Genomic DNA, 57,671 nt, shown 5'->3' with positions numbered 1-57,671 from the left:
ACAGGCGGGCGCTGGAGAACATTCCTGCGCCGAACAGCGCGTGGGGGAGCCCGAAGAGGGCCATGCCGGGCAGGTAGGGGTTGAAGTCACGTACCGCGACCGGATGCGAGAGGTAGGGGGTGCCGGTCTCCAGGAAGTGCTGGGCGGACCGCTCGACGACGCCGACCTCCATCTGCTGCAGGCCCACGGCGGTCAGCCATACCAGCGGAACGGCCAGCGCGCCGACGACGCCGATCAGGGCCACCACGCGAGACCACTGGACACGGGAACCCAGTGACACCAGTGCGGCACAGGCATAGGCGCCAGCAGCGGCAAGTCCCCACCGGTGCTGCGATGTGTTCGATGCGGAGGCAAGTCCCACACCCAGGGCCGTCAAGGAGCTCGCTGCCAATGCCCACACGTCCCACCGGCGGACAGCCGTGCTGGAGCGGCGACCCGGACGTTCACCGGAAGCATCTGAGAATCGTGATATGTGCATGTAAAGGGGCCTTGGCTAGGAAGTCGTCTGCACAAGCGAACAGACGCGCGGCGACCGGGTGGATGCGCCGGCGAACCGGGCGCCCGCTGTCGGGTGGCCGGGCTGGCGCCCTGTGCAACGTGACGCGCGTTTCAGCGCATGCTGATCCGCGCCCTGGCGTCTTTCCCCTGTACGAGAAGCGCACAGGACCGCGCCCGACACACCTCATCCAATCCAGTGCAGGTCGGGGGGACCAGGAAGTTCGACCGGTGGTTGGAGCGGCCCGCATACTTCTGCCGGTGAGTACTACCAGTAGGTACGCCGTTCCGGCCGGGCCTCGCGGACCAGGAGGACCACAGCTGTGAGCGACAACAAGTTCGGCGAGCTGCTGCACGCACTGCGCACGGGAGCGGGCACCAGCCAGGAGCGGCTGGCGCAGCGGGCGGGCGTCAGTGTGCGGGCGCTGTCGGACATGGAGCGCGGGCGGACGCGAGGGCCGCGGCAGCGCACGGTGGAGGCTTTGGTGGCGGCCTTGGGAGTGGATGGCGTTGTGGGCCATGAGCTCGAGGAAGCCGCCCGTTCGGGTCGTCCGCGGACCGTGGGCGGGGCGGGGCCCAGGTCGGCCGCCGGGAGAGGGCCAGGGGCGGGGTCGGCGGCTGTGCACGGGCTGGCGTTGCCGCGTGATCTTTGTGACTTCACCGCCCGCGGCCCTGCCCTGGCCGGGCTGCGGGGCCTGGCCGAGGACCTCGCTCCCGCCCGACCGCCGGTCGCCGTGATCTGCGGCCAACCCGGGCTGGGCAAGACCGCCTTCGCCGTGCACGCCGCCCATACTCTGGCGCCGAGTTTCCCGGACGGGCAGTACGCCGTCGATCTGCGCGGCATGGACCCGGAGCCCACACCGCCGCGCGAGGTGCTCGCCCGGCTTCTTTACGCGCTCGGTGTGGCCGAGACCGCTGTCCCGGCCGCCACCGACGAGCGCAGCGGTCTGCTGCGCTCGGTGCTGCGCGAGCGCCGGGTGCTGCTCCTTCTGGACAACGCCGCCGACGAGGACCAGGTCCGCCCCCTGCTGCCCGGCCACGGCGCCTGTCTGACCCTGGTCACCAGCCGCCGCTCGCTGGCCGGCCTGGAAGCCGTCCACCGCACGGAGCTGTCGCTGCTGCGCCGGGAGGAAGCGGTCGAACTCCTTACCCGCGTCATCGGGCCGGAGCGGGTCGAGCGGGAGGCACAGGCCGCCCGCGACCTCGCGGAACTCTGCGGGTACCTGCCCTTGGCCATGCGCATCGCCGCCCAGCGCCTGGCCTCCCGGCCCGGCGAGACCCTGGCCAAACTCGTTACCCAGCTCACCGCTCACGGGGACCGCCTGGACACCCTGCGGGCAGGCTCCCTGCAGATACGGTCCGCCTTCACCTTGTCCTACGCTCAGCTCAGCCCGGCCGCCCGCACCGTCTTCCGCCGCGCCTCACTCGCCTGCGGCCCCGACTTCAGCCCCACCACCGCAGCCCTCCTGGCAGGCATACCCCCACGCCAGGCCGCGCGCTGCATCGAACGGCTGACCGACGCCGGACTGCTCCAGCCCCACTCCACCGCCGACCGCTACAGCTTCCACGACCTCCTGCGCCTGTTCGCCGCCGAGCAACTGGTCGAGGATGACGATCCCACCGAGACCGCCGCTGCCCAGGACCGGGCCGCCCGCTGGATCCTGCGCCGGGCCACCGCCGCCGCACTGCGCTTCGATGCCGACCGCCACCAGGACGCGCCCGAAGGCGACCCCGACCTGGCCACCGCGCCCAGCGGCCACGAGCAAGCCCGGATCTGGCTGGAAGCCGAGCGGCCCCAGTGGCTCGCGGCCCTGGGCCAGGCCCAGGCGGCAGGCCGGCACCAGCAGGTCATCGACGCCGCCGAAGCGATGCACTGGTTTTCCGACATCACCGCGCACTGGGAGCTGTGGGCGGAGGTGTTCCAGCGCGCCGTTGACTCAGCCCGCGCGCTCGGCAGCAGGCGCGACGAGGCCGTCCACCTCAACTACCTCGCCTGGACCTACAACTTCTGCCTCAACGACTACCCCGCCGCCCTGGCCGCCGCACAAGCCGCCCTGGCCGCGGCATACGAGGCCGCAGACCAGCTCCAAACGGGATGGGCCCTGGGCTACGCGGCAGGAGCACTCCGTCGGCTCGGACGGATCGACGAATCCATTGTCCGGCTGCACGAAGCAGCCGCCCACCTCAGGAACCACACAGATCCGCAAGTCCGCCTCGCCGAACTCACCATTCTCAATACCCTGGGCCAGCACCTGCGCTACGCCAACCGTACGGACGAGGCCCTGGTCATCCACCGGCGCAGCGAAGCCCTCTGCCTCGCCGGCGTGCCGGGGAAGCCGCACGACCTCATCGCCACATATCTGGCGCAGACCCGCCATAACCTCGGCAGTGACCTCATGGCCCTGGGGCGATGGGTCCAGGCCGAATCCCCTTTGCGTGCCGCCTTGGCCCACTTCGAGGCAGGCCGGATGCCTGCCTGGAGCGAACCCGTCCGCCTCGACCTCGGCATTACCCTGCGCCACCTCAACCGCCACCACGAGGCCCGCGCGACGTTGACCACGGCCCACCGCACCCTCGTCGGGCTGAACAACCCCCGCCGGCGCGAAGCCGCCGACGAACTGTGCCAAGTCACCGCAGGGTTCGCCATCGCCGGCCAGACGACGGGCTGAGACGCCTCGTTCCTCCAGCGGCTTCCGCCCGGCCTTGCACTGCACGCCCGGCGGGGGACCCCTTTCGGTGCCCCTCCCGACCAAGCGAAGCCGTGGCCGTAAACGTCACTGCGAGGACCGGCTTCCGCCGGACGGACACTCGTTGTCACCTGGTGGGGAGGTGGCCGAGGTGGGCGGTGATCAGCTCCCGCAGCCGGTCCGAGTCCTGCGGTGAGGCCAGACCGCGTTTGGGCAGGATCATCACGCCGGACCGCGACGCGTCAGGAGTGAGGAGAACGAATACTCGCCGGCCTTCGACGCAGCGTCCGTAGAACTGCCAGCCGGTCTCTTGCGTATGCCGCTCGGTCTCGATCCTGATGCCGGATGCGTCGACGGTCACGCGGTGTTCGCCCAGGTGCCGGGCGTAGCCCAGCAGGCCCAGAGCGGTCAGTCGGCGGACGGCCACCAACAGGATGCAGGTGATCAGGAGACATGCCCACGTGCTCGCGTTCACAGCAGCGATGCCCCGGGCCTGCACGGTGGCCGCGACGGCGAAGGCGAAGAACGCACCCAGCGGCACTGTGACGTTGGAAACCGACCAGGGGAGGCTTGCCCCAACGGGCGCGATCACCGCCGCGGGCCGTACTGTCCCGTCCGAAGCGTTCGGCTCCAGCGGGTGGACCACAGCGGACCTGACGGCGACGTGCGAGGTGCTCCGGCCGGCCGAGCTGCCGAAGCTGTCGGCTTGCCGGGGAGCGCCGTCTTCCCCTTCCCGTCGTTCGCGTCGTCGTGTTCTGGACAGGCTGCCGGCGACAAGGAAGCCCAGACCGTGAGGCTGCGGGCACATGCGCTGAGTCGCAGCTCGCGTCGCTGTCCGTAGCCCGCTCTCGAATCGGCCATCGTGTGCCCTGGGAAAGCTTGTTGGTCGGATGGCACTTGCCCTGCTCTGTGTCGCAGCGTCAGCCCGCTATGAGGCGAGATGCGGCACAGAGCTGCAAGAACCCAGGTACCACACCACAGAGCGGCATAGTGCGCGCTCCGCCACTGAGCCTCCACCCTGCGGGCACACCTTCCTCACTGACATGAACATGCGTTTCTCGCCAACGGGGCAACTGCGTGGCGGACTTGACAGAGTCTCATGATCGTCCGGTGATAAGCTCGCGTGCACATGCCACGTGAGCATTCACCTTGGCATGGCTACAGCCAGGGGGCTCTCCGGGCGGTGACGTCTGCCCACAGCCGAGGGTCCGCTTGGACAGATTTCGAGAGCTGGAATCCAGCCGCTCAATAGAGAGTCACATGACGAATTTTTGGCAGGATCCGACAGTCTGGGCGCTTGCCGTCGGCGTCGCTGTCGCCGCCACGGTAATCACTCGCCAGCGAAAAAAGATCAAGGCGCTACGTCGTCAGAAGCAGGGCCTTCAGGGTGAGCTGACCGCATCGCAGGGCAGGGCCGTCGACCTCGGGTCCACCGTCACCGAGCTGCGCAGCGGCTACGACGAGGTGGTCCGCCAGGCGAAGGAAGAGGCGGAGGAGGCCACAAACACCGTACTGAAGTCGGCTATGCGGACCCTTCAAGGCCTCGCCGCGGAGCAGCAGCGGGCCATCTCCGGGCTGCAGAAGAAGTACGGCGACTCGGCCGTGTTGCGGGACATGCTGGACATCGACCACATGAACTCGCAATTCAACCGGCGTGCGCAGTCCATTGCTGTGCTGTGCGGCGGGTGGCTCGGCCGGCAGCGGGAGGCCGCATCGGTCTATGACGTGATCCGCGGAGCGCAGGGCCGTATCCGGCACTACCAGCGTATCGAGATCGCCTCACGGGTCGATTTCGCGGTGACCAGCCGTGCCGTCGAACCGATCGCGCTGACGGTGGCCGAGCTGCTCGACAACGCGGCCAGCTATTCCGAGCCGTCCACCATGGTCGAGGTCGAGGTGCGGACGGTGCCCCGGGGCATCTGCATCGTGATCGACGACGCCGGTGTCGGCATGAGCGAGGAAGAACGGACGAACGCCACCGCTCTGCTGTCCAGCGGGTCCGCGGTGAGCGTTGCGGAGCTCGGTAACCCTCCCGCGTTCGGTTTCGCGGTGATCGGTGCCCTGTGCGCGCGGTTCGGGTTCACGGTCGCCATCGACAGCACCTCTCCCTACGGCGGCGTCCGCGCGGTGGTGATGGTGCCGAAGGAGTTGTTGACCGAGATGCCCGAGCCCAAGACGCCCACGACCACGCAAGAAGTCAATGCCGCTGCCGAGAGCCGCGATTCGGCTCCTGCGGCGGCAGAGGGCGGGCTGCCCAGGCGACGGAACAAGCGCGGCATGGCGCTCGTGCCGGACAGCGGCCGCAGATCTGATGAAGCGCCGCCGGCCAGGTCAGCAGAGGCAAGGGTGGCGGCCATGGGCGCGTTTCAGCGCGGCACTCTCAGCGGCCGAGGTGCGGGGGTACCGGCCGCCGAAGGTGATACCACTGCCGATTCACACGAAGGATTCGATGCCCCGTGAGCGACGACCTGTCCTGGATGCTTGAGGACGCGCTGCAGATTCCGCATGCTCTCCACGCGGTCCTGATTTCCGCCGACGGCCTCCAGATGTCCCGTACCGCGGAGTTCGACAGGGGCGATGCCGACAAGGTGGCCGCAGCCGTCTCCGGCCTGCAGTCGCTCAGCCGGGCCGTCAGCTTCTTCTGCGGTGAGCACGGAGCGAACTGGCGCCAGACCCTCATCGAGTTCGACGGGGGCTGGGTGTTCCTGAACGCTGCGGGCGGCGGCAGCTACCTCGCCGTGGCGGCGTCGGCCGAGGTCGACATGCAGGACATCACGTACCGGATGCAGCAGCTGGTCAGCCGACTGGGCAAGGCGATGTCGACCGGCCTTCGCGGCGACACGGTCACCTCATGACGGAACCCGCCCGTCCCGAGCCCGAGCCCGAGTTCGTGTCCGAGGCCGGAGAATTAGTCCGTCCCTACGTCATCACCCGTGGCCGTGACCTGCCCGATGAGAGCGAGTTCGCCCTCATCTCTCTCGTTACGACGGCCATCGACGAGCAGCAGCGCCCCCAACGGCTCTCGCCCGAGGAGGAACAGATCCTGGAGATGTGCTCCAGGGGCTACCTCTCGGTCGCTGAGATCGCCGCGCACTCCCAGCTGCCGCTCGGGGTGGTCAAGGCGCTGCTCAGTTCCCTCGCCGAGGGGGGCTATCTCGTGACCCGGGCGCCGGTGCCCTCGGCCCGTCCCACCAACAAGGCCCTGCTCAAGGAGGTGCTCGATGGCCTCAAGGCTCTCTCTGTCTGAGGATGCCTACGTGCCCAGCGGCGCACAGCAGACTGCAGTGAAAATCCTGGTCGTCGGGCATTTCGCCGTCGGCAAGACCACCCTGATCAGCTCACTTTCCGAGATCGCGCCGCTGTCCACCGAGGAGCGGATGACAACGCTCTCGGAGCGCGTCGACGACCTCAAAGGGGTTCAGGGAAAGACCACCACCACCGTTGCCCTGGACTTTGGCCGGCTGACGCTGAGCGAGCGCATCGTTCTGTACCTGTTCGGCTCCCCCGGACAGCAGCGCTTCGTGAGTCTCTGGGACGACACGGCCCGCGGGGCTCTGGGCGCCCTGGTCCTGGTGGACCCCGAGCGCCTGGCCGACTCCTTCGACATCATGGATCTGGTCGAGAGTTACGGCCTCGATTTCGCCGTGGCCATCAATCACTTCGACGGCAGTACGGTCCACACCCCGGAGGAAGTCCGGGAGGCACTCGACCTGCTGCCCGACACCCCCGTCGTCACCATCGACGCACGCGACGAGAAGTCGTCCGTCGACGCCCTGATCACCTTGGTCCGCTATCTGCACGAGCGCGCCGACCTGGAGCACGCATGACAACCCCCTCTGTACCTCCGCCCGGCTGCCCCGCACACGGCAGCGGGCAGCGCATACCCCTGGACAGCGCTGAGTTCGCTGCCAATCCGCACGCGTACTACCGCTACATGCGCGAGCTCGGCCCCACCGCTCCGGTCACCATCGCCCCCGGCGTGGAGGCGACGCTGGTGACCGATTACAACGCGGCTCTGGAACTGCTGCAGGATTCGACGACCTTTCGCAAGGACTCACGCCGCTGGCGTGCCCTGGCTGAGGGCTGCATCCGCCCCGACAGCCCGGTCCTGCCGCTGCTGGCCTACCGGCCGAACGCGATGTTCACCGACGGCGCCGAGCATGTGCGGCTGCGCCAGGCCATCACCGGCTCCTTCGCCCGCGTCAGCAACAAGCGGCTGAGCCGGATCGTCGGCCAGGCGGCCCAGTTCCTCATCAACCAGTTCAGCGCCCGCGGCAGCGCCGACCTGCTCCGCGACTACGCCCAGCAGCTCCCGCTGTACGTGTTCAACGAGCTGTTCGGCTGCCCGGCAGAGATCGGTGACCGGGTGCTGTTCGGCATCTCCGGCATGTTCGACGGAGTCAACGCCGAAGCGGCCAGCCAGGTTCTGCTCGGAGCGGTCAGCGAGCTGGTGGCGCTCAAGCGCGCCCAGCCCGGGGAGGACATCACGTCCTACCTGATGCAGCATCCGGCGCAGCTGAACGACGAGGAACTGGCGCACACGCTGGTGTTGCTCCTCGGTGCGGGCGGCGAGCCGGAGGGCAACCTGATCGGCAACGCCTTCTACACGATGCTGACCAACGAGGAGTTCGCGCGCCTGGGGCAGTTCGACAAGGCGGTGGACGACACTCTGTGGCGCAATGCGCCGATGTCCAACTATGCGCCCCATTACCCGGTGGTCGACACGGACGTGGCCGGCGACAAGGTGCGCGCCGGTGACCTGGTGCTGGTGTCCTTCGGCGCCGCCAACACGGCGCTCGCGGACCGCGGTGCCGACACCCGCGGTCACCTCGCCTGGAGCGCCGGCCCGCACGCCTGCCCGTCGAAGGAACCGGCCAGGCTGATCGCCCTGACGGGCCTGGAGACGCTGTTCAACGCCCTGCCCGACGTGGAACTCGCCGTCCCCGCGGACAGCCTCGCCTGGCGGCCCGGTCCCTTCAACCGGGCCCTGGCCTCCCTGCCCGTCCGGTTCAGCGCAGTCACCCCGCGCGCCGCGGCCGCACCGGAGCCGACGGCCGTGCCCCGCTACCAGGCACCCCCCGTCGCGGCCGCACCCGCGCCGGCTGCGCCGAAGCCCACCGGCAAAGCGGGGCGCTGGAGCAGCTTCACGAAGTGGCTGACGGGCCAGTAGCCCACACCCCCTGTGATGCATGTGACACAGGCAGTTGACGTAGCCTGCATGAAAGATCAACTTCCTGGGTAGGACGGCGCGGAGTGTCTGGAGTGACACAAGATGAAGGAGAGGCAGTGGACCTCGCAAGCATCTCCGCGCCCCCATCCGCGAGCGCCCGACCGGGCCAACGGCGCACCACCCCCAGCAGACGGAACCCGTGCGGGGGCGACGACCCCGACCAGCCGCAGGACCGAATACCCGCTGCTTCCGGCAGCGGATCGGCCCTCGTCTCCTCCCTTGTCGACGGAGCGCATCCCCGTACTCCCGCACCGTCCAGACGCGTTACGCGCCACGACGTGCGAGGGGCACGATGACCTCCCGCCCGGGGCCCGGCATACCGGCAGCCAGCCCCGGTGAGACGAAGCTCGGCGACCACGTACTCGGTCAACTGCGGCGCCTGGGCGCCACGGTGGGCCTGAGCGAGGCGGACACCGAGCTGTACGGACAGGTCCTGATCGCCTCCCTCGCAGGCGCCGCCCACCGGCCGCTGTCCCTGCCGCCGGCCTCGCCCACCTTCCTCTCCGATGACCACACCCCCGTCGAGTTCTCCCTCGCCAGCACTCCGGACGCCGCCCCGGCCCTGCGCGTGCTCGTGGAGCCCGGGTGGGTCCACAGCGACATGGCCGACAGCGGCCGCGCCGGGCTTGCGGCCATCCGCGCAATGGGCGCCCGCTGGGGCTTCGCCACCGACCAGCTCGACGCCCTCGCCGACCTGTTCTTCCCCGCTGCAGCCCAGGGCCCCCTGGCCCTGTGGTACGCGCTCGATCTGCGCGCCGGAGGGGTCCCAGGGGTCAAGGTCTACCTGAACCCCTCCGCCTCCGGCCCGGAAAGCGCGGCCCGCACCGTGCACGAGGCGCTGCGGCGGCTCGGCTACGGCCAGGCCTTCGAGCAACTGCCCCCGGCGGCCGGCTATCCGTTCCTCGCTCTGGACCTGGGCGCCTGGCCGTCCCCCCGCGTCAAGGTCTACGTGAGCCACCCGCGCATGTCAGCCGATGACGCCTGCGCGCTCAGCCGTACCTCCGGAGCCACAGCGGCCGACATCCGCTACTTCTTCCACGCGGCCGCGGGATCCCTCACGCCGTCCGAGCGCGGCGGAAACGGCCCCCTGCGCCTGGTGCGGCGGCCGGCGCTCACCTGCCACTCCTTCACCGGAGGCGACAGCGACCCGAGCGGCTTCACGCTCCACATTCCCGTTCGCGACTACGTGCGCGATGACGAAGAGGCCCTCGCCCGCGCCACAGCCCTGCTGACCAGGGCCGGCATGGACCCCACCGTCCTGAACCGAAGTCTGGGAGCGCTGACACAGCGAACCCTCGCCGACGGCGTGGGGCTGATCGCCTACCTGGCCCTGGTGTACGAGCGCAACCGGCCGCCCCGGCTCACCGCCTACCTGAGTTCCGAGGCCCACCGCGTCCGGCCGCCGCAGGAGCAGTACCCGCGGGGCACCTGGATGCCTGCGCAACTCACCCAGAGCGTCCTGGACCTCGGGCACCAGGCCGTCGGCCACATCAGCCCGCCCACCGCACAGAAGGAAGTCACGTGGAGCCCTACCGCATCAAGGTCGTAGAACCTCTTGCCTTCACCACCCGGGAGGAGCGCGAGGCCGCGCTGAAGCGGGTTTCCTACAACCCCTTCGATCTGCGGGCCGACGAAGTCACCATCGACCTGCTGAGCGACTCCGGGACCGGTGCCATCTCCGCAGACCAGCTCGCCGCAGGAATGCAGGGCGACGAGTCCTACGCCGGCAGCCGCTCGTTCTACCGATGGCACGAGGTCGTCTCCGAACTCACCGGCTACCCCCACATCCTGCCGGCCCACCAAGGCCGCGCGGCCGAGCGCATCCTCTTCTCCTCGCTGCTGCGGCCTGGCACGAGTGTGCTGTCCAACACGCACTTCGACACCACCCGCGCCAACGTCGAACTGACTGGCTGCACGGCGTACGACCTGCCCTGCGCCGAGGCGAAGGACCTCGACAGCGACTTTCCGTTCAAGGGCAACATCGACCTGATCGCCCTCGAACAGGCCCTGGAGAACGCGGACCAGACGCCCGTTGGGGCCGTGCTGATGACCATCACCAACAACGGTGGCGGGGGCCAGCCGGTCAGCATGGACAACCTGCACCGCACCGCCGAACTGTGCCGCCGGCACAACGTGCCGATGATCCTCGACGCGGCCCGGTTCGCGGAGAACGCGTGGCTGGTGACCCAGCGCGAACCCGGCTACGCCGACCGCACCCCGCGCCAGGTCGCCGAGGAAGCCTTCCGCCTCGCCGACGGCTGCGTCATGAGCGCGAAGAAGGACGGGATCGTCCACATTGGCGGCTTCATCGGCCTGAAGGACGCCGAACTCGCCGAGCGGTGCGGGGGTCTGCTCATCGCCACCGAAGGATTCACCACCTACGGCGGTCTGTCCGGACGCGACCTCGACATGATGGCCCGCGGCCTCCTCGAAGTGACCGAGCCGGCCTACCTCGCCGAGCGTGCCGACATAGCCGCCCATCTCGCCGCACGCATCCGCGAGGCCGGCGTCGACATCGTGGAACCCGCCGGTCTGCACGCCCTCTACGTCAACGCCGGGCGCCTCCTGCCCCACATCCCCCCGCACCAGTACCCCGGCACCGCACTCGTCTGCGAGCTCTACCTGCGCGGAGGCATCCGCTCGGCGGAGCTGGGGTCGCTGTACCTCGGTGAAGAGGACGAGCACGGCAACCCTGTCAAGACGGCGCCCTACGAACTTGTACGGCTGGCTCTTCCCCGACGGGTCTACACCCGCAGCCACTACGACCACGTTGCCGCCACCCTGGCGGATATCGCGAAGAATCCTGAATCGGTCCGTGGCTACCGGGTTACGGGCCAGTCCCCGATCCTCCGACACTTCAGCATCAAACTGGAGCCCGTGAGTCCGTCCGGCGACTGATCAGCACTCTCCGTTCGTTACGACGCGAGCCGAGCCATCAGAATCCTGAAACAGTGCAGATCTTTCGGCTGTACCGGTCCAGCGACAGTGCGGCGGCCACGGGAAGGCCCCACCCTGGTGGGCGAATTCGAGGGGTCGTTGCAACACTGCTGGTCAACTGGCCAGGTCCAGTGGCTTAGCGAGGCGCTCGGCTGGGGTTTCCCAGTCGAGCGTTTTGCGTGGGCGGCTGTTGATGTGAGCGCCTTCAGAGCACCTGAACCGCACTCCCACCACGACCGAGCGCCTCGCCCAGCCACAGTTCGCCCCCCCCGGCGTCCAGCAGGCCGTCCACCGGCTTCGAGGGCTGTGAGCCGTGAGCGAAGGGGGTGAAGTGTGCGGGTGCGTGGTCGATGGTCAGGTCGGCACGCCAGGCGGTGAGGATCTGGGCGCTGCATACGAACAGACCGTCAGGAAGTTGATCGAGTGGGTGCCACCCCCATTCGCCGACGCGCTCGTTCGGCTGAGTGGCCGGCTGCCCTCGCCAGACGTGTACGACCGCTCCGACAGTGACCGCAGAACTCCTTCGACGTGGTCGACGAGCGTGCTCAGGAGCTGCACGTCTTCGGGACGCGCGGTCAGACCGTTTTCCTCACCGAGTTCGCGGACCACCGCGGTTTCGAAGGACTCCCCGGGCTCGACGGTGCCGCCGGGAGAAGCAGGCGGGTTCGTTGATTTCTGGCTGGTGAGTCGCAGGAACCGACGTGTGAGTGGTTCACCGACAGCTATGAGTATGGCGGGTTCGCGGCCGAACGAGCTCGGGGCGAACGGCCCGTCATCGCTGCGGTGCGTCTGGCCGGTCGGCGATCTGAGTGCCGTGGTCGGAACGAGCTTGACCTTGACGCTGGGTCAACCCTCCATCCTTCCGGGAGGAGCTTCCGGGCAGTAGCCGGGAACAGCTCCGCGAAGGAGGCAGATGACCATGACAGCCCAATCGATCGCCGGTCCGGCGATTCGCGTGCAAGGTCTCAAGAAGTCGTACGGGAAGCTCGAAGTGCTGCGCGGTGTTGACTTCGAGGTGGTGCCGGGCAGCATCTTTGCCCTGCTCGGTTCCAACGGGGCGGGCAAGACCACGACCGTGAGGATCCTCGCCACGCTCCTGAAGGCCGACGCGGGGGCGGTGAGCGTCAATGGCTTCGACGTTGCCACGCAACCGGCGAACGTGCGGGAGTCCATCAGTCTCACCGGGCAGTTCGCGGCCGTCGACGAGATCCTCAGCGGGCGGGAGAACCTCGCTCTCGTCGCCAGGCTGCGCCACCTCAAGGACCCGGGCGCGATCGCGGATGACCTGCTGAGGCGCTTTTCGCTGAGCGAGGCGGGCGCGCGGAGAGTGTCCACGTATTCGGGTGGGATGCGCCGCCGGCTGGACATCGCGATGAGCCTCATCGGGAATTCGCCGGTGATTTTCCTGGACGAGCCGACGGCCGGTCTTGATCCCGAGGCGCGCATTGAGGTGTGGGAGGCGGTCAAGGAGCTCGCCGGCCATGGAACGACGGTGCTGCTGACCACGCAGTATCTGGACGAGGCCGAGCAGCTGGCCGACCGGATCGCGATCCTCCACCAGGGTCGGATCATCGTGAACGGCACCCTCGCCGAGCTCAAGCAGCTCTTCCCGCCCGCCAAGGTCGAGTACGTCGAGAAGCAGCCGTCTCTCGAAGAGATCTTCCTCGCGGTCATCGGCGGCGGCGACAAGAGCGACGTCACTGGCACGACAACTGGGGGACGAGGATGACCGCGTACTTCTTCAACGACACTGCCGCACTCACGGGGCGGACCCTGCGCCATGTGACACGCAGCATGGACACCATCATCACGACCGCCATCACACCGGTCGCCATGATGTTGATGTTCGTCTACGTGTTCGGCGGCGCCATCGATACCGGGACGGTTCCATACGTGAACTACATGCTGCCCGGCATCCTGCTCATGACCATCGCCTCAGGCATCTCCTACACCGCGTACCGGCTGTTCACCGACGTGAAGAGCGGGATCTTCGAACGGTTCCAGTCCATGCCGATCGCGCGGTCAGGTGTGCTGTGGGCCCACGTCGTCACCTCTCTGGTCGCCAACCTGATCGCGCTCGTGCTCGTCGTGGGCGTCGCTGTCCTCATGGGCTTCCGCTCGGGGGCAGGAGTGTCGGCATGGCTCGCGGTCGCCGGCATCCTGCTCCTGTTCACCCTGGCGCTGACCTGGCTCGCCGTGATCCCCGGGCTCTCTGCGTCGTCGGTCGAGGGAGCGGGCGCGTTCGCCTACCCCCTCATCTTCCTGCCGTTTGTCAGTTCGGCGTTCGTGCCCACAAAGACGATGCCCGGACCGGTGCGCTGGTTCGCCGAACATCAGCCGGTGACGTCGATCGTCAACACGATCCGAAACCTGTTCGCCCAGCAGCCGGTCGGCGACGACATCTGGACCGCCCTCGCCTGGTGCATCGGCATCCTCGTCGTGGCGTACATCTTCGCGATGGCCGCCTATCGCCGGAAGATCGCCTGAGGCAGGCTGAGACCCATGCTCACCATCAGCCAGCTTGCGGCGTACGCCGGGGTGACGGTGCGGGCCGTACGCCACTACCACCGGATCGGGTTGCTGCCGGAACCCGATCGCGACCGGTCCGGATACCGGACCTACGACGCTGCCGCGGTCGTGCGACTGATCCGGATCCGCACCCTCGCAGACGCCGGCGTGCCGCTGGCCCGGGTACAGGAACTCCTCGCCGCCGGCCCGGAGGACTTCGCCGGCGGCGTCCAGGAGATCGACAAGACCCTGCGCGTCGAGATCCGGCGTCTGCAGAACACCCGCAGCCGACTCGCCAGGCTCGCCGCCGGAGAGCACCTGGCGCTCCCGCAGAGCGTCGTGGACTACCTCGACCGGCTGCGCGGTCTCGGCGTTGAGGAGCGGTACATCGAGATGGAGCGGGACGCCTGGATCATGATCGCCGCCCAGGTGCCAGACTCGATCGACTCCGTGATCACCAGGAAGCACGAGGAGCTGGACGACCCCGACACGGTCAAGCTCTACAGCCTTCTCAGCGGGGCACTCGACTGGCCGGCCAACGATCCGCGGATCGTCGAGGTCGCCGACATCATGGAGCGCTTGATGGTTCGCGCTGTGGAGGCCGGCCATGTGGGTGCCGACGACGGCATCGACGACCAGTTCGTCGACCTGCTGGACTCAACCGCGGCCAACTCCTCACCGGTCGCCGAGCGGCTGTTGGAGATCCTGGAGGAGCGGGGCTGGAGGGGCTGGACCCGCATCGAGCGAGTGCCTGCCGACAGACTCAACACGGAGCTGCCGTCATTGTGAAAGCAGGTCAGGGTCCTGGAGTGACGCTATTCGGGGGTGCACCTGTTTCCCGGGGGCGGTCGTCTGCCTCAGTGAGGAACAGGGCCGGCGCGGTGAGGGTGGGCAGCGTGGATGTACTTCATGGCGGTGGTGATGGAGATCCCGAAGACACGGGCGGGGACGGATGCCGGCAAGGCCGCGCATCACTGCACGGTGATCAACACGGACGGGACGAAGGTGCTCTCGCGCCGGGTGCCCAACAACGAACCTGAGCTCTTGGAGCTGTTGGGCGACGTCCTCGCCCTGGCGGAGGACGGCCCGGTGACCTGGGCTGTCGACCTGAACGCCGGCGGGGGCGCTCTGCTGATCGCTCTCCTGACCAGCCATGGCCGGCGGCTCCTCTACATTCCTGGCCGAACCGTCCATCACGCCTCCCGCGGCTATCGCGGGGACGGAAAGACGGATGCGAAGGACGCCTATGTCATCGCCGACCAGGCACGGATGCGCCGGGACCTGCAGCCGCTGCAGGAGTGGGACGAGATCGCGGTGGACCTGAAGATCCTCACCGCCCACCGCTACGACCTCGCCGCAGACCGCACCCGCGCCGTCAACCGGATGCGAGCCCAGCTCCTGGAGTACTTCCCTGCCCTTGAACGGGCCTTCGACTACGCCGCCTCGAAAGCCGCACTCGTCCTCCTGACCGGCTACCAAACTCCAGCCGGCCTGCGGCGGGTCGGCACGAGCCGACTCGTGACCTGGCTGAAGAACCGCAAAGTGCGTGGCGCCCAAGCCATGGCGGATGCGGCCGTCGCCGCGGCCCAGGCCCAGCACACCGCCGTGACCGGGGAGAGCACTGCCGCGGCGGTGGTCACCGCCCTGGCCAGGGCGGTGCTGGCTCTGGACGACGAGATCGCTGACGTCGACGCGCAGATCGCGGTCCGTTTCCGTGAGCACCGCCACGCGGAAGTCGTCCTCAGCATGCCCGGCATGGGCCCGTTGCTGGGGGCGGAGTTCATCGCCTGCACCGGCGGAGACATGGACGCCTTCGGCAGCGCGGGCCGGCTCGCCGGCGTCGCCGGTCTCGCACCGGTCCCTCGGGACTCCGGTCGCATCAGCGGCAACATGCGCCGGCCACACCGCTACCACCGCCGACTCCTGCGCATCTTCTACCTCTCCGCCCAGATCGCCGTCCGCTTCTGCCCCACGTCCAAGAGCTTCTACGATCGCAAGCGAGCCGAGGGCAAGAGCCACAAGCAGGCGATCCTCGCCCTCGCCCGCCGCCGTCTCGGCGTCCTGTGGGCCCTCATCCGCGACCAGCGAACCTTCGACGTCCTACCACCTCAGCACGGTCTCGCCGTGGGCTGATCCCTGTTGGCTGGAACGGCGCGTGCTTGCTGCCGCGATGTCTCTCAATTCCTGATGAGACGCTCGTAGGGGTGGCCCTCCGGGGTGAAGACGAGGACGAAGTTCTCACCCATCCGAACAGCCACCTCCCGCAAGCGGGCCAAGACTTCTGCCTGGGCCGGCAGGTCGAGGCCCAGGGCTGCCGCGGCACGGTCTCTCCTGGCCGCGAGATCCGGCATGTCCTCCAGGTACTCGGCCGCGAGCTCGCGACTCTCCTCGTCCGTGAACGCTTGGCAGTCGCGCCACCAAGGCGCGACGAGCAGCAGCCGCAGGAGCTCGGGACTGCCGATCGCAACCAGAGCCGCACCTCCTTCGGAGTCGGCATAGAGGATGGGACGTTCCTCGCCACCTTCACCGCAGAAGAAGTACGTGCCCCCGGCGCCGTCGCCGGCGAAACCTTCGAGTGCGGCCCCCGAAGCGAGGTGGACTTCTTCGACATGGTCGCCTCGGTCCAGGTCAAAGTCACCCGGCCAAGCGAGAAAACGGGCAGCTTCGTCCTGCTCACGGACGGCAGCGATCAGCGATTCCATGGGCCGCACCTTACGGCTCACTGGGTTGACAAGAATCATGGGGAATCAGTCACAGATCCTGTGAATGAGCCCGGTAGTTGGCCTTGACGGACAACTGCGATACACAAACGCGGGCAGGTGCCCGCGAGGCATGGTCGAGGGCTGCCGGCCGCTCGTCGTTCAGGGAGGTGGAGCCCATGGGTCGTCATGCGGTTCGGGCTCCCCGGGGCGGAGCATTCGGCGGACGCAGCGCAGAAGTCCCGGTTCGCCGCATCCGGCGACGGTCATCCAGGGCAGGGCGTCCATGGCACGGGCGCATTCGTCGGTGGCGAGGATGCCGACGATGGCGTGCGGGTCGTCCGGGGCGGGTTCATCGGTGAGACAGAGCCAACCGATCGCGGCGGCCAAGCGGACTTCGGGGGCCTGCATCCCGTCCTGCCACCGCTCGCGGATCCACACAGTGATCGGTGCGTGCGGGTGAGCATGGGTCGTCTCCGCGGTAGCGAGGATCAGGGCGGCGCGGACCATGGGATCGTGCTCCGTGGTGAGCCGGGTGGCGAAGGCGGTTCGGACCGTGTGGTCGGGGTCGGCGGCGGTGGCGTACGCGGCGGCAATGCGGATGGCGGGGTCGGAGTCGTCAAGGAGGGGCAGAGGCGCAGGGCCTTCGGTCGTGATCGCGGCTCGGGCAGCGGCCACCGACCAGCCTGCCGGGCAGCCGGTCACCTCGACGCCGCGGGGGCGTCCGAGGGCGTGGTCGTCAGACTCTGACGGTCGTCGTTGCTGGTGATCAGCGTTTGACGCGGTTGCGGACGGCGAGGACCGCCAGGCCGAGGAGGATGGGCTCAGTGACGCGTGAGGCCATCTCGATGTAGGTGCCGGCGGTGGTGAGGTCCTGGCCGGAGGAGCGGAACACCACTGAGTTGAGGGTGATGTTCAGGGCCTTCTCGAATCGCTCGCCGGTGAACCTGTCCTTGGTGGGGTTTTGAGGGTGGTCCTTGTCGATCTCGAAGGTGACCGTGCCTCCGCCCGGCGGGAGCTTGCCGGTCGCTGCCTGCTTCGGCTCGTTCTGGGGAAGCCCGAAGCCCATGAGCAGCACGATGGTGGTGAGCATGGCCGCGGCGAGCCAGCCCAGGGCGCGGGAGGCGCGCAGGCCGTAGCCGGACAGGAGCCAGTAGCCGTGCAGGAGACCCCGTTCGGTGCGGGCGCTGCTGGTCTGGTCGTGGCGGCGCATCTCCATTTCGCCGTAGTAGAAGTCGGCTGCTCCGGGCTCGTTTTTGCTGTCCTCGTACGATTTGCGCAGCGCCCGGTAGACGGGTGCGAGCTGGGCCGGTCCTGCGTGGCTGGCGTTGAAGACTGCCCTGTTCCACCCGGGGACTGCTGCTGGCTGTCTGGCGCGCCAGTGGTGTTCTTCTGCGAGGGTGTGGCGCTGGGTGAACCGCACCGGGTGCCAGTGCCGCCAGCTTGTGTGGGCGGGGACCTTGTCGAAGGTGCAGGTGCCCTCCAGCCGTAGTTGGTCCAGGTGCACGGTCCCTGTGAAGAGGCATTGCGACAGGTCGACGTCGGCGAGGACCAGGTGGGCCGCGTCTACCCCGCGCATCGAGGCCATCCGCACCGTGGCATCGGGCGAGCCTGCAAGAGCCTGCTCTGCCATCGGCTGTCCGTTGTTGAGAGCGAGAGGGCTTGCTTCCGCGGTGATCGTGAGGGGGTACTCGAAAACCGCCTGGGCGAAGTCCACGGTGGCGTAGCGCAGCCGCAGCTCGGCCGTCGCGGACCAGCGGGTCCGTCGGCACTCCAATCGGCGCGCGGAGATCAGAAGGGTCACCGGACCGCCGAAGACAGCCCCGGACAGTTGTAGTCGTCCGGCGCACTCCAACGGCCCGAAGCTGGCCGTCTGCTTGAATGCCGTCGAGTGGAACCTGGCGTTGCCCGCAATGGTCGCCATCCCGAACTCGGTGTCGCGTTCGAAGGTCGCTTTCCCGAACCAGGCGTCGCCCGTGAAGGTCGCTTCCCTGAACTCGGCGCTGCCCGTGAATCTCGTCTCCGCGAACCAGGCATTGCCTGTGAAGGTCGCCTTCCCGAACCAGGCTCTGCCTGTGAAGGTGGTTTCGCTGAACCCGGCGTAGCCAGCGAAGGTCGCCTCCCTGAACCTCGCGACGCCCGTGACGGTCGCCTTGTCGAACCAGGCTTCGCCTGTGAAGGTCGTCCAATCGAAGCTGGTGTCGCCCGTGAAGGTCGCTTCCTGGAACTAGGTGTCGCCCGTGAAGGTCGCTTCTCTGAACCCGGCGTAGCCCGCGAAGATCGCCGACTCGAAGTTGGTGTCGCCCGTGAAAGTAGCCGACTCGAACCTGGCGTTGCCGAAGGTGGGGCGTCCGGATTCGGAGTCGCGGACAGTTGCGAGGAGATCACAGGAGGGGCTCGGTGAAGGTGGTGCCGCGGTGATCGATGTCGCTGCCGGGGACCAGGCCGGAGAGATAGGTGTCGCGGTCGGGGTCGGCCAGGTGGGCGAGACAGGCGGTGTGGCCGGGGACGTGGATGCCGCGGCAGCCGACAGAGTCGTCGGGGGTGGGGTTGTGGGCGCAGTGCGTCCAGGCAGGCGGAGTTGGGGAAGTGACGGGGCTCGGGTGCGGCATACCCGGAGGACGGTGGGCACGGCTGGATGGTTGCGTGGCCGGGTACGGTGACGGCGAAGGGCCCGTACCAGTGACTCCGGGCCCTTCGTGTGCGGCGGGGCGGTCGGGCGACCGAGGAGACGTTGTCGGCGTACTTGCGAATGTGCTCAACGAAGTACAGATAAACGTGCTCAGTTGGAGCTCGCCCATGTCGGCGTTCAGTACACGTACGTCGGCTGCCAACCATCCTGGGGCTCGACTGACCTTGTCTCTGACTTCCTGGAGGAAGCTGCCGCCTGAGCTGGCCTTCAGGCCAGCAGGCCCGGTCGAAATTCCGGGCGCGGGCGTTGACCGCGCCCATAGAGTCCTGCCTTGATGAAGAGACGAGTGCAGTTCACCGAGCAGGTTGCGCGGTTCCGTGACTACATGCCGACAGAAGATCGAGAAACGTTCCTGCGTCTGGTCGGCAGGATCGCAGCCGAGCCAGAGGGCGCTGGCAGCCATCTCGCCTATACGACCGATACAGTCACCCGCTCGGTCTGGGAGGACCACGTCATGGTCCATTACGTCGTAACGAGCTTCTACGTGGTCTTCATCGAACTCGACATCTACGACGCGTCGCGTGGCTTCAACGAGGTGTAGTCGGCCACGAGACTGCACCGATCGGCGCAGTCTCGTGGGTCGGGTGCCGCCGGGCGAGGCACTGGCCTCAGCACATCACCAGCTGAGCACGTTCACCCGTACACAGTTGGGTACGTTCACGTGTACGCGGACAAGACATAGGTGCAGGCATCCCCGTCGGCGCCCAAGCCGCCGCGAAATCCCGGTTCAGGGGTGTGCAGAAGCGGGATGATCTGCTCTTGGATCTCCGCTCGATCGAAGGCCGGCCGGCCAAGGAGTGACTGCCGGTACCGCTGGCCGGTCCGCTCGTCACCAGGCCCGCGGACTACTCGGGCACCGTGACGCTGAGCCTGGCCAAGGTGTCCATGGATCGGAGCGTCCGCCCAGGCCCGCTACTTCGAAACGAAGGGCGGCAAGCGCACCAAGACCGGTCAGATCCTGGAGCGGGTGGCAACCGACGCGGGAGGGGGACTGGCAGGAGTGGTCCGGGTGCGGTTGCACTTGGAACACTCCTCTCAGTCCTCCCGGGATGCTCCGCCGGAGTCGAGGACGGTGGCGGTGAAGGCCGCCAGCTGCGCGCGCATCGTTTCGCGCGGCACCCGCTCCTGTCCGGCCAGGTGCTCGACGAGGTCGGCTCGGGTGGCGGCGAGCAGGGCGTGGGCAGTGAAGCTGCTGTCGGCCGGGGCGGGGGCCTGCTCGAGTATGGACCGGAGCAGGCCGTGCCACCACCCGTAGTGCTCGGCCAGGTACGGGCTGCCGGTCCCGCTCTCCTCCAGGGCCAGCGCGAGGCGGCGGTTGTCGAGTTTGAAGCACAGGATGGCGTCGAGCAGGGCGGGTAGGCGCTGCTGCGGTGGGGCGGTGGAGCCCAGAGGTGGCGGGCCGGCCTCGACGGCCTGTCTGACCGGTTCGAGCCGGGCCTCGTACAGCGCGCGCAGCAGACCGGGTCGGTCGCCGAAGGCCCGGAAGAGCGTGCCTTTGCCGACGCCGGCCGCTGTGGCGATGTCGGCCATCGTGATGTCCTCGGGACTCTCGCCGCGGGCGAAGAGGGCGTCGGCGGCGGCGAGGACGGCCTCCCTGTTGCGCGCGGCGTCCTTGCGGGGCTTGCGCTCGGTCATGGTGCTCCTCCAGTTGCAAAACGGACCGGTGGTCCGTATTGTCTAAAGCGGACCCAGGGTCCGCATTCTATGAGATGGAGCAACCCCATGACCGCACCGACGGCTCCGACCTCACCGGCGGAGGTCTACCACCACAGCCTGCGGCTGCTGCTGGACAAGAACATTCCCGGATGGATCTCCCTGTGGGCCGAGGACGGCTCCATGGAGTTCCCCTTCGCCCCTGAGGGCTGGCCCAGGCGCCTGGAGAACAGGGAAGCCATCGCCGCGTACATGCGGCACTACCCCGACCACATCGATCTGCACGACTTCCCCGAGCTGCGGATCCACCAGACCACCGATCCGGAGGTCATCGTGGTGGAGATGCGAGGCGTCGGCCGCCTGGTGGAGACCGACAGCCCCTTCGACATGACCTACATCGCCGTCGTGACGGTCCGGGACGGCTACATCACCTCCTACCGCGACTACTGGAACCCCCTCGCCGTCACCGCACCCGGCACCGACTTCAACCGGAGCAGCCGATGATCACCGCCACGGAAACCACGCTGGTCACCGGCGCGACCGGCAACACCGGCAGCCGTATCGCCGCGCAGCTCACCGCGGCCGGCTACAGCGTCAGAGCCGCGAGCCGGCACTCCGCCCCGGTCCCCGGCGCGGAGTCGGTCCCCTTTGACTGGTACGCCCCCCAGACCCACGCCGCCGCCCTCGACGGAGCCGACCGCGTCTACCTTCTGCCGCCCGTGGGCGACCCCGACCCGGCTGCGGTCATGCTGCCCTTCCTCCGGCAGGCCCGCACCTCCGGCGTGCGACGCGCGGTGCTCCTCAGCGCCTCGGCCGTCCCCCAGGGCGGCCCGGCAGTGGGGAAGGTGCACCAGGAACTGCCCGGTCTGTTCGACCACTGGGCGGTGCTGCGACCCTCCTGGTTCATGCAGAACTTCACCGGCGCACACCCGCACGCCGTGAGCATCCGGAAAGAGGGCGCGATCTGGACCGCGGCAGGGAGCGGCCGGGTGGGCTTCGTCGACGCCGAGGACATCGCGGCCGTCGCCGTCCACGCCCTGACCGGCCCGCAGGCCCCCAACGCCGATCTCGTCCTCACCGGACCGGAAGCGCTCAGCTACGACGACGTCTCCGCCATCCTCGCTCAGTTCACCGGCCGCCCCGTGGAACACCGCAGGCTGTCCTACGAGCAGATGCGCGACCGCCTCTCCGCGCAGATGCCCTTGGAGTTCGCCTCGATGCTGGCCGGCATGGACCGTGCCATCGCCGACGGAGCCGAGGACCGGGTCACCGACACCGTCCAGCGCCTCACCGGCCGGCCCGCACGCACCTTCCGCACGGTCCTGGAAAGGGAGATGCGATCCAGCGACTGACACTCCACATCGACGTCGCTCTCACTGCGTCTCTGGCGAACCGCAATGTATTCGCGCGATTCGTCCGAGACAACCACATCATGCTGCCGCCGAGCGGACGTGCGACATGCCCCCCAAGCCACCTTTCCGAGTTGCTCGATCAGATCGAGCATGGGGAAGTGGCTGTTGAGAAGCGCCTCACCGCCCAGGGTGCCGGTCACGTAGGCGTAGCGACCGTCACAGCGAAGCGGAGACGCTGTTGAATCTCGGCGCCGCCTTGCTGGAGGTGCGGACGTTCGAGAAGGCCATCGCTGCCAGCACGCCGGCCGCCGACATTCTTCGTGAGACCGGCGACCAGCACGGCGAAGGGCAGGCGCTGAACGACCTTGGGGGCGCCCTGCGGGAGGCGGGGAGGCTTAGGCCCTGTCGTCAAATGTCGCGTCCGCCCGACGCGCCTTTGCACAATCAGTCCAGACCGTTCGGATTGGCCCTGCCCTTACGGTGGCATCGTGTGCTGGAATTGCTCTGCCGCTGTTGCCGGGCCCTGACCCCGTGCGACGGCTCCCGGCGCTACTGTCCCGGGCCATGTACACGCCGAACGGACCGATCTCTGTGGCAGAACTGCTCGGCTTCATCGCCGCATCCCTGGTCATCATCGTCGTGCCCGGACCTGATCTGACCTTGCTGCTGGCAAACACAGCCCGGTCCGGGCGGCGCGCGGGCCGTGCGACCGCTGCCGGAATCATGCTGGGACACGCCGTACTGGCATCGGCAGCGGTGGCTGGACTGACGGCTCTGCTGGCCGCCTCACAGGTCGGCTACACCATTCTCCGTGTCGCCGGCGCCCTTTACCTCGTCTATCTCGGCGCCCAGTCCCTGGCAGATTTCGTGCGCCTGCGCCGCAGTGCCGCCGCAGATACTCCAGCTTCCCGCGCCGCCGAGACCGCCCCAGCGGCTGCGGGACGTATCGTACGCATCGCCTTCCGGAAGGGCCTGATCAGTAATCTGCTCAACCCCAAGGTGGCAGTCTTCTACCTGGCCCTCTTCCCACAGTTCATCCTGCCCGGCCTGGGAACCACGGCCTCGCACAGTGTTCTGGCCGGAGTCTTCTGGCTCATGTGCCTGATGTGGTTCGCGCTGGTTCTCCTGCTCCTCGCCCGAGTCGAGGTCCTGTTGCGCCGCCGTAGTGTCCGGCGCGGACTGGCCGGAGCGTCGGGCGTGGGACTGGTCGGTCTGGGGGCGGCCATGGCTCTGCGAGGCTGACGGAGAGACCGATCGGCAGAGCGCATGACCGCACGAGGCCGAGCCGCCAAATGTCAGGCCCACATCACAAGTGAGGCAAGGGCAACGGCTGCTTCGTAGGACTCGGCAGCCTTGTCATAGCGGGTGGCAATCCCTCGCCATTGCTTAAGTCGGCTGAAGCACCGTTCCACGACGTTGCGGTGCTTGTAGACCTCGCGGTCGAAGACCGGCGGGCGGCCTCCCCGACTGCCCCGCCGGGCTCGGTTCGCTTTCTGGTCAGCTCGCTCAGGGATGGTGTGCGGGATGCCCCGATGCCGCAGCCAGGAGCGGATCGCCTTCGAGCTGTAGCCCTTGTCGCCCAAGATGTGATCGGGCCGGACGCGGGGCCGGCCCGGCCCGATCCGAGGCACCCGGATGGCTTCCATCACGGCGGTGAACCGGGTGCAGTCGTTGGTGTTGCCGCCGGTGATGACGAAAGCCAGGGGACGGCCCCGTCCGTCGCAGGCCAGGTGAATCTTGCTGGTCAGCCCGCCTCTGGACCGTCCGAGAGCTGGGTCGCGGAGCCCCCTTTTCGGGCCCCGGCTGCATGCTGGTGAGCGCGCACGACGGTCGAGTCGACCGCGACGAGCCATTTAACGTCGCCGACCGCATCGGCTTTCGCCTGGGCCGCCCGAAGCATCCGATTGAACGTTCCGTCTAGCGTCCACCTGCAGAAACGAGTAGGAAGAGAGGCCCACGGTCCGTATCGGTCGGGCACATCCCGCCAGGTGACGCCAGTACGAAATTTCCCACACGATTCCGTTCAGCACCTTGCGGTCGTCCAGCCGCTTCCGCCCCCGCAACGACTCGGGCAGCAACGGCCGGACGAACTCCCACTCAGCATCGGACAGTTCATGGCGACCCAGCACAGCACCATGATCCACGAACCGTGACCATTTTGAAGACATCGCCTAGCAGGGTGTCTGGCAGCCCGCTGTCACGTCGACGCGTCGTCCGGGGATGCCCGCGTGTGTAGTGCCCCGCTCAAGCCGTATGGGGGCGGCTGCCGAGCGCGCAGTGCGCGCCACCTTCCAAGAGCTGTTCCACCTCCCGGTGAGCAGAGTCGACGATGGCGCGGACGCACCGCGAAGCGTCCTCCGGACGTCCGTCCGCGATGGCCTCGGCCACTTCCATATGGCGGCGTACCGCGTCCACGTCCACGTGGTCCGGCATCAGGGGCAGGTCGCGGCGGGCGACGAGAAGCTCCTCGGTGACCTCGGAAAGCTGGGCGAACATCCCGTTGTTCGAGGCATTCAGCAGCGCCTTGTGAAAGGCCAGGTCCGCGGCTATGAAGCCTTGGATGTCATCGGTTCGAGCGACGCTCTCCATCGCCCGGGCGAGCTCGACGAGCGCCTTCCGTGCGCTGGGTGACGCGCCCGCCGCCGCGAGGGCCGCGGCGGACGGTTCCACCGCAGCCCTCAATTCGGTGAGTTCGCGCAACTGGGCGCCGCGGGAGGGGGAGGCCAGTCGCCATCGGATGACTTGGGGGTCGTAGAGGTTCCACTCGGTCATCGGTCGCACGGTGATTCCCACGCGGGGTCGGCTGGTGACGACCCTCTTCGACTCCAGGACCCGGACCGCCTCGCGTGCCACGGTACGGGAGACTCCGTACCGGTCCTGTACGTCTTCGAGGCGGAGCACCTCGCCCGCACGGATCTCCTCCGCGGCGAGGGATTCCCCGATGCGCTCGACCACCTGACCGTGCAGTCCGTGCAGTTCCACGCCACTCCCTGTCGTCCGTTTCACAAGCGCCTACGCTTGCCGATTCTGGCGTCCGGTGCCCGTCAACGAGAATCCGCGAGTCTACGCAAGAGCGTGCCCACGCGTTCACCTGTGCTCGGGGCACCGCCCGACGTCAGGGCCGAACCGATCCCGCAGGCCACCGCACCCGCAGCTATCCATTCCGGAGCGTTGTCGATTGTCACACCTCCAGTGGGCAGCAGGGGTGCCTGGGGGAGCGCCGCGCGCACGTCGCGCAGCCAGGCAGGTGATACGGCCGAGGCCGGGAAGAGCTTCAGTGCGTCGGCACCCTCCTCCAAGGCGTGCACCATTTCAGTCGGGGTGGCCACGCCGGGGAAGACCGGAACTCCGTAGCGGTGACCTGTGCGGATGACTTCCGGGTGGAGGCTCGGCGACACGAGGAAGCGTGCGCCGGCTTCTATGGCCGCGCGGGCCGCGGCCGCGTCGATGACGGTGCCCGCGCCGAGCAGCGCATGGGGGCGGGTCTCGGCGAGGCGGGCCAGGGCGGTGAGGGCGCGTGGCGTGGTGAGGGCGATCTCCACGGCGTGCAGCCCAGCGTCCAGGACGGCTTCCGCCGCGGCGACGGCCTCGTCCGGACCTGCCGTGCGGATGATGCCGAACACGCGCTGTGCGGTGACGGCCTGGGTGGTTTCCCATCGGTACATGACGTTCATGCTCTTCTGCTTGTGGAGGGGTGTGGTGGTCCGGCGGTGGCCGGTTGCCGGTGTCACCGGATGACGGTTTCGGATCCGGCGTCTGTGAAGCCGGCCAGGGCGCGATCGAGGCCGGCCTGGTTGGGCAGGCCGTCCGTGTCGGTGGGGCATTGGACCACCAAAGCCGCTACGGCGGCGGCCTGGCGCAGGCACTGATCTGGACCGTGACCGTGGAGCAGGCCCGAGAGGAATCCTGCGGCGAAGGCGTCCCCCGCTCCCACGGGGTCGGCGACCGGTACGTCAAAGGCGGGCTGGCTGACCGTTTCCGCCTCGAGGGTGAGACAGGTGGCCGATTTGTCGCGGTGCTTCACGACGATGGTTCGCGGCCCTGTCCCGAGCAGCGCGGCCGGGTCCGGTACACCCAGCAGCTCCCATTCGTCCTCGCCTGCCAGCACCACGTCCGCGTGGGCCAGGAGAGGGCCGACGACCTCGCGCCAACGATCGGGGGAGCCGAGCTTGTGGCGGATGTTCGGATCGAAGGAGAGCACCGCGCCGGCGGCTCGAGCCAGTTCGACCAGTCGCCATGTCGCCCGGTTCGCCGAGTCCGACAGCATCGGGGTGATCCCGGTGATGTGCACGAGCGGTGCCCCCTGGAACATGTGGGGATGCAGTTCGTCCGGCGAGAGGCGGGAGGATGCTGAACCTGCACGCAGATACTGCACGTCGATCGCGCGCGCCGGGTGGCTGTCACGCATGAGGACACCGGTCGGAGCCCCCGGGTCCGTGACCGCGTACGAGCTGTCGACACCATGGGCGCGGAGCTGGGCCAGTACGGCACGCCCTGCCGGATCGTCGCCGACGCGGCCGAGCCAGCGAACGGAGTGTCCGAGCCGGGCGAGGCCGGCCGCCACATTGCTCTCGGCGCCTGCGATGGAGCGGCGGAAGGAGACCGCGTGCTCCAGCGGCACTCCGGGTTCGGCCAGCAGGAGGAGCATGGTCTCGCCGCATACGACGACGTCGGGGCTCATCGAGCGAGCTCCGGTATCAGCGGGGCGAACTCCGCGCAGAAGCGGTCGATCATGTTCAGCTCCTCCTCGTCCAGCGAGTATCCGGGTGCCCGGCAGTGTGCGGACGCGAACCAGCCACGGCGCACCGAGACCTCCTTCTCGACGGCGATGATGAGCTCCACGTTCTGCATCCAGTAGGAGAGGAACGGCAGCATCCGGGTGTGCAGCGCGACGGCCTCGGCCTCGTCACCGCGCTGCCAGTGTTCCCAGATCTCGACGTACAGCTCGGTGAAGGAGCAGCCCGGCTGTACGCCGACTGCCCCGCGCCGCAGGGCGTCCGGCAGTTGCAGTCCTGCGTATCCGACCAGGGAGGGCAGCGGACGAGGCCCGGCGGCCAGCGCGGCGATCAGCCGTCCTGGCGGTGCGGACTCGACCTTGACCCAGCGGAGATTGGAGTGCTCGGCGGCCAGGGTGTGCAGGGTGGGTGCGTCCAGTGCCGTTCCGGTCTGTGCCGGGGCGTACTGCACCACGACGGGCAGCGGGTCGACAGCGAGCAGGACCTCGCGCAGGTGGGCCGAGACGGCGGTCTTGGACGGCGCGAGGAAGTGCGGCGGGAGCAGGTTTACGGCGTCGGCCCCGAGTTCCGCGGCGCGGAGCGCCTGGCGGACCGCGGTTCGGGTGGCGTGGTCCGGTACGGAGACGATGGCGGCGACATCCTGGCGGTGCCGGGTCTGCTGGAGCAGCAGACCGGTGAGCAGTTCCCGCTCGTCGGGGTCGAGTTTGTGGAACTCGCTCGCGAAACCGGGGAACATCAGCGAGCTCACCCCTGCCGCAAGTACCCGGTCCACCACTGCGGTGAATCCGTCGGGGTCGAGCTCTCCGTCGTCGTGGAACGGAACCTCCAGTACGGGTGAGACTCCTCGGACCAGTGTCTCGAGGTCCTTGTGTTCGGGTGTGGACATGTCGGTTCCTCAGAAGGCTTGGCGGGGCGGGGGCGAGTCGGTCGCGCCGACGAGAAAATCGAGGTCGGCGCCGGTGTCCGCCTGCGTGACGTGTTCGGTGTAGAGGTAGGTCCAGCCGCGGGTGACGGGCGGCTTCGGCGGCTGCCACGCTGAGCGCCGCAGGTCCATCTCGGTATCGTCGATCAGTACGTCGAGCCGTCGGCCGGGCACGTCGAGTCTGACCTGGTCGCCGGTGCGGACGAACGCCAGCGGGCCGCCGACGGCCGCCTCCGGTGCCACGTGGAGCACGCACGTTCCGAAGGCCGTTCCGGACATGCGGGCATCGGATACCCGGACCATGTCCCTGATCCCGGCGTCGAGCAGCTTCTTCGGCAAGGGCAGGTTGCCCACCTCGGGCATGCCCGGATATCCGCGGGGGCCTGTGTTGCGCACGATGAGCACCGTCTCGGCGGAGACGTCGAGCGTGGGGTCCTCGGCGACGGCGAGGTATTCCTCTATGGAGTCGAAGACGAGGGCGGGGCCGGTGTGGTCCAGCAGGTGCGGTGCGGCTGCCGACAGCTTGATGACGGCACCGTCCGGGGCGAGGCTGCCGCGCACCACGGCGGTTCCTCGTCCCGCGGGCAGCACCGGGTTGTCGAAGGCCCGGATGACCTCACGGTCGTACACCTGCGCACCCATGCAATTGGCTGTCAGGGAAAGCCCGGTGACCGTCACCGTGTCCTGGTGCAGGGCGTCCCGCAGGTCGTTGACGAGGGCCGGCAGCCCTCCGGCGTAGGCGAACTCCTCCATCAGGAACCGTCCGGAGGGCATCAGGTCGATGAGAAGCGGGAGTTCGGCGCCCAGGCGGTCGAAGTCGTCGAGTTCCAGGGGTACGCCCAGTCGGCCGGCCAGGGCGAGCAGGTGCACCACCGCGTTGGTGGACCCGCCGATCGCCGCGTTGATCCGGACGGCGTTCTCGAAGGCGGCTCGCGTCATGATGCGCCGGGGGGTGAGGTCGCTTCCCGCGAGCGCCACGGCACGTGCGCCGGTCTCTTCGGCCAGTGTGCCGCGCCGGGCGTCCACGGCCGGCAGCCCGGAGCCGCCTGGCAGCATCATGCCCAGGGCTTCCGCCAGGCAGGCCATGGTGGACGCCGTACCCATGGTCATGCAGTGACCCGCGGAGCGGTTCAGGGACGACTCGAACTCGGTGAACTCCTCCTGCGTGATCGTCCCCGCGCGCAGCTCTTCCGTCATCCGCCAGATGTCCGTGCCGGAACCCACGTTGCGGCCCTTGAACCTGCCGTTGAGCATGGGTCCCCCGGTGAGGACGATGGCGGGCACACCGGCGCTGGCGGCACCCATCAGGGCGGCGGGCGTGGTCTTGTCGCACCCGGTGAGCAGTACGACGGCGTCGATCGGATTGGCGCGGATCTGCTCTTCGATCTCCATGGCCGCCAGGTTGCGGAAGAGCATCGACGTCGGCCGCAGGAAGGGTTCACCAAGAGACATGGCAGGAAATTCCAGAGGGAAGCCGCCCGCCTGCAGCACTCCACGCTTCACCGCGTCGGCAAGGATCTGCAAATGGCCGTTGCACGGGGTCAGTTCGGAGAACGTGTTGCAGATGCCGATGACCGGGCGGCCGTCGAAGTTGTGACCGCCGCGCCCCATGGCCCGCAGGTGGTGACGGGCGATGAAACCGTTCTTGCCGCCGTCGCCGAACCAGGCACGGCTCCTGAGCGGCTCTCGACGCGAGACGGGAACTGCGGCTGACGGTGTCTCTCGCTCTGCCATGTATGAGCCTCCGATGGGGTACGGCCACGCGGTTCCGACCGCTTGAGACCGCGCTGTGACCGTGCAGGGGCTTGCCCTGCCGACGGATTTAATGATGCTATCAAATGACGATAACGCCTCGGGGGGTCGCACGAGGCTGTCACGGAAGCGGAGGTTCAACCCGTGGTACGTAATGCGCCGGTGCGGCTCGTCCGTCTCTTGACCTTTGGCGTACCGCCTGTCGCGACCGTCGGAACCTGTCCACCGGGCACCGGCGGACCGGCCCCCCGCACACCGATGCACGAAGCCCGGTGCCCTCCCCGCACGGGCGAGCACACCGAGGTGACCCGGAACCACCGGATCAGTCCTCACCACACGGCCCCGACAGCACGATGCGCGGCGGTCACTGCCAGCTCGAAGGAGCTCCACATGAACTCTTCGTTCCACCGGAACATTGCCGTGGCCACCGGCCTGCTGCTCACTCTCGGTCTCGCCACGGCGTGTTCGTCGGGCAAGGAGTCCTCCGGCGGCGACGCGGTCGACAAGAAGGTCGACGGCAAGATCTCCCTCACCTACCTGCAGAAGCAGGGCGACCAGGAGTACTTCATCGGCGAGGCGGCCGGCGCCAAGGCGAAGGCCAAGGAGCTGGGCATCGACCTCAAGGTGGTGAACCTGGGCAACGACGCCAACAAGACCGTCAGTGAGGTCCAGTCAGCCGTCGCACAGAAGACGAGCGGCATCATCATCGTCGTCCCCGACCCGGCCGTCGGCCCGCAGGTCGTCCAGACGGCGAAGGACGGGAAGGTCGCCCTGCTCACCTCCGACGACCAGATCTGCACCACCGGGCCCGACCCCGCCGCCTGCGGCAAGGACGACCTGGTCCCCCGCATCGGGTTCAGCGGTGCGCAGATGGGTGAGGAGGTCGGCAAGCGAGCGGCCGCCGAGTACAAGAAGGCCGGCTGGAAGGCCACGGACACCCGTGTCATCTCGGCCTGGAAGCAGGACGTCACCGTCTGCGGCGACCGGGTCAACGCGGCCAAGAAGACGTTCGACGCCGCGGTGCCCGGCGTGAAGACCCTCAACGTGCCCACCGACAACACCCCGACCGGCGCCCAGGACAAGATCGCCGCGACGATCACCGCGAACTCCAAGGTCAAGAACTGGGTCGTCTGGGGCTGCAACGACGAGAACGCCATGGGCGGGGTCACCGCCCTGCAGAACGCCGGCATCGGCCCCGACCACGTCATCGGCGTCGGTCTCGGCGCCTACCTCGCCTGCAAGGAATGGCAGACCGACAAGAAGAGCGGCATGAAGGCCGCCCTCTTCATCAACGGCAAGGACGTCGGCGCCCTGGCCGTTCAGACCATGTACGACAAGCTCAAGAACGGCAAGGACTTCCCGCAGGAGGCCTTCGCTCCCACCACGATGGTCGACCACTCCTCCTGGAAGACCGCCGGTCTCACCTGCGCCTGACCCGTCCGGGCCCGCGGTCTGACCACCCGTTCCGGCCGCGGGCCGACGACAGCTCCGTCGTACCGGTTCCCTTTCCATGAACACTCTGCGCGCCATGCCTTCGAGGTGAACGACATATGACCAGAGCCTCCCATTCGCCCGCCGGCCGGGACCCTTCCGAAGGACAGATTGAGGAAGCGTCGCCGCAGTCCCCGTCGCCGGGCATCGTGGACGTCACCAAACGTTTCGGGGCGGTGCGGGCCCTCGGCGGGGTCACGCTCGACTTCCCCCGCGGGCAGGTCACCGCACTGATGGGTGAGAACGGCGCGGGCAAGTCGACCCTGCTCAAGATCCTCACCGGTGACCACCAGCCCACCGAGGGGCACATCGTCCTGGGCGGCGAGCGCGTTCTGCTCGACTCCCCGGCCAAGGCACGCACGGCAGGTATCCGGATCATTCCGCAGGAACCGGAGATCATCCCGCACATCTCGGTCGCCGAGAACGTCTACGCCGGCGCCCTGCCGCGCAAGTCCGGCCGGCGATTCGACCGGGCCGAGCTCCGCCGCCGCATCGACGCGGACCTGGCCCGGCTGGGCTTCGCCGATGTGCTGGACCCGGACCTCCTGGGTTCACAGCTGACCCCGGCCCAACGCCAGCTGGTCGAGATCATGCGCGCCCTCACCGGCAGCACGGCTGCCACACTGATCGCGTTCGACGAACCCACCTCCTCCCTCGCCGAGCACGAGGTGGACGCTCTGTTCGCCCTGATCCGGCGACTGCGGGACCAGGGCATCGCGATCGTCTACGTCTCGCACCGGATGCAGGAGATCTTCCAGCTCGCCGACCGTATCGCCGTGCTGCGCGACGGCAACCTGGTCGGTGTCCAGCAGGCCGACACGACGAACGAAGCAGAGCTGGTACGCCTCATGGTGGGCCGCGACCTGTCCACCATGTTCGTCCGGCAGCGGGTCGCCACCGACCGCCTCGTTCTCGACGTCAGGAACCTCACCACCGACGACGTGCACGACATCTCGCTCCAGGTCCACGCCGGCGAAGTCGTCGGCCTGGCCGGCCTCATCGGAGCAGGACGCTCCGAACTGGCCCTCGCGCTGGCCGGCGACCAGCCCGTCCACAGCGGCACCGCCACCCTCGACGGGGTCCCACTGCCCAGCGGCCGCCCCGGTGCGGTGATCCGGGCCGGCCTCGGCCTCGCCCCCGAGGAGCGCAAGGCACAGGCGCTCTTCCTGCAGCAGTCCGTCCGGGCCAACATCTCCCAGGTAGTCCTCGACCGGCTGCGACGCTCCCGCTTCGTACGCCGCACCGCCGAACGAGAGCTCGCCCAGCACTACACCGACCGGCTCCGGGTCCGCACCCCCTCGATCGACCACGAAGTGCGCAAACTCTCCGGCGGAAACCAGCAGAAGGTCGTCCTCGCCCGCTGGCTCGCCCGCAAACCCAAGGTCCTCATCCTCGACGAGCCGACCCGCGGCATCGACGTCGGCGCCAAGGCCGAGATCTACCAGATCATCGCCGACCTCGCCGCCGACGGTGTGGCCGTCCTCGTCATCTCCTCCGAACTGCCCGAACTCCTCGGCCTCGCTGACCGCGTCGTCGTCATGCAGGGCGGCCACATCACCGGCGAGCTCAGCCACGGCGAAGCCACCGAAGAGTCCATCCTCCAACTCGCCATGGCCGACGACATCATCAGCACCCGTACCCCCGGAGCCTCTTCATGACCACCACCAGCGCCCCGTCCCCGGCAGTCAAGGAGCCGTCGGAAGGACCGGCCTCCTCCACGCCGAAGCTGCTCTCCCGCATCAGCGGGCAAAACATCAGCCTCGTCGGCGCGCTGATCCTCGTGCTCGGGCTGTTCGGGGTCCTCAACGACAACTATCTGAGCCTGTCGAACATGCAGGTCATCGCGGAGGCGGCGACCATCACCGGGCTGCTCGCGATCGTCCAGACCGTCGTCATCATCTGCGGCGGCCTCGACATCTCCGTCGGCTCGCAGGCCGGTGTGGCATCCGTGGTCAGCGCCATGGTCTTCACCAGCACCGGCACCAACGCCTTCCTCGGCATGGCGGCCGCCATCGGAGTCGGCCTGCTCATCGGCGCCCTCAACGGCCTGATCATCGTCTACGGCCGGGTCAACCCCACCATCGCCACCCTCGCCGGCCTCGCCGCCTACAAAGGCCTCGCCCAACTCCTGTCCGACGGACGCGCCCAGGGATACGTCCTCAACAACGACGTCTTCATCTTCCTCGGGCGCGGAAAGATCGCCGGACTCCCCGTCATGGTCTGGATCCTCATCGTCGTCGCCGTGGCCGTCCACATCCTGCTCCGCTACACCGACATCGGCCGCAACATCTACGCCATCGGCGGCAACGACACCGCCGCCCGCCTCGCCGGCATCAACATCAACAAATACCTGATCTGCGTCTACGCCCTCATCGGCATCGTCGCCGCCGTCGCCGGCATCCTCCTCACCGCCCGCACCGGATCCGGCCAGCCCACCTCCGGCAGCGAAGGCCTCGAACTCAAGGCCATCACCGCCGCCGCACTCGGCGGCGCCGCACTCAAGGGCGGCAAGGGCGGCATCGGCGGCACCCTCCTCGCCGTCGCCCTCCTCGGCGCCCTGGAGAACGGTCTCACCGTCCAGGGCATCAACTCCTTCTGGCAGAACGTCGCCCAGGGCGCCCTCCTCGTCATAGCCGTCGTGATCCAGCAGCGACGCAGCGGCGAACGCGCTGTCGGACTACCCAACTGAGGCACCCGGGCCAGGTCTCACGCGGCCCGGGCAGGAAGGAGCGCCTTTCACCGAACCACATGCCCACACTGACCCGCACGCATAGCAGCTTAGTTGTCAAGAAGGGTTTGACGTGACGTTCTCGCACAGCAGCACGCCTTCGGAACACAGCGGCCCCGCCGCAAAGGCAGGAGGGTTCAGCCGCCGCGGTGTGCTGAAGAGCCTGGCGGCAGCGGGATTCCTCGCCGTAGCAGGCGATGTCTTCCTTGCCGCACCCGCCCATGCCGCCACCGCGCCGCCCGTGATCCCGCCCCTTCCCGAGACGGTCTCCGGCGTGGGCAACCCGCTCGTCCCCGTCGCCTCCGGATGGCGCTGGACGTCCAGCCCTCCGGCATCCTTCTGGACATCCGGCACCGACACCTCCTCGTGGCACCCGCTCGACGTACCCGGCGAACCGGCCCTGCAGAGCCAGTCCGTCCCCTCGGACACCGAATGCGCGTACACCGTCGAGGTCACCGTTCCGGCGGACTTCGCCGGCAAATGCGTGATGCTCCGCTTCGACGGCGTCTACAGCTACGCCCGACTGTGGGTCAACGGCACTGCCGTACGCACCCACGACGGCGGCTTCACCACCTGGTACGCCGACATCACCTCCCTGGTCACGCCGGGCCGCGCGGCCGTCGTCACCCTCGGCGTCACCGACCGGCCCACCAGCATCGCCGGCCAGTCCAACTACGCGCACCACATCATCGGCGGCATCCTGCGCGACGTCACCCTGGTCGCCCTCCCGCCTTCCCACCTCACGAGGCTGCACGCCGACACGACCTTCGACAGCGCGTACCGGGACGCCACGCTCACCGTGACCGCGGCCGCGTCGTTCCAGACGGGCCAGAGCGGAACGGCCACGCTCACCCTCACCGACCCCGAGGGCCGGCCAGTCGCGATCACTCCGTCGAAGATCGACCTGACCGGCACGAATCCGCAGCAACAGGCCGTGATCCCGGTCAAGGCCCCCCTCAAGTGGGACGCGGAACACCCCCACCTCTACACCCTGACCGCCGAATTCACCGCCGGAGGCGTGACCCAGACGGTGACCCGGAAGGTCGGATTCCGTCAGGTCAAGGTCGAGGGCAACAAACTGGTGGTCAACGGCAGCCCCGTACACCTGCTGGGCGTCTGCCATCACAGCATCACGGAGAAGCAGGGCCGTTCGACCAACCCGGCCATGGAGGAGCAGGCCGCCCGCCTCTACAAGGAGGCGAACTGCAACTACATCCGCACCTCGCACTACCCGCCGACACCGGCGCTACTGGACTGGGCCGACCGTCTCGGCCTGTACGTCGAGGTCGAGTCGCCCGTCTGCTTCCAGCAGAGCACCGTCGACGACCCCGCCTACACCGAGCAGTACATGACACAGTTCGCCGAGATGATCGAACGCGACCGCAGCCACCCCTGCGTGATCGAGTGGTCCGTCGGCAACGAGAGCGGCATGGGCCGCAACTTCGCCTCGGAGAACACCTACGCCCACGAGACGGACACCTCTCGTCCCACGGTCTTCGAGGACATGGGCCAGAGCAACGGCGGCACTCAGACCGACATCTACAGCGGTCACTACCCCAACCTCCAGAACGCCAACGGCAATGCCAAACAGCCCATCCAGTACGGCGAGTTCGCCCATGTGCCGTGCTACAACGTGGGGACCCTGAAGGAAGACCCCGGGGTGCGCGACTTCTGGGGCCACAGCATCGCGAAGCTGGCGGAGAAGTTCCGTACCACGGACGGAGTCGTGGGCGGCGCCATCTGGGCGGCCATCGACGAGGTGTTCCACCTGGCCAACGGGCCTGTGGGGTACGGCGAGTGGGGCATCATCGACCTGTGGCGCCGCCGCAAGCCCGAGTTCTGGCTCACGCAGAAGGCCTTCTCTCCGGTACAGATCGCGGACGGGGTGCTCACCGGCCTGACCCCGGGAGGAGCGATACCGGTGCCGGTCAAGAACTGGTACGACCACAGCAACCTCGGGGAACTCGCGGTCGGCTGGCAGATCGGCAGCAGGTCGGGCACCATCGACGGCGTCGATATCGCACCCCGGCAGAGCGGCACCCTGACCGTCCCGGCCGGCGCCTGGTCGGCGGGCGACACCCTGAGACTCACCTTCCGGCGTGGCACGGCGCTGATCGACGAATACCGGCTCTGGCTCAACACCCGTGCGACGCCGGCCTCCCCCTCCGACAGCGGCAAGGCGCCCACCGTCGACGAGAGCCCGGACACGATCACCGTCACGGGCGTCGACGCGCCGTTCACGGTGGTGTTCGACAAGCGCACCGCACGGCTCGTCGAAGCGACAGCCAACGGCACCGTGATCCTGACGAGTGGCCCGGACCTGGTGATCTCCCGTGCCGTTCCCGGACAGTGGGCGGGGACATCGGCGAGCGTGACCACGACCGACGGCAAGGTGACCGTCAGCCTGAAGGGACGCTTCGGCACCATCGACACCACGATCAAGGTGGCGGTGAGCCCTCGCGGTCTGCTGACCACGACGTACACGATCACCAACCCGCCCTCTGGCCAGGTCAGTGACGTGGGCATACGGTACGTCCTCGCCGACGGCACGGACACCTTGAGCTGGCAGCGGGACGCCCAGTGGACGGCGTACCCCGACGACCACATCGGCAGGGCCTCCGGTACCGCGACCCGCAGCCGGGCCACCGGCGCAGACGGATACCGTACGAAGCCGGACTGGTCGTGGTCCCAGGACACCCACAGCTACTTCCTGTTGGGCAAGGACAGCGCCGCACACTGGACCAACGACTTCCGCAGCGCCAAGGCGAACGTCAGGGTGGCCAAGGCCACCGCGGGCGCGGCGGGACCGGGTGTGCAGGTCGAGTCGGACGGTTCCGACTCGGTCCGGCTGGCACCGCTGGAGCCGGCGCTCATCGACGACGCCTCCCCGGACATCGTCTACACGGGTTCCTGGACCCATGCGGACGCGAGCTCGGGCTACACCGCCGGAGACCTGTTCGGCACGGAATCCTTCACCAACGCAGCGGGGGCGGCAGCAGAACTGACCTTCACTGGCACGGGGGTCGGCCTGTACTCCGCCCGGGCGGACAACCTCGGCATCGTGAAGATCTCGGTGGACGGCAAGCCTGCGGAAACGGTCGACCTCTACGGACCGGGGAAGGCTCCGGCCCAGCTCGTCTTCCGTAGCGCATCACTGGCGTACGGACGGCACACGGTCAAGGTGGAGTGCACCGGCACCAAGAATGCCTCGTCGAAGGGGGCCTTTGCGCTCGTCGACGCCTTCCAAGTGGTGGACCCGGTGATCGACGACGCTTCGGACGCGGTTGTCTACAAGGGCTCGTGGACACATGCGGACTCGAGCAAGACGTGGACGAGCGGCGATCTCGGGCGCACCGAATCCTTCAGCAGAACCGCGGGCGACACGGCGACCGTCAGGCTCTCGGGAACGGGAATCCGCGTCATCTGCCCCAAGGGCCCCAACCAGGGCATCGCTGAGATCTCCATCGACGGTGGGCCCGCCACCGAGGTTGACCTCTATGCGTCGAGCAAGCAGTTCCAGCAACGGGTGCTCGAACGCACCGGCCTGGCAGAGGGCCAGCACACTGTCAGTATCAAGGTGAGCGGCCGCAAGAACGCAGCTGCCACGGACGCCCATGTGGCCCTGGACGCGTTCGAGGCGCTGACGAGCGACGCCTTCCCGCTCAGGGCTCCCGGCGTGGGCCTGATCGTCAGCGCCCGCATCAACTATCCCGATCTCGCCTGGGGCAACTACATCGACCCCGCGATCACGCTGCCGGCCGACTGGAGCGGCACGGCACGGGTGCGACTGCTGCCCTGACAGCCGTCGGAGGGCATCACAGTCCGAGGTCGTGACCGGTCTCCGCAAGGTGGGCGGTCATGGCCTCGGCCGCGCGATTCCCGTCGCCACCGGCGATCGCGTCGGCGATGTGCCTGTGCGCAACGACCGTGGCTTCATGCCCCGCCCCCCGGCGTTCACGACCGTGGTAGCTCGCTCTGCGGGAGTCGAGCAGGATTCCGTTCATTGCCGTCAGAACGAAGGAGAACAGGCCCGATGCGGCCAGTTCTGCGACAGCCTGATGGAAGGCGAGGTCCGCGGCGATGAACGCCTCCGGCTCACCGACCGCGTGGCCCATCGTGGCCAGCGCGCGATCCACCTCCGTCATGGAGCCCTCGCCGGCGGCGCGACGCACTGCGGCCCGGCGCGCGAGCTCCGCCTCGATCACACGCCGGGTGTCGAGCAGGTCCGCCAGTTCCATCGAGTTCTGACTGAGGCGGAAATCGAGAATCTGCTCCAGCACTGCGGGAGCGGGGACCGCTACACGCGCACGCTTGCCCTGGCTCGAGACGAGGACACCACGTGCGACCAGCGTGCGGATCGCCTCACGCACGGCGAGGCGGTTGACGCCGTGCCGCTCAGCGAGTTCGCCCTCGGCCGGGATCTCATCGCCCGCCCGCAGACCGCGCAGCTTGATGTCGCCGATGATCTCCTGAGCCACGTGCTGACTCAGCGTCGTCCGCCCGATCGTCATGCGTTCACTCCCTCACCTCCGGGCAGGGGAGTCCCCGCCTCCAACCCGCCGACACACCTGGCAGCTTAGCTGCTAAGTTCGCCTCGTATCCAAATCAGCACGCCGGCCCAGGGGCCCGCGCAAGTGATGGCTCTGCCCGGTTGTGCTCCGTTACTCACCTTGACTACTCCCGCGCCCCGCGCGGAACGGAGACCGACATGTTTGACCTGAGCAATGAGGTAGTGCTGGTCACCGGCGCCGCCCGCGGCATCGGCGCCTCCGTGGCCACGATGGCGGCAGCCGCCGGTGCGAGGGTGGGCCTCCTGGACATCGACGGTGACGGCGCGCGGGAAACCGCTCGCCGAATCGGCCCGTCCGCCGGCTGGGCAGCGTGCGACATCACCTGCGAGGATCAGGTCCGCGACGCTGTGAGTGCCCTGCGCGACGAGCTGGGACCGGCAACAGGCCTGGTGAACAACGCGGGACGCAACTCGTATGCTGACGTGGTCGCCATGACCACCCAGCAGTGGGACGAGGTGTTCGGCGTCGACCTCAAGGGGGCGTGGCTCATGGCCAGGGCCGTCCTGCCGGGGATGACCGCTCAGGGGCGGGGCGCGATCGTGAACATCGCCTCGATGCATGCCACGATGACCTGCCCCGGCATGTTCCCCTACGCCTCGGCCAAAGCCGGACTCGTAGGTCTGACACGCAGCATGGCCCTCGAGGTGGGACCGCAGGGTGTCCGGGTCAACGCGGTCAGCCCCGGATATATCGAGACCGACCTGCTGGCCGAGTATTTTGACCAGGAGGCGCCGCAGGTCCGCCAGGAAGCGCTGGCCAAACACATCCTCGGCCGACTCGGCACCCCCGACCAGGTCGCCTCTGTAGTCGCTTTCCTCCTGTCCGACGCTGCTGGATTCGTCACCGGCGCGGACTGGGCTGTAGACGGGGGAGTCTCCGCCCGATTCGCCTGAGGCGCGAAGCCCGGCGGCACGCAGGCGGATGGGAAGACGCCTTCCACCCTGCACATGGCGAGGACGGCCGGCGGCCCTGCGTATGACGACGGGGCCGCCGGGGCGTTACGGGGTGAGGCGGTAGACGCTGCGGGCCGTTCCGGCGAGGATCTTGGCCCGCTCCGCGGCGGAGAGATCCGCGATCAGGGCGCGGCCGGTTTCCAGAGTCTTTCCGTAGTCGGCGGCCAAGAGGCATACAGGCCAGTCAGACCCTGCCATCAGCCGGTCCGGCCCGAAGGCATTGAGCGCCATGTCGACGTATGGGCGCACCTCGTCGGTCCAGCTTGAGCCCTGCGGTATTTCGGTCAGCAGGCCGGACATCTTGGCGCTGACGTTCCCGTTCCTCGCAAGGGCCCGCAGGCCCTGAGACCACAGTGCCGCGGCACCCGGTGCAGGCGACGGCTTGCCGAGGTGATTCAGGACGAGTCGCAGGTGGGGGATCGCCCTTGCCGTTTCCGCAGCGGCTGACAGTTGTTCCGGGGTGACCAGCAGGTCGTATGCGAGTCCTGCCGCGGCCACGGCCTTCAGGCCGCGGTGTACGTCGGTACGACAGAGCCATCGTCGATCGGGCTCCCCCTGCACGGGGTGACGGATCGATCTGAGGTACCGGCCATGGGGTCCCTCGCGCAGTTCGGCCACCTGGTCTGCTACGTCGGGAGCGGTCAGATCGACCCAGCCGACCACTCCGCCAATGAGCGTGTGCTGTCCTGCAAGGGCCAGGAACTCGGAGGTCTCCTTCCGAGTGGCAGCGGTCTGCACCAGTATCGCCGAGGTGACTTCGGCAGCCTGTGCGGCCGGCTTCAGATCCTCGACACAGAAGTTGCGGCGGATCGGGGCGAGCCCGGGGCCTACGATCCACGGCTGGCTGCGCACGGCAAGGTCCCACACGTGTACGTGAGCATCCACGAAGCCCGTCGCAGCGCTCATGGTCGCAAGGGGCGTTCGCTTCGCGACGGTGCCGGGCGTACCCGCAGACCCGACATGCCGCCGTCCACGGCCAGCGCGGTGCCTGTGACCGAGCCGGCCGACGGGCCGGCCAGATAGGCGATGGCAGCGGCCACCTCGTCCGCGGTGACCAATCTGCCGGTGGGCTGCCGGGCCTCCAGTGCAGCCCGTTCGCTTTCCGGGTCGTCGGCGGCGTCCAGGAGGCGTCCGACCCACGGCGTGTCGACGGTTCCCGGGTTCACGCAGTTGACACGAATTCCTTCGCCGACGTGGTCGGCCGACATCGCCAAAGTCAGCGACAGCACGGCGCCCTTGCTCGCTGAGTACAACGCGCGTCGGGGGAGCCCGGCGGTAGCGGCGATCGAGCAGAGATTGACGATCGAGGCGGCCTCTGACTCCCGCAGGTATGGCAGAGCCGCCCGGGTCGTGCGCACGACTCCGAGAACGTTCACGTTGAGCACGCGCAGCCACTCTTCGTCCAAGTGGTCCGCAATGGTCCCCGCCGCCCCGACGCCCGCGTTGTTGACCAGGATGTCGATGCCGCCGAGCGCGCCGGCCGCACTGAGCACCGCGTCATGGATCGATGTTTCGTCCGCGACGTCGGCCTGGAAACCCATGAGCGGCGCGGGCACGCCAGTCGGCGCGAGGTCGAGGACTGCCACGCGGGCGCCCCGCGAGGCCATCAGGAGCCCTGTGGCGAGGCCGATGCCGGAGCCGCCTCCAGTGATGACCGCGCGCAGTCCTGTGAGGTCGCTCATGACTTCTTCCCATTCCGCTCACCGAGGGGTGCGGCAACGAATACCTGACGCTGCACCCCCAGCCCGTCGATGCCCAACTCGACCACGTCGCCTGCCTTGAGGTAGGGCGTGTCCGGAAGTCCCAGTGCGACGCCGGCAGGGGTGCCGGTATTGATCAGGTCGCCGGGTTCGAGAACCATGTACTGGCTCAGGTACCAGACGAGATGGTTCACGTCGAAGATCATGTCCTTGGTGTGACCGTCCTGGCGCCGGACACCGTTGACCGACAAATGCATCGCGAGGCTCTGGGGGTCGCCTGCCTCGTCCGCGGTGACGAGCCACGGGCCGAGCGGGTTGAACGTCTCACAGGACTTGCCGAGGTCCCACTGCGCGGAGTACTCCAGCTGGAACTCCCGCTCGGAAACATCGTGGCTGACAGCAAAACCGGCGATGACCGCTGCGGCGTCCTCGGGCGAATCCAGGTAGCGGGCGCGGGTGCCGATGACGACGGCCAGCTCCACTTCCCAGTCCGTTTTCACTGACCCTCGCGGCACCCTCACATGGTCGTAGGGCCCCACCACTGTCGAGGAGTCTTTCAAGAACACCACAGGACGCACCGGGATCGTGGCCCCGGTCTCTCGCGCGTGGTCCCGGTAGTTCAAGCCGACGCAGACCACCTTTCCCGGGCGAGCCACGGGTGCTCCGACCCGGGCTTGTCCAGCCTCCAGGGCGGGGAGGACACCGGTGCCGAGCGCCGCCCGTATCCGCTCCAGGCCGTTGCTGGAGAAGAAGTTGCCGTCGATGTCCTCGACGAGGCCGGACAGGTCCAGCAGCCGCCCGTCATGGGCCAGCAGAGCGGGCCGTTCGGCCCCAGGGGGACCGATGCGCAACAGTTTCACTTCACACTTCTTCCTTGATCCAGGTTCACCACCACACATCGGAGAACTCGGCGGCGAATCGCAGCGAACTTAGCGTTTTCATGGGATCATCGCAAGAAGTCATCAGACCTCTCGTGGTTACACTCGTGAGGGGCAGCCGCCATGGTTCAGCGGGTGGCGTGCTTCGGCGCAGGCGCGCTTCAGGTAGAGCCGCCGCAGGAAGGTGTTCCCCTGCGGCGGCTGCTTTCCGGTCTGCCGGCAATCGATGAGATGCAGGGCGCGACTCTTATGCAGAGAAGCCATGCCCCCAGATCAGTCATGTCCCAGCTCACGTTGAGACCCCGTCCACAGGAGGGCCCATGGCACACCACCCCCGGATCCTGACCACCGCGAGCGGCACAGCAGTGCCGAAGTTCGGCCTTGGATGCGCTCCGCTCGGCAACATGTTCCGCGCGCGTTCCGACGAACAAGTCGAGGCTGTACTCGAAGCTGCCTGGGAGGCCGGTGTTCGGCACTTCGACACGGCGCCCCACTACGGGCTGGGCCTGTCGGAGCGGAGGCTCGGCCGCTTTCTGGCGACGAAACCGCGCTCGGAGTTCGTGATCTCCACCAAGGTGGGCCGACTCCTGCGGGAGGACCCTGCCTGGGACGGCAGATCGACCGACCCGGAAGGGTTTGCCGTCCCCGCACAACTCCGTCGGTCCTGGGACTTCAGCCAGCACGGCGTTCGGAGGGGATTGGAGGACTCGCTCGAACGTCTGGGGATGGACCGAGTGGACATCCTCTACCTGCACGACCCGGAGCATTCCGGCGATTCCCGAGCGGTTCATGAGGGGATGACGGCCCTGAGCCGGATGCGTGACGAGGGAGTGGTCACCTTCGTCGGCGCCGGCTCGATGGACCCGGGCACGCTGATCTCCGCGGTGGAGACCGGGTTGGCGGACATCGTCATGGTCGCGAACCGTTACACCCTTCTCGATCAGGGCGCGGTGCCCGGACTTGCTGCCGCGTGCCGTCGTCACGGCACCCTGATGGTGGCGGCGGCGGTCTTCAACAGCGGCCTCCTGGCCCGGTCGCCCGCCAAGGGGGCAACGTTCGACTATCAGGTTGCCTCCGAGGACGTCCTTGCCCGGGCGCGCAGCATCGAATCCGTCTGTGTCGCGCACGGTGTCGAGCTTCCCGCGGCCGCCGTGCAATACCCCCTGCTCGACCCGGCTGTGGCTGGCGTGGTCGTAGGTGCAGACAGTCCTGACCAGATCCGTCAGAACCTCACCCGGTTCGGTGCCGCGATCCCCGATGCCCTGTGGGACGACCTTGACCAGCAGGGTCTGGTACCGAGAACCGGGCGGTGACCCCGAATCCGGCGACTGCGACCACGCGACACTCATCGAGCAAGTTCTCGTACCTCTTGTAGTGGATAGGCCCCAGTTTCGCCCCATTGCTGGATCAGCATCATGCAGTTTGAGGCGTAGACATAGGAGAACTTTCTCGTTACGTTGCCGTCACTTACTGGCGACACGGGAGTAGACATGGTCCGACGGACAAGTACGGCCATCGCGGCGGTCGCCGCGATGTTGTTTTCGACAGTCCTCGTGGGGGTCTCCGCGCAGCCGGCGCAGGCCGCCGGTTCCGTGTACTTCGTCTCGCCGGACGGCGACGACTCGGCAAGTGGGGAGGAGCCCTCACCCCTGCGCACCATCCAGCACTGCGCGGATACCGCGCAGCCCGGTGACACCTGCCGCATCCTGGCCGGGACCTACCGGGAGACGGTCACCCCGCCCACGTCCGGTACCGGTACGGCCCCGATCCGCTTCGAGGCGGCGTCGGGGGCCCAAGTAACAGTGGACGGCACCGACGCCGTTTCCGGGTGGACCCCCGACGCGGGCAACGTCTACAAGACGTCCCTGGTCCTGGCCGGCACCGCGAGCGCGCCCTACGGCAGCAGCGCCGATCCCGCGAACTCCGACCTGTGGGCCAATCAGATATTCACCGGCTCGACACCAGTGCCGGAGGCGTCCTATCCGGCTTCCGGGGCCGGGGTCTGGGACGCGGGATACGTCTCCGCGGGCTGGTCGGGGTCCCTCACCACGGGCGGCACCTGCGCGACGCCGCCCTGTAACTCGCAGGGCACCGGCACCCTGACATATGACGGGTTCCCAGCTCTGGGTGACCTCACCGGCGCCACCGTCCAGCTGGCCGGCCACTGGGTGACCACGACAAGCACGGTGTCCTCCGGCAACCTCGACGGCACCAACAAGACACTGCACCTGACATTCCCCAACAGCGACTCGCCCGTCATGATCGGTGGCCCTTCGCCCAAGTTCCGGCTGGTCGGCAAGAAGTCATTCCTGCGTGAGCCGAACCAGTGGTACTACGACGCTGCAAGCCACCAACTGTTCATGCGGGCATCCGACGGCCAGGCGCCGCGCAATATCACGGCCAAGAAGCGCAACTACGGCTTCGACCTCGCCGGGCGCAGCTCCATCATCATCGACGGGATCAAGTTCTTCGGCACAACGATCCGCACGGACGACTCCAGCTCGGACATCACCCTGGCCAGGATCGACGCAAGGTACCTGTCCGAGTGGCAGACCACGCAGTACCGAAGTGACTTGCCCTACGCCGGCATCTACGCCGGCAACCATCGCGCCGACAGCGGAATCCGTCTGCACGGCAGCAACAACAAGCTCCTCGACAGCCGGATCCAGTACTCCGGCGGCGCAGGGATCTCCCTCAAGGGATCCGGCCACGTCGTGCGGAACAATCTCATCACCGACATCGCCTACAACGGCTCGTACGCCGCTGCTGTCACCGTCGAGGACGGGACCCAGAACTCCTCCATCGTCCAGAACACGATGCGTTCCACCGGCCGCGACGTCATCAACATGAACACCAACGCCTACCCCAACGCCGGCTACGACCTGCGGATCGCCTACAACGACATGTCCGACTACGCAAAGATCGGATACGACCTGGGCGCCGTCTATGTCTGCTGCGACACCTCGCTGCGCGGCAGGATCGACCACAACACGATCCATAACCCCTCCCATGTCGGAAACGGCCTGCATTTCGACAACGGAACCATCGACGTCAACGTCGACCACAACGTCATCTGGGGTCTCGGATCCAGCGCGAACAGCGGCCACGGCATCGCGCAGGGCGGCTGGAACGCGGGTCACCCCCTGCCGTACCTCAAGGGCACTTACACGAACAACACTGTCGTCACGCCCAACAAGTCGACGATCCTGAACTACTACGCGACAGCTGCCCAGGTCGCGAATACCACGGTCCGCAACAACGTCCTCGACGGCGACAAGCCTGCTGACCGGACCTATGAATACATCCCCGGTGGCACCCCGAACGAGTCACACAACCTCGCCACGAAGTACAGCCAGAACCCCGCCGCCAACACGCCGAATCCCGGCTACACAGCATTCTCCGCGAATGACTTCACACCCGCGGCGGGATCACCCGCGATCGACAAGGGCACACCGGTGGCCGGAGTGACCGACGGCTACACCGGCAGTGCCCCCGACCAGGGCGCCTACGAGTCGGGCCAAGCCACATGGCTGACCGGCTGCACCATCGCACCGGAATGCGGCAAGGCTTCGACAGCGAAGGTGACCATCGTCGCCCGTCACAGCGGCAAGGACATCGCTGCGGACGGGACCGCCGCGCAAATAACGCAGCAGACCGATACGAACAGTCCTTCACAGCAGTGGGAGATCCTGCCCCAGGCGGGGGGCACCGTGCAGATCAAGAACCTCGTCAGCGGCCTGTGCCTGGCAGTCGCCGGCGGGCGTACGGACAACCTCGCGCCGGTCTACCAGTGGTCGTGCTCCACCCAGCCGCACTTCTCGTGGAACGTGCGTGAAACCGCCGCAGGCTACCAAGAGATCGTGGCCTCCCACTCCGGCAAGTGCCTCAACGTAGCCGGGCTCGGCACTGAGGACGGCGTCGGTCTCCTGCAGTACACATGCAGCGACGTCGGCAATATGCAGTTCACTGTCCGACCGGTCAAGTGAAGCCCCTCCTAGCCAGTTCGAAGAGAAGCTGACCCGCTACCGCACGACGAAGCCGGGGCGCCGCAGAGGGAAGACCCCTGCGGCGCCCCGGCTCATGAGTTCACTGAACAGCACGCAATGAGCAGCAGTCCCGAAGAGCAACGACCGGCCCAGGAAGGGTGACCCATGCGACAGACGGATACGGCTCCGAGTGAAGCACGAATCCACGTGACGGGCAGGCGGACCCGCGTCCGGCCAGGAATGGAGATCCGGTACGCCACAGTGCACGCCGAGATCCCCTCCGCGGTATGCGACGCACTGGCCTCCTGCGGCGTGGCCCGGTGGCAGATCTGGCGTGACGGAAGAGACCTCTTCCACCTGATCGAGACCACGGACCGCTATGAGGTCATGGTCGAGCGGATGCTGAGAATCGGCCCGGTCGACCCCGACTGGGACGCCATCATCAGCGAGCTGCTGGAAGACGGAACAGACGCCGATGAAATTCTCCCGCTCGTCTGGACCATGACCGGGACAGCGCAATTCGCCGGAGCAGAGGGCGACGTGCTCCCTGCTCCGGCGAACTGATGAGGGTCAGGCGCTGAGCGGAGGCCGCCCGGCGGCCTCCCACTCCTCGTACTCGGCGCGTCCGACGTCATCGAGGGGGTAGTAGCGGCGCAGCGCACCGCCGAGCGCGAGTTTTGCCCGCGAGAAGTCCTCCCACGCCTCGTGGGAGGCGCCGGCCTCGGCGACCGCAGCGGCCTTTGCTACCGGCACCACAACTGCTCCGTCGTCGTCGGCGACGATGAGGTCCCCGGGAAGGACCAGGGTGCCTCCCACGGCCACCGGAACGTGGTAGCCCCAGGGCAGCAGTTCCCCCTGGGAGGCGTAGTGGGGTGTCGGTCCGAGCGACCAGATCGGCACGTCGAGCTGGTCGAGTTTGGCCGAGTCCCTGATGCCTCCGTCCGCGACGAGTCCCAGACCACCGCGGTTCTGGAGGTGGGTCGCGAGCATTTCCCCGACCACACCACTGCGCAGGGAGCCGTGCGCCTGGACGACCAGGACGTCGCCGGGTTCGATGAAGTCGAGGACCGCCCACAGCGCGGTGGCCCGCTCGACGTACTCCTGGGTGACGCCGGCGTCGCTGTAGATGTCCTCTCTCATCGGCATGAGCTGCAGGGTGACAGCCCGACCGATGATCCTTCGGCCCGGCTTATTGGACCGAGGACCCTGGATGAAGGTCTTGGTGATGCCCATCTGGTGCAGCGTGGCCGACGCGGTGGCGGCGGTCACCGTCCGCAGGGACTCGACCAGACCGGGGCCCAGCCGGGGAACCGCAGGCCCCTTGACGGGCAGCGTCCACGCTCCCTCGATGCGGTACTCGGGTATCCCGTCCGGCCCTATGCCGACAGGATCGATCCCACCCTTGGGAGTGGACCCTGTCATCGGTACACCTCGACGCTGTAGTGGCCCTCGACATAGGGATACCGATCGACGAGGTCGCCGATGATCTCCACCCCCAGGCCCGGCGACTCGAGTACCGAGACCGTCCCGTCCTTGACGCGCGAGCCATCCTGGACGATGTCCCATCGCAACGGTCCCTGGACCATGCATTCCTCGACCATCGAGGCGTTCGGCAGCGCCGCGACCGCGTGGGCGTTGGCCATCAGCATGACCCCGTTGTGCCACGAGTGAGGAATGAGCGAGAGGCCTGCGCTGTCGGCGATGCGTCCGATCCGCATGACCTCGCTGATGCCGCACACACCGGCGTCGGGCTGGACGATGTCAAAGCATCCACGGTCGATCCACGGCCGGAACTGCTCGATGGTGGTGAACGACTCGCCACCGCTGATCTTCAGGTCCACCGACTGCGTCAGCGAGGCGTATCCCTCGATGTCGTCCTTGGCGAGCGGCTCTTCCAGCCACAGCGCTCCGCGCTCCGCCAGGCCCTCCGCGAGCTCACGTGCTTCGGCACGCGAGAGTCGGCTGTTGGCGTCGACCGCCAGCCCTGCGCGGTCGCCCACGGCCTCTCGAACCCCGTCGAACAAGGCGAGGAAGCGAGCCGGAGTGACATTGTCCCAGTGCCACGCGGTGCCGAGCCGGAACTTCACGGTCCGGTATCCCGCATCCACGTAGCCGAGCACGTCCTCGACCAGCGTGCGAGGCTCGTCGTGCCAGTCGTAGCGCACGCCGCCCGAGGCATAGACATCGACGTCGCTCACAGAGGCCGAAGGTTCCAGGAGCTGGGCCACCGGCTTGCCGGCCAGGCGGCCGCGCGCGTCCCACAGGGCGCAGTCGATGCCGGCAACCGCGAAGTCGTGTGCCGAGCCCACCGCGTGCTCCAGAGCGGTCCCGGTAGGACGGGGCACGATGGAGAAGTCGTCGAGATCTCTGCCAATGAGGCTCGGGCGGTACCACCGGACCCAGTCGGCGATCTGGAGCGGATTGCCGTACGAGCAGGCTTCTCCGATCCCTGTCACGCCGTCATCGGTCTCCACGACGACGATGGCCACATCCGCTTTGACGCTGCGGTATCGATCGGTCAGCCATTGGTCCTCCCGGCCGTGCAGCCGGGTAGCACACAGCGTGCGCATGTCGGTGATCACAGAGTGTGATCCTTTCGAAGAGTCATTCCTTCTCTGCTCCAGCCTTCTGGCCGGCGACCAGGAAGCGCTGGGCGAAGAGGAAGATGAGCAGGATCGGGGAGATGGACAGCAGGGCGGCGAGTGCCACCTCGGGCTCGCGCACAGGGATGCCGGTGAAATTCGCGCCGCCGAGAGCGTTGGTGTTGCGGACGAGCAGTTGAAGCCCCGTCTGCACGTTGGCCAGCTCTGGATCGGTATTCATGATGTACGGCAGGAAGAACGTGTTCCAGGCCGTGACGAACGAGAAGAACGAGACCATCGCGATCGCGGGCCGCGCTATGGGCGCGTAGATACGGAAGAAGATCGTCCACTCCGAAGCCCCGTCGAGCCGGCCGGCTTCGATCAGGGAGTTCGGCATCGAGGCCACAGCGTGCAGATACACGATGTAGACGCCGAATGGGTAGAAGGAGAGGGGCAGGATGACCGCCCACAGTGTGTTCGTAAGGTCGACCGCCGACATCTCGAGGTAGAGCGGCAGGATGAGGGCGGCCTGCGGGACGATCATCGTGACCATGGTCAGGAACAGCATCGTGGTCCGGCCGACGAAGGCGAACTTGGCGAGGCCGTAACCGGCGGGGACACAGGTGCACACGGTCAGAAGTACGGCGGCAACGCTGATGATGGCGGAGTTGCCCAGCCACGTGCTGAAGATCCCGTCGCTGTAGCCGAATACATGTGACCAGGCGTCGCCGACGTGGGACGCGCTGCCGAATGAGAGCGGCGCGTCGTTCGTCAGTTCTTTCCGGGTCTTCGTCGGGGCCAGTAGCAGCCACAGGATCGGGACCCCGAAAAACAGGACGGTCATCGACAGGAGCGCGTTGCGGCCCAGAGAGCCGAGCGGTGCCCCCGTCCCCCTCCGGCGGGACGGGGACGATGGTGAGGACGGTGCCTTGTTCATGCCGCTTCTTTCGAGTGGAAACGGGTCTTCTTGATCACGACAATTGCCGCCGTCACCGTGACCAGGAGCAGGAGCACCGAAAGGGCGGAAGCGCGACCATAGTTGGACTCGCCGGTGGCGTAGGAGAAGACGAGTTGGTTCAGCGACCAGGCACTGTCGATCTGACCGCGGGCGCCCGCGCCGAGCACCTGCGGCTCGACGAAGACCTGGAAGCCGTTGGCGAGAGAGACGATGAAGATGAAGCCGATGTAGTTGCGCAGCATCGGCAGCTTGATGTGCCAAACGACGTGCCACGCGCGCGCCCCGTCGAGTTCGGCGGCCTCCAGCACGTCCTTCGAAATATCGGTGAGCGCACCGTAGAGCAGCACGATCCAGCCGCCGGCTCCGGCCGCGATGCCCATCACCGAGAGGATCAGGGGCATCGTGCTGTCACGGACAATGGTTCCGGAATCGTCCGTGAGCGGCTGCAGAAGCGTCCCGACCGGGCTGACCGCAGGCGAGAACATGAACAGCCACAGCAGGGCCGCGGCCGCTCCCGTGACTGCGCCGGGAACGTAGGAGACGAACCGGGTGAGTGCCGCGAAGCGGGTACGCCGGGCGTCCATCGCCAGGGCGATCGCAAAAACGATCACCAGCATCGACGGCAGCCAGATCAGCAGGTACTGGCCGACGTTCTTCGCTGCCCGGACGGTCCGGTCGTCACTGAGGACAGCCGCGTAGTTCTCCGTCAGGCTGAAGTGGGCATCGCCGATGACTGGGGTCACCTCGAAAGAGGTGGCGATGCCGTAGACCGTGGGCACGACTCCGAAGAGGACAAGGAAGACCAGGTACGGCAGAACGAAGGAGATACCAGCGGTGCGGCGACGGAAACTGCGTCGCACCGCGGAAGTTGGCGGCGCCATCAGTTATTCGCCCTTGACCGTGTAGCTCGCCGACTTCGCGGCCTTGGAAACCCGGTCGCCGAAGGCCGTCAGCGCGGCGCCGATGTCGCGGCCCCTGCTCTTGACGACGGTGGCGTTGAACGCATCCTCCGCCTGGACCTGGAAGCGCACGAACCCGAGGGTGGGGGAGATCTTGCCCGCGGCATCCCTGTAGACGGCCGAGGGGTCTTCCGCGTACCAGTCGTCCTTGGCCACCTTCTTGAGCCAGGCATCGGCCGCCGCGGTGGAGGCCGGGTAGCCGGGCGAAGTGCTCTGGACAACTGGGTCCGTGGCCATCCCCGAGGCGAACTTCGCGGCGGCGTCCCTGTTCTTGGAGAGTGCAGAGACCACCCAGATACCTCCGCCCGCGGTGCCCGACGCGTTGGTCGTGGCCCCCTTCCAGGTCGGCATGGGCGCAGCGGCCCAGTCGCCCTTCTTCGGGGCGGTCGGCTTGATTCCGTAGTCGCCCATCCAGGACGGAGAGATCGATGCCAGTAGCTTGCCGCTCTTGACGACAGGCGTGTAGGCCGCGTCGAAGGGGTCCAGCGGCGAGAGGGTCTTGTTGGCGAGTAGCGGACCGATCACGTCGTTGACCCGTGTGCATTCCGGAGACTTCAAGTCGATCTTGACAGTCGTCGGAGAACTCGACGCGCTGAAGGCGCAACCACTCGAACCGTAGTAGGCGTTCAGCCCGTATCGGCTGTTCACCGAGCCCAGGGAGTACCCGGGGTGCTCCTTGCCGACCTTCAAACCGAGCGCGAGCCACTCGTCGAACGTCTTCGGGACGGTGTAGCCGAATTCCTTGAAGAGGCTCTTGTTGTAATACAGGACGGTCTGGGCGAGGTCGTTGGGCAGGCAGTAGGTCTTGCCATCGAACGTGCAGGCCGCCGTGGATCCCTTGGCGAATCCGCCCAGGACATCGGGACCGACGACGTCGTTCAGCGGGAGTGCGTAGTTCACGGGGTTGACCATCATGCCGGCGATCTCGTCCGGGTAGCTCAGGAAGATCGCGTCCGGCACGTCCTTCTTCGCCTTGACCGCGAGAGCGATCTGGGCCGAGATGTTCCCGTGCGTGTTGTCCACGGACTTGATCGTGGCCTTCAGGTCCGGATGGGCTGCGGCGAACTCCTGGGCCGGCTTCGTGCGCGTGTCGTCGACCCAGATGGTGATCGGAGCACCGGCGTCCTGCTTCACGTCGGACTTCGACTCATTCTGCCCGCCGCACCCGGCGAGCATCAGGCTGGTCACCGCAAGGAGAGGTACGACCGCGAGTCTGGCTTTCATGTGCTTCTCTTCCTCGGAGGGCGGGATGAGCTGAGAGCGCCATCAGAGCGACTTCTCCGACCTCTCATGTACGCTGAGCGCCTATGTGACACCCGAATGAACGCTCATGTCAACGATGAGCCCTAAAGACATCGGAGAACTTCGCCGGGTTGGGGCGCGTGTGGCACGGCGTAATCGCGACATAACGTTATGTGTAGGAGGGGTAGGCTGTGGCTGTCATCGACGGCGTGGTTGCCGAGGTCCGGAAGCTGATCATCGAGGGGCGTCTGCTTCCCGGGGACCGGCTCCCGCAGGAGTCCGACTTCGCTGAGCAGCTCGGTGTGTCCCGTAGCTCGCTACGGGAGGCGGTCAGGGTTCTTGAGCAGATGCGCGTGCTTGATGTCCGTCATGGTTCAGGGACGTATGTCAGCTCACTGCAGCCTGCTCAACTCCTCGAGGGCATCGCCTTCGCCGTGGAAGTGATGCGTGACGAGACGCTCCTGGAAGTGGTCGAAGCCCGGGAACTCCTTGAACCGGCGGCCACGCGCCTGGCAGTCACCCGCATGACTCCCGAAAGTCTGGCCCGCATCCGCGCCGCCTACGAACGGCACAGCGAACAGAGATCGATCGAGGATCTGGTCTACGGGGATCTGGAGTTCCACGCGGAAATCGTCCGCGCCACAGGCAACCAGACGCTGATCAGCCTGCTCGAGGGTCTTTCAAGCAAGACCGTGCGCCTGCGACTGTGGGGCGGCATCGTCAGCGACAACGCAGTCGACCTGACCGTCCAGCACCACCACAACATCCTCACGGCGATCGAGGCCGGTGATCCCCATGGCGCCGAATGTGCCGCGTACGTGCACGTGACAGCCGCGCGCAGATGGCTCGACGCCTACTTCGCCGAGCACGGCAAGCCTGCCTAGAACCGATGTGTTGGCTGGGGACGGCGGAGGCTGAGCAGGTCCTCCTGTAAGACAAACCCTTACTGTCGACAGCACCGAATGAGTGGAACCTCGCTGACGTGCTACGGGAACGCACCTGATCAGTCGAAACAACCTCAGGGTCGCGCAGGCCGGGCAAGGTTGAGCCGGGGGAGAGGATCCAGCGGCTGCGTCCGGCGCCGACCGCCACGTGGCGTGAGCCCGCGGGCGCTCCCGGGCTCAGGCTGCCACGTCGTCCGGCTGGGGGCGTCAGCAAGCCTTGCTTGATCGATGACCCAGTCGAGGGCCTCATGGCCCGGCTCGTAAGACGTGGAAGGGTGCCCACAACCGGCAGCGGAAATGGGCCGCTGACGGCACCTGGGAGAAGGTCTTCACCGCCCTCTTCGCCCAGGCCGACGCTGAAGGCGACCTCCTTCGGTGTTGCCGGGCAACGAGACCGGCGGGTGCGGCGTCACCTTTCGGGGGTGCGGTACGTCAGGGAGTCGATGCCGTCGAGGAGGGGCTCGTGATCGTGAATCCACCTGAGTTCTTGGCCGTGCGGTTCGAGGAGCACCGGCCGCATCTTCGTGCGGTGGCGTACCGCATGCTCGGTTCCCTGGCCGAGTCTGACGACGCGATCCAGGAGACCTGGCTGCGTCTGGCGGGCTCCGACGACAGCCGGATCGACAACCTTGGGGGCTGGCTGACCACGGTGGTCGGCCGTGTGTGTCTGGACATGCTCCGTGCGCGCAAACGGCGCGGCGAGGAGCCGTTGGAGCAGCGACTGCCCGATCTTGTGCTCAGCCGCGACGGTGCGGACGGGGCTGGCCCCGAGCAGCAGGCGCTGCTGGCGGACTCGGTGGGTCTGGCTCTGCTGGTGGTGCTGGACTCGCTCAGCCCGGCGGAACGGCTGGCGTTCGTGCTGCATGACCTGTTCGGGCTGTCGTTCGAGGAAATCGCGCCGATCGTCGACCGCACGCCCGCAACGGCCAAGAAGCTGGCCAGCCGCGCCCGGCTGCGGGTCCGCGGCACGACGCCGCCCCCCGACCCGGATCGGGCCGATCAGCGCCGGGTGGTGGACGCCTTTCTGACCGCTGCCCGCGGCGGCGATTTCGACGCGCTGCTCGCACTCCTCGACCCGGACGTGGTGCTGCGCGCGGACGGCGGTGCTCTCACCGGGGGCCTGCGGACCAACCGCGGCGCCGCCGCGGTCGCCGGCCGGCTTGATACCTTCCAGCGGATGGCAACCACCGCCACCACTCGCCCGGCGCTGGTCAACGGCCTCGCGGGCCTGGTCAACTCCCTCGACGGACAGCCGCTGTCCGTCATGAGCTTCACCATCACCGAAGGCAGGATCGCCGCCATCGACATCCTGTCTGACCCCCAGCGGCTTGCCCGGCTCGACCTCGCGTCCGTCGAGGACTGACCTGTTCGGCTACCCGCCCCCGCCCCGCTGACCGTCGTCCTTGGGCGGGGTCTGTGGTCCACGCGCGTGCGGCACCGGCCTCGCAACCTGCTGAAGAGATCCGCGTCTGCCGGTCACCTTCCCCCCGCGAGCGTCGTCAGTGCAGTGAACCAGCCGAGAAAGCCGGGCGACGAACAGCCCGCACTGACAAAGGGATACTCCTGTGGACACGATGGCGACCAGCCTCGACAGCCTCACCTCCCGGTTCTCCGACCCGCAGCAGCTGGTCCCCGAACTCGGCGACGTCAGCACCGCTCTCTTCAAGATCATCGCCAATGGGGCGGTGCCCCGGAGCACCGTCACCCTGGTCCACCTGCGCGCCGGGCAGCTAGCCGGGAACACGTACCTGACGGTGATGCACACCGCGAACGCCCGCCGCGCGGGAGTACTGGAGGAGAAGATCGCCGCCGTCGTCTCCTGGAAGGACGCCCCCTACTTCAATCAGGCCGAGCGGGTGGCCCTGGAGTTGGTGGAAGCCGTCCTTACGCCCGGCGGGTGCAGCGAGCGAGTCCCGGACGGCCTGTACGCGCGGGCAGCCGAGCACTACGACGACAGGGCGCTGGCCACCCTCGCCATGGCGATCGGGCAGGTCAACTTCTTCATCCCTCTCGCCGTGATCGGCAAGCCCCTGCCCGGTGTCTCCATGGCCGATCAGTGGCGCACGTCCACGACCGATTAGCCCGGGGCACAGCCCTGCGGGCCCGGCGCACCGCCAAGACCGATCGCCGCCGGGCCCGCCAGGGCCAGCCCGCTTCACCCAGCCAGCCCGGAAGGAAGAGCATTCCGCTATGAGTTCACCCGAACCCAGCCCGCCCGCCCTCACGCACGCCACGACCGCCTCCTCCTTCGAGGCCATGTTCCCGGCTTCCGGCCCAGTCGCCTGGCACGGCGCGTGGACCACTTCGGTCATGCGGCCCTCCGCCGCGCCATGGTTCGAAACCTGGGCCGAGCAGGGCTTCATGAACCAGTCGCTCCGTCAAGTCATCCGAGTCCACACCGGCGGCACCCAGGTCAGAATCCGCCTCTCCAACGCCTACAGCCACACACCACTGCGCCTGACCGGCGCGAGTATCGGCGGTACCGGCGGCGCCGCGGCCGTGCGCCCGGGCACCTTGCGCACGCTGCGCTTCGCCGGCCTCCCCTCCACCACCATCCCCGCGAAGGGACGCGCCGTCAGCGACCCGGTCGCCCTGCCCACCGAACCGCTCGACCAGCTCACCATCAGCCTGTACTTCAAGGAGGCCACCGGACCGGCTACGTACCATCAGCTGTCCATGGCCACCACCTACCGGGCAGCCGGTGACCACCACCGCGACCCGGCCGCTGCCGCCTACACCGACAAGGTCCAGCCCGCCTACGGATCCTGGTACTTCCTCGAAGGCGTCGAGACCTCGGGCAAGCACCGCCTGCCCTCCGCGGTTGTCACCTTCGGCGACTCCCTCACCGACGGGTTCGGTGCGACCATCGACCGCCACGACCGCTACCCCGACCTCCTCGCCCAACGCCTGTTCACCGCCGCCCTGCCCCGCCCGGTACTGAACGCCGGCATCGGCTCCAACAAGCTCCTCACGGACGCGGCCCTCGGCGGTGACGCCGGTATCGCGCGATTCGCTCGGGACGTCCTCGACCAGCCCCGCGTCGGCACCGTGATCGTGCTGATGGGCATCAACGACATCCAGCAAACCTTTGAACCGGCGCGCAGCACCAGCCCTGAGGCCACGCCGGTCACCGCGCGGCAGCTGATCGAGGGGCACCGCACACTGATCCGCGCCGCCCACGCCCGCGGAGTCAGGGCCGTCGGCGCCACGCTCACCCCCTACCGGGGCGCGGCCGGCTGGACCCCTGCAGGCGAAGAGATCCGCAGCCGGGTCAACCAATGGATCCAAACCGGCGGCGAGTACGACGCCGTCGTCGACTTCGCGTGCGCCCTGGACCCCGACGGCACCGGCAGCATCATGGAAGACCTGCACATGGGCGATCACCTCCACCCCAACCCCACCGGATACCGGGCGATGGCCGACGCCATCGACCTGGCCTCCCTGGGACAGTGAGGTGTGAGCTCGCGATCGGGATTCGGTCCGCTGTGCGCAGGCGCGCCAGTGAGTCTCTTCCAAGCTGGCGGCGCTGAGCGCGAGTTGGACAGTCCTGCACAGCGACGAAGCTCCTGGTAAACGGGTTCTCGACCAAGATCACCCGTGTCCGCCAGGGAGCTTCGCGTGCTTGTGTACCCGTCCTCGATCGACTTGTCCACCCACACCCTGCGGTTCCTGGCCGGACAGCTGACGGCCAGGCGTCGGGACATCGGGACGCGGTGGCGACGGCTTCCCGTGGCACGTCAGGCCCTGCTCGCCCTGGCCCATCTGCGGTGCGGCGACACCTACGCCCAGCTCGCGACCGGGTTCGGCATCGGGATCGCCACCGTCTCCGCTACATGAAGCCATCGAGGTCTTGGCCGCCCTCGCCCCGACCCTGACCGAGGCGATGAAGACCATCCGGACGAAGGCGTTCGTCATCCTCGACGGCACTCTGCTGCCCATCGACCGCATCGCCGCCGACACTCCGTACTACTCCGGGAAACACAAACGCCACGGCATGAACGTCCAGGTCCTCACCGATCCGTTCGGCCGTCTGCTGTGGGCCTCACCGGCTCTGCCCGGCTCGACCCACGACCTGACCGCCGCCCGGCAGCACGGGATCATCGACGCACTCGCCGCAGCGGGCCTCAAGTGCTGGGCGGACAAGGCATACCAAGCAGCCGGCAGGCCCGTCCGGCCCCGTTTCGAGGCCGCCACCTCAAGCAGTGGAAGGGCCGCCACAACACCACCCACGCCAAGATCCGTTGTCTTGGCGAGCAGGCCATGGCCACCCTCAAGGGCTGGCACCTCCTGCGGAAACTCCGCTGCAGCACCAACCGCATCACCAACATCGTGAAGGCCGTCCTCGTCCTTCAACACGCGTCAGCATGAGGTTGGAAGAGGCTCAGTTGGCTGTCGCGTCGGCCGGTGGCGTGCCGGTGGCAGGCATCGGCGAGCGCCGGCCCGGGCTGGCCCCGTCCCCGGTGTGGACGCCGTATTTCTCCGTGCGCGATGCCGATGCGGCTGCAGCGCGGATCCGGGAGCGAGGCGCCACCCTCGCGGTGGGCCCCATTCCGTTGGGCCAAGGGCGTGCTGGGCTGGCCGCCGACCCCGACGGTGCCACCTTCGGCTTCTGGGAAGGTCCGGGCCCGGCCTGGGTGTCCGGCGAGGGGGGAGGTGCCCCTGCTCGGCTCGATCTGCAGACCCGAGACGTCTTCGACGCAGCAAAGTTTTACGGCCCGGTCTTCGACTGGCCCACGAAAGCCGACATGGAAGTTTCCTACCGGGATGGACATGTCATGGTCGAACAAGGCGGTCAAGTCGTCTTGTCCCTGTGCGGGGGCGGGGCGCCGAGTGCTGAGCAGCCCCCGCTCCGGCCACGGTGGCTTGTGAACTTCCCCGTTGACGACGTCGAGCGTGCCGTTGCCGCGGCGATCGGAGCCGGAGGAACCAGGCCTCAGGCTTCAGCAGCTTCCTGGTCGCCGAAGGGGTTCTCGCGGACCCTCCAGGATCCGGACGGCGGTCTGTTCACTCTCAGCT

The 57,671-nt window shown here is 67.8% G+C and carries 49 protein-coding genes and 4 pseudogenes (3 of these 53 running past the window's edge); 30 read left to right on the top strand and 23 right to left on the bottom strand.

Annotated elements, in window-relative coordinates:
- Window positions 1-247: the beginning of a glycosyltransferase 87 family protein gene (locus OG521_07505; protein WUW20643.1), read on the bottom strand. 776 nt of this gene lie to the left of the window's left edge; only the first 247 of its 1,023 coding nucleotides appear in the window; the start codon lies at window positions 245-247; the stop codon falls past the left edge of the window.
- Window positions 248-818: 571 nt separating this feature from the next.
- On the opposite strand from OG521_07505, the gene OG521_07500 reads away from it, so the two are divergent.
- A complete protein-coding gene (locus OG521_07500) occupies window positions 819-3,164 on the top strand; it encodes a helix-turn-helix transcriptional regulator (GenBank protein WUW20642.1) in 2,346 nt (781 codons plus the stop codon).
- A gap of 145 nt (window positions 3,165-3,309) precedes the next feature.
- Here the strand turns inward: OG521_07500 and OG521_07495 are convergent, their stop codons facing one another.
- Entirely contained in the window at window positions 3,310-3,723 is a 414-nt protein-coding gene (locus OG521_07495; protein WUW20641.1) for a YcxB family protein, read from the bottom strand.
- 719 nt (window positions 3,724-4,442) lie between these two features.
- Here OG521_07495 and OG521_07490 point away from each other — a divergent pair.
- From OG521_07490 to OG521_07460, 7 genes are all read left to right on the top strand, one after another.
- Window positions 4,443-5,642 (top strand): ATP-binding protein, encoded by a 1,200-nt coding sequence (locus OG521_07490; GenBank protein ID WUW20640.1) that lies wholly within the window; start codon window positions 4,443-4,445, stop codon window positions 5,640-5,642.
- Window positions 5,639-6,037, top strand: a complete 399-nt coding sequence (locus tag OG521_07485; GenBank protein ID WUW20639.1) for a roadblock/LC7 domain-containing protein — start codon at window positions 5,639-5,641, stop codon at window positions 6,035-6,037. Before OG521_07490 ends, OG521_07485 begins: the two co-directional genes overlap by 4 nt.
- Window positions 6,034-6,429, top strand: a complete 396-nt coding sequence (locus OG521_07480; GenBank protein ID WUW20638.1) for a DUF742 domain-containing protein — start codon at window positions 6,034-6,036, stop codon at window positions 6,427-6,429. Before OG521_07485 ends, OG521_07480 begins: the two co-directional genes overlap by 4 nt.
- Window positions 6,404-7,009: an ATP/GTP-binding protein gene (locus OG521_07475; GenBank protein WUW20637.1), complete on the top strand. Its 606-nt coding sequence runs from the start codon at window positions 6,404-6,406 to the stop codon at window positions 7,007-7,009. The genes OG521_07480 and OG521_07475 overlap by 26 nt, the downstream gene beginning before the upstream one ends.
- Complete coding sequence (locus tag OG521_07470) at window positions 7,006-8,352, top strand: cytochrome P450 (GenBank protein WUW20636.1); 1,347 nt, start codon at window positions 7,006-7,008, stop codon at window positions 8,350-8,352. The genes OG521_07475 and OG521_07470 overlap by 4 nt, the downstream gene beginning before the upstream one ends.
- A gap of 352 nt (window positions 8,353-8,704) precedes the next feature.
- Entirely contained in the window at window positions 8,705-9,961 is a 1,257-nt protein-coding gene (locus OG521_07465; protein ID WUW20635.1) for a prenyltransferase, read from the top strand.
- Entirely contained in the window at window positions 9,934-11,310 is a 1,377-nt protein-coding gene (locus tag OG521_07460) for a tryptophanase (GenBank protein ID WUW20634.1), read from the top strand. Before OG521_07465 ends, OG521_07460 begins: the two co-directional genes overlap by 28 nt.
- 244 nt (window positions 11,311-11,554) lie before the next feature.
- Here the strand turns inward: OG521_07460 and OG521_07455 are convergent.
- A pseudogene (locus tag OG521_07455) lies at window positions 11,555-12,000 on the bottom strand (NUDIX domain-containing protein).
- Window positions 12,001-12,268: 268 nt separating this feature from the next.
- Between OG521_07455 and OG521_07450 the strand changes: the two are divergent.
- The 4 genes from OG521_07450 to OG521_07435 all read left to right on the top strand — a co-directional run bounded on the left by OG521_07450 (window position 12,269) and on the right by OG521_07435 (window position 15,990).
- A complete protein-coding gene (locus tag OG521_07450; GenBank protein WUW26602.1) occupies window positions 12,269-13,078 on the top strand; it encodes an ATP-binding cassette domain-containing protein in 810 nt (269 codons plus the stop codon).
- Window positions 13,075-13,836 (top strand): ABC transporter permease, encoded by a 762-nt coding sequence (locus OG521_07445; GenBank protein ID WUW20633.1) that lies wholly within the window; start codon window positions 13,075-13,077, stop codon window positions 13,834-13,836. The genes OG521_07450 and OG521_07445 overlap by 4 nt, the downstream gene beginning before the upstream one ends.
- A 15-nt stretch (window positions 13,837-13,851) precedes the next feature.
- Window positions 13,852-14,646 carry a MerR family transcriptional regulator gene (locus OG521_07440; GenBank protein ID WUW20632.1) on the top strand — a complete coding sequence of 265 codons (795 nt, stop codon included), beginning with the start codon at window positions 13,852-13,854 and terminating at the stop codon, window positions 14,644-14,646.
- Between the two features lie 132 nt (window positions 14,647-14,778).
- Window positions 14,779-15,990, top strand: a complete 1,212-nt coding sequence (locus OG521_07435) for an IS110 family transposase (protein ID WUW26601.1) — start codon at window positions 14,779-14,781, stop codon at window positions 15,988-15,990.
- A gap of 44 nt (window positions 15,991-16,034) precedes the next feature.
- On the opposite strand, the gene OG521_07430 is transcribed toward OG521_07435, so the two are convergent.
- The 3 genes and pseudogenes from OG521_07430 to OG521_07420 all read right to left on the bottom strand — a co-directional run bounded on the left by OG521_07430 (window position 16,035) and on the right by OG521_07420 (window position 19,168).
- Window positions 16,035-16,559 carry a hypothetical protein gene (locus OG521_07430; protein WUW20631.1) on the bottom strand — a complete coding sequence of 175 codons (525 nt, stop codon included), beginning with the start codon at window positions 16,557-16,559 and terminating at the stop codon, window positions 16,035-16,037.
- A 159-nt stretch (window positions 16,560-16,718) separates the two neighbouring features.
- Window positions 16,719-17,234 carry a hypothetical protein gene (locus OG521_07425; GenBank protein ID WUW20630.1) on the bottom strand — a complete coding sequence of 172 codons (516 nt, stop codon included), beginning with the start codon at window positions 17,232-17,234 and terminating at the stop codon, window positions 16,719-16,721.
- Window positions 17,235-17,325: 91 nt separating this feature from the next.
- Window positions 17,326-19,168 (bottom strand): annotated as a pseudogene (locus OG521_07420) (pentapeptide repeat-containing protein).
- A 366-nt stretch (window positions 19,169-19,534) separates the two neighbouring features.
- Here OG521_07420 and OG521_07415 point away from each other — a divergent pair.
- The gene (locus tag OG521_07415) at window positions 19,535-19,789 is read left to right on the top strand and encodes a hypothetical protein (protein ID WUW20629.1); all 255 of its coding nucleotides are present in this window, start codon (window positions 19,535-19,537) and stop codon (window positions 19,787-19,789) included.
- A 494-nt stretch (window positions 19,790-20,283) separates the two neighbouring features.
- On the opposite strand, the gene OG521_07410 is transcribed toward OG521_07415, so the two are convergent.
- Window positions 20,284-20,883 carry a TetR/AcrR family transcriptional regulator gene (locus OG521_07410; GenBank protein WUW20628.1) on the bottom strand — a complete coding sequence of 200 codons (600 nt, stop codon included), beginning with the start codon at window positions 20,881-20,883 and terminating at the stop codon, window positions 20,284-20,286.
- Window positions 20,884-20,970: 87 nt separating this feature from the next.
- On the opposite strand from OG521_07410, the gene OG521_07405 reads away from it, so the two are divergent.
- The 3 genes from OG521_07405 (at window position 20,971) to OG521_07395 (ending at window position 23,495) form a co-directional block, all read left to right on the top strand.
- On the top strand, window positions 20,971-21,405 hold the full coding sequence (locus tag OG521_07405) for a nuclear transport factor 2 family protein (protein WUW20627.1): 435 nt from the start codon (window positions 20,971-20,973) through the stop codon (window positions 21,403-21,405).
- The gene (locus OG521_07400; protein WUW26600.1) at window positions 21,405-22,253 is read left to right on the top strand and encodes an NAD(P)H-binding protein; all 849 of its coding nucleotides are present in this window, start codon (window positions 21,405-21,407) and stop codon (window positions 22,251-22,253) included. Before OG521_07405 ends, OG521_07400 begins: the two co-directional genes overlap by 1 nt.
- 564 nt (window positions 22,254-22,817) lie before the next feature.
- The gene (locus OG521_07395) at window positions 22,818-23,495 is read left to right on the top strand and encodes a LysE family translocator (protein WUW20626.1); all 678 of its coding nucleotides are present in this window, start codon (window positions 22,818-22,820) and stop codon (window positions 23,493-23,495) included.
- A 53-nt stretch (window positions 23,496-23,548) separates the two neighbouring features.
- On the opposite strand, the pseudogene OG521_07390 reads toward OG521_07395, so the two are convergent.
- The 6 genes and pseudogenes from OG521_07390 to OG521_07365 all read right to left on the bottom strand — a co-directional run bounded on the left by OG521_07390 (window position 23,549) and on the right by OG521_07365 (window position 29,645).
- Window positions 23,549-24,379: pseudogene (locus tag OG521_07390) on the bottom strand (IS5 family transposase).
- 118 nt (window positions 24,380-24,497) lie between these two features.
- The gene (locus OG521_07385) at window positions 24,498-25,235 is read right to left on the bottom strand and encodes an FCD domain-containing protein (GenBank protein ID WUW20625.1); all 738 of its coding nucleotides are present in this window, start codon (window positions 25,233-25,235) and stop codon (window positions 24,498-24,500) included.
- Window positions 25,236-25,297: 62 nt separating this feature from the next.
- Window positions 25,298-25,918 carry a bifunctional 4-hydroxy-2-oxoglutarate aldolase/2-dehydro-3-deoxy-phosphogluconate aldolase gene (locus tag OG521_07380; GenBank protein WUW20624.1) on the bottom strand — a complete coding sequence of 207 codons (621 nt, stop codon included), beginning with the start codon at window positions 25,916-25,918 and terminating at the stop codon, window positions 25,298-25,300.
- Between the two features lie 62 nt (window positions 25,919-25,980).
- Window positions 25,981-26,934, bottom strand: a complete 954-nt coding sequence (locus OG521_07375; GenBank protein WUW20623.1) for a sugar kinase — start codon at window positions 26,932-26,934, stop codon at window positions 25,981-25,983.
- Window positions 26,931-27,875 carry a dihydrodipicolinate synthase family protein gene (locus OG521_07370; protein WUW20622.1) on the bottom strand — a complete coding sequence of 315 codons (945 nt, stop codon included), beginning with the start codon at window positions 27,873-27,875 and terminating at the stop codon, window positions 26,931-26,933. Before OG521_07370 ends, OG521_07375 begins: the two co-directional genes overlap by 4 nt.
- Window positions 27,876-27,884: 9 nt before the next feature.
- Window positions 27,885-29,645 (bottom strand): dihydroxy-acid dehydratase, encoded by a 1,761-nt coding sequence (locus tag OG521_07365; protein WUW20621.1) that lies wholly within the window; start codon window positions 29,643-29,645, stop codon window positions 27,885-27,887.
- 408 nt (window positions 29,646-30,053) lie between these two features.
- On the opposite strand from OG521_07365, the gene OG521_07360 reads away from it, so the two are divergent.
- The 4 genes from OG521_07360 (at window position 30,054) to OG521_07345 (ending at window position 37,681) form a co-directional block, all read left to right on the top strand.
- Window positions 30,054-31,097 (top strand): substrate-binding domain-containing protein, encoded by a 1,044-nt coding sequence (locus tag OG521_07360; protein ID WUW20620.1) that lies wholly within the window; start codon window positions 30,054-30,056, stop codon window positions 31,095-31,097.
- Window positions 31,098-31,213: 116 nt separating this feature from the next.
- Window positions 31,214-32,812, top strand: a complete 1,599-nt coding sequence (locus OG521_07355; GenBank protein ID WUW20619.1) for a sugar ABC transporter ATP-binding protein — start codon at window positions 31,214-31,216, stop codon at window positions 32,810-32,812.
- Window positions 32,809-33,843 (top strand): ABC transporter permease, encoded by a 1,035-nt coding sequence (locus OG521_07350; protein ID WUW20618.1) that lies wholly within the window; start codon window positions 32,809-32,811, stop codon window positions 33,841-33,843. The genes OG521_07355 and OG521_07350 overlap by 4 nt, the downstream gene beginning before the upstream one ends.
- A 112-nt stretch (window positions 33,844-33,955) precedes the next feature.
- On the top strand, window positions 33,956-37,681 hold the full coding sequence (locus OG521_07345; protein WUW20617.1) for a hypothetical protein: 3,726 nt from the start codon (window positions 33,956-33,958) through the stop codon (window positions 37,679-37,681).
- A gap of 16 nt (window positions 37,682-37,697) precedes the next feature.
- Here the strand turns inward: OG521_07345 and OG521_07340 are convergent, their stop codons facing one another.
- The gene (locus OG521_07340) at window positions 37,698-38,393 is read right to left on the bottom strand and encodes an FCD domain-containing protein (GenBank protein WUW20616.1); all 696 of its coding nucleotides are present in this window, start codon (window positions 38,391-38,393) and stop codon (window positions 37,698-37,700) included.
- Window positions 38,394-38,590: 197 nt separating this feature from the next.
- Between OG521_07340 and OG521_07335 the strand changes: the two genes are divergently transcribed.
- Complete coding sequence (locus tag OG521_07335; protein ID WUW20615.1) at window positions 38,591-39,346, top strand: SDR family oxidoreductase; 756 nt, start codon at window positions 38,591-38,593, stop codon at window positions 39,344-39,346.
- A 105-nt stretch (window positions 39,347-39,451) separates the two neighbouring features.
- Here OG521_07335 and OG521_07330 read toward each other — a convergent pair whose 3' ends face one another.
- Genes OG521_07330 through OG521_07320 form a run of 3 tightly spaced genes read right to left on the bottom strand, consistent with a single transcriptional unit; the run spans window position 39,452 to window position 41,966 of the window.
- Entirely contained in the window at window positions 39,452-40,312 is an 861-nt protein-coding gene (locus OG521_07330; GenBank protein WUW20614.1) for an amidohydrolase family protein, read from the bottom strand.
- The gene (locus OG521_07325; GenBank protein ID WUW20613.1) at window positions 40,309-41,088 is read right to left on the bottom strand and encodes an SDR family oxidoreductase; all 780 of its coding nucleotides are present in this window, start codon (window positions 41,086-41,088) and stop codon (window positions 40,309-40,311) included. Before OG521_07325 ends, OG521_07330 begins: the two co-directional genes overlap by 4 nt.
- A complete protein-coding gene (locus tag OG521_07320) occupies window positions 41,085-41,966 on the bottom strand; it encodes a fumarylacetoacetate hydrolase family protein (GenBank protein ID WUW20612.1) in 882 nt (293 codons plus the stop codon). The genes OG521_07325 and OG521_07320 overlap by 4 nt, the downstream gene beginning before the upstream one ends.
- Before the next feature lie 338 nt (window positions 41,967-42,304).
- Between OG521_07320 and OG521_07315 the strand changes: the two genes are divergently transcribed.
- The 3 genes from OG521_07315 (at window position 42,305) to OG521_07305 (ending at window position 46,534) form a co-directional block, all read left to right on the top strand.
- Complete coding sequence (locus OG521_07315; GenBank protein WUW20611.1) at window positions 42,305-43,297, top strand: aldo/keto reductase; 993 nt, start codon at window positions 42,305-42,307, stop codon at window positions 43,295-43,297.
- 219 nt (window positions 43,298-43,516) lie between these two features.
- The gene (locus OG521_07310; protein WUW20610.1) at window positions 43,517-45,970 is read left to right on the top strand and encodes an RICIN domain-containing protein; all 2,454 of its coding nucleotides are present in this window, start codon (window positions 43,517-43,519) and stop codon (window positions 45,968-45,970) included.
- A 165-nt stretch (window positions 45,971-46,135) separates the two neighbouring features.
- The gene (locus OG521_07305; GenBank protein WUW20609.1) at window positions 46,136-46,534 is read left to right on the top strand and encodes an L-rhamnose mutarotase; all 399 of its coding nucleotides are present in this window, start codon (window positions 46,136-46,138) and stop codon (window positions 46,532-46,534) included.
- Window positions 46,535-46,540: 6 nt separating this feature from the next.
- Here the strand turns inward: OG521_07305 and OG521_07300 are convergent, their stop codons facing one another.
- From OG521_07300 to OG521_07280, 5 genes are all read right to left on the bottom strand, one after another.
- The gene (locus OG521_07300; GenBank protein WUW20608.1) at window positions 46,541-47,392 is read right to left on the bottom strand and encodes a ribonuclease activity regulator RraA; all 852 of its coding nucleotides are present in this window, start codon (window positions 47,390-47,392) and stop codon (window positions 46,541-46,543) included.
- Complete coding sequence (locus tag OG521_07295) at window positions 47,389-48,552, bottom strand: mandelate racemase/muconate lactonizing enzyme family protein (protein ID WUW20607.1); 1,164 nt, start codon at window positions 48,550-48,552, stop codon at window positions 47,389-47,391. Before OG521_07295 ends, OG521_07300 begins: the two co-directional genes overlap by 4 nt.
- Before the next feature lie 22 nt (window positions 48,553-48,574).
- Window positions 48,575-49,396 carry a carbohydrate ABC transporter permease gene (locus OG521_07290; protein WUW20606.1) on the bottom strand — a complete coding sequence of 274 codons (822 nt, stop codon included), beginning with the start codon at window positions 49,394-49,396 and terminating at the stop codon, window positions 48,575-48,577.
- A gap of 89 nt (window positions 49,397-49,485) precedes the next feature.
- Window positions 49,486-50,289: a sugar ABC transporter permease gene (locus tag OG521_07285; protein WUW20605.1), complete on the bottom strand. Its 804-nt coding sequence runs from the start codon at window positions 50,287-50,289 to the stop codon at window positions 49,486-49,488.
- Window positions 50,290-50,394: 105 nt separating this feature from the next.
- Window positions 50,395-51,693, bottom strand: a complete 1,299-nt coding sequence (locus tag OG521_07280; protein WUW20604.1) for an extracellular solute-binding protein — start codon at window positions 51,691-51,693, stop codon at window positions 50,395-50,397.
- A 209-nt stretch (window positions 51,694-51,902) separates the two neighbouring features.
- Between OG521_07280 and OG521_07275 the strand changes: the two genes are divergently transcribed.
- The 6 genes and pseudogenes from OG521_07275 to OG521_07250 form a co-directional block, all read left to right on the top strand.
- Window positions 51,903-52,595: a FadR family transcriptional regulator gene (locus OG521_07275; GenBank protein WUW20603.1), complete on the top strand. Its 693-nt coding sequence runs from the start codon at window positions 51,903-51,905 to the stop codon at window positions 52,593-52,595.
- Between the two features lie 523 nt (window positions 52,596-53,118).
- The gene (locus OG521_07270) at window positions 53,119-54,018 is read left to right on the top strand and encodes a sigma-70 family RNA polymerase sigma factor (GenBank protein WUW20602.1); all 900 of its coding nucleotides are present in this window, start codon (window positions 53,119-53,121) and stop codon (window positions 54,016-54,018) included.
- Between the two features lie 211 nt (window positions 54,019-54,229).
- Window positions 54,230-54,736, top strand: a complete 507-nt coding sequence (locus OG521_07265) for a carboxymuconolactone decarboxylase family protein (protein ID WUW26599.1) — start codon at window positions 54,230-54,232, stop codon at window positions 54,734-54,736.
- Between the two features lie 109 nt (window positions 54,737-54,845).
- On the top strand, window positions 54,846-56,108 hold the full coding sequence (locus OG521_07260; GenBank protein WUW20601.1) for an SGNH/GDSL hydrolase family protein: 1,263 nt from the start codon (window positions 54,846-54,848) through the stop codon (window positions 56,106-56,108).
- A gap of 165 nt (window positions 56,109-56,273) precedes the next feature.
- Window positions 56,274-57,023: pseudogene (locus OG521_07255) on the top strand (transposase).
- A protein-coding gene (locus OG521_07250; GenBank protein WUW20600.1) for a VOC family protein crosses the window boundary here: on the top strand, window positions 57,020-57,671 show its 5' portion. 14 nt of this gene lie beyond the right edge of the window; the window shows 652 of its 666 coding nt (coding positions 1-652); the start codon lies at window positions 57,020-57,022; the stop codon falls past the right edge of the window. Before OG521_07255 ends, OG521_07250 begins: the two are co-directional and overlap by 4 nt.
- Window positions 57,670-57,671, bottom strand: a 2-nt sliver of a protein-coding gene (locus tag OG521_07245) for an MFS transporter (protein WUW20599.1). The gene runs 634 nt beyond the window's last position; only 2 of the gene's 636 nt are visible here; the start codon falls outside the window, past its right edge; only part of the stop codon is in view: it crosses the right edge, with 2 bases visible at window positions 57,670-57,671. The two genes, OG521_07250 and OG521_07245, sit on opposite strands and share 16 nt — an antisense overlap.

Origin of the sequence: Streptomyces sp. NBC_01463 (genome assembly GCA_036227345.1) — a bacterium.
In the GTDB taxonomy this organism is placed as follows: domain Bacteria; phylum Actinomycetota; class Actinomycetes; order Streptomycetales; family Streptomycetaceae; genus Streptomyces.
This window is presented reverse-complemented; position numbering and strand designations above follow the sequence as displayed.

Bases quoted from the DNA above. Each gene is read 5' to 3' on its own strand.
- OG521_07490 (WUW20640.1), top strand. From the start codon at position 4,443: ATGACGAATTTTTGGCAGGATCCGACAGTCTGGGCGCTTGCCGTCGGC.
- OG521_07480 (WUW20638.1), top strand. From the start codon at position 6,034: ATGACGGAACCCGCCCGTCCCGAGCCCGAGCCCGAGTTCGTGTCCGAG.
- OG521_07475 (WUW20637.1), top strand. From the start codon at position 6,404: ATGGCCTCAAGGCTCTCTCTGTCTGAGGATGCCTACGTGCCCAGCGGC.
- OG521_07470 (WUW20636.1), top strand. From the start codon at position 7,006: ATGACAACCCCCTCTGTACCTCCGCCCGGCTGCCCCGCACACGGCAGC.
- OG521_07465 (WUW20635.1), top strand. From the start codon at position 8,705: ATGACCTCCCGCCCGGGGCCCGGCATACCGGCAGCCAGCCCCGGTGAG.
- OG521_07450 (WUW26602.1), top strand. From the start codon at position 12,269: ATGACAGCCCAATCGATCGCCGGTCCGGCGATTCGCGTGCAAGGTCTC.
- OG521_07445 (WUW20633.1), top strand. From the start codon at position 13,075: ATGACCGCGTACTTCTTCAACGACACTGCCGCACTCACGGGGCGGACC.
- OG521_07440 (WUW20632.1), top strand. From the start codon at position 13,852: ATGCTCACCATCAGCCAGCTTGCGGCGTACGCCGGGGTGACGGTGCGG.
- OG521_07435 (WUW26601.1), top strand. From the start codon at position 14,779: ATGGAGATCCCGAAGACACGGGCGGGGACGGATGCCGGCAAGGCCGCG.
- OG521_07430 (WUW20631.1), bottom strand. From the start codon at position 16,559: ATGGAATCGCTGATCGCTGCCGTCCGTGAGCAGGACGAAGCTGCCCGT.
- OG521_07410 (WUW20628.1), bottom strand. From the start codon at position 20,883: ATGACCGAGCGCAAGCCCCGCAAGGACGCCGCGCGCAACAGGGAGGCC.
- OG521_07405 (WUW20627.1), top strand. From the start codon at position 20,971: ATGACCGCACCGACGGCTCCGACCTCACCGGCGGAGGTCTACCACCAC.
- OG521_07395 (WUW20626.1), top strand. From the start codon at position 22,818: ATGTACACGCCGAACGGACCGATCTCTGTGGCAGAACTGCTCGGCTTC.
- OG521_07380 (WUW20624.1), bottom strand. From the start codon at position 25,918: ATGTACCGATGGGAAACCACCCAGGCCGTCACCGCACAGCGCGTGTTC.
- OG521_07375 (WUW20623.1), bottom strand. From the start codon at position 26,934: ATGAGCCCCGACGTCGTCGTATGCGGCGAGACCATGCTCCTCCTGCTG.
- OG521_07370 (WUW20622.1), bottom strand. From the start codon at position 27,875: ATGTCCACACCCGAACACAAGGACCTCGAGACACTGGTCCGAGGAGTC.
- OG521_07365 (WUW20621.1), bottom strand. From the start codon at position 29,645: ATGGCAGAGCGAGAGACACCGTCAGCCGCAGTTCCCGTCTCGCGTCGA.
- OG521_07360 (WUW20620.1), top strand. From the start codon at position 30,054: ATGAACTCTTCGTTCCACCGGAACATTGCCGTGGCCACCGGCCTGCTG.
- OG521_07355 (WUW20619.1), top strand. From the start codon at position 31,214: ATGACCAGAGCCTCCCATTCGCCCGCCGGCCGGGACCCTTCCGAAGGA.
- OG521_07350 (WUW20618.1), top strand. From the start codon at position 32,809: ATGACCACCACCAGCGCCCCGTCCCCGGCAGTCAAGGAGCCGTCGGAA.
- OG521_07340 (WUW20616.1), bottom strand. From the start codon at position 38,393: ATGACGATCGGGCGGACGACGCTGAGTCAGCACGTGGCTCAGGAGATC.
- OG521_07335 (WUW20615.1), top strand. From the start codon at position 38,591: ATGTTTGACCTGAGCAATGAGGTAGTGCTGGTCACCGGCGCCGCCCGC.
- OG521_07330 (WUW20614.1), bottom strand. From the start codon at position 40,312: ATGAGCGCTGCGACGGGCTTCGTGGATGCTCACGTACACGTGTGGGAC.
- OG521_07325 (WUW20613.1), bottom strand. From the start codon at position 41,088: ATGAGCGACCTCACAGGACTGCGCGCGGTCATCACTGGAGGCGGCTCC.
- OG521_07315 (WUW20611.1), top strand. From the start codon at position 42,305: ATGGCACACCACCCCCGGATCCTGACCACCGCGAGCGGCACAGCAGTG.
- OG521_07310 (WUW20610.1), top strand. From the start codon at position 43,517: ATGTTGTTTTCGACAGTCCTCGTGGGGGTCTCCGCGCAGCCGGCGCAG.
- OG521_07305 (WUW20609.1), top strand. From the start codon at position 46,136: ATGCGACAGACGGATACGGCTCCGAGTGAAGCACGAATCCACGTGACG.
- OG521_07300 (WUW20608.1), bottom strand. From the start codon at position 47,392: ATGACAGGGTCCACTCCCAAGGGTGGGATCGATCCTGTCGGCATAGGG.
- OG521_07290 (WUW20606.1), bottom strand. From the start codon at position 49,396: ATGACCGTCCTGTTTTTCGGGGTCCCGATCCTGTGGCTGCTACTGGCC.
- OG521_07280 (WUW20604.1), bottom strand. From the start codon at position 51,693: ATGAAAGCCAGACTCGCGGTCGTACCTCTCCTTGCGGTGACCAGCCTG.
- OG521_07265 (WUW26599.1), top strand. From the start codon at position 54,230: ATGGCGACCAGCCTCGACAGCCTCACCTCCCGGTTCTCCGACCCGCAG.
- OG521_07260 (WUW20601.1), top strand. From the start codon at position 54,846: ATGAGTTCACCCGAACCCAGCCCGCCCGCCCTCACGCACGCCACGACC.